The 55,729-nt window shown below is 56.0% G+C and carries 63 protein-coding genes and 4 tRNA genes (1 of these 67 cut by a window edge); 55 read left to right on the plus strand and 12 right to left on the minus strand.

Annotated elements, in window-relative coordinates; genetic code table 11:
* Positions 1-202 precede the first annotated feature (202 nt).
* From birA to bfr, 50 genes are all read left to right on the plus strand, one after another.
* On the plus strand, positions 203-1,162 hold the full coding sequence (gene birA / locus TU81_RS20480; protein ID WP_038981294.1) for a bifunctional biotin--[acetyl-CoA-carboxylase] ligase/biotin operon repressor BirA: 960 nt from the start codon (positions 203-205) through the stop codon (positions 1,160-1,162).
* Entirely contained in the window at positions 1,152-1,901 is a 750-nt protein-coding gene (locus TU81_RS20485) for a pantothenate kinase (RefSeq protein ID WP_038981295.1), read from the plus strand. Before birA ends, TU81_RS20485 begins: the two co-directional genes overlap by 11 nt.
* Positions 1,902-1,908: 7 nt before the next feature.
* Positions 1,909-2,349 (plus strand): hypothetical protein, encoded by a 441-nt coding sequence (locus TU81_RS20490; RefSeq protein ID WP_038981296.1) that lies wholly within the window; start codon positions 1,909-1,911, stop codon positions 2,347-2,349.
* A gap of 142 nt (positions 2,350-2,491) precedes the next feature.
* A tRNA-Tyr gene (locus TU81_RS20495) sits at positions 2,492-2,576 on the plus strand.
* Positions 2,577-2,600: 24 nt separating this feature from the next.
* A tRNA-Gly gene (locus TU81_RS20500) sits at positions 2,601-2,674 on the plus strand.
* Positions 2,675-2,700: 26 nt separating this feature from the next.
* Positions 2,701-2,776 (plus strand) — tRNA-Thr (locus TU81_RS20505).
* A gap of 84 nt (positions 2,777-2,860) precedes the next feature.
* Positions 2,861-4,054, plus strand: coding sequence for an elongation factor Tu (tuf, locus tag TU81_RS20510; RefSeq protein ID WP_007896619.1), 1,194 nt, complete (start codon positions 2,861-2,863; stop codon positions 4,052-4,054).
* 53 nt (positions 4,055-4,107) lie between these two features.
* Positions 4,108-4,183 (plus strand) — tRNA-Trp (locus tag TU81_RS20515).
* Positions 4,184-4,228: 45 nt separating this feature from the next.
* Positions 4,229-4,597 (plus strand): preprotein translocase subunit SecE, encoded by a 369-nt coding sequence (secE, locus tag TU81_RS20520; protein WP_007896620.1) that lies wholly within the window; start codon positions 4,229-4,231, stop codon positions 4,595-4,597.
* Between the two features lie 9 nt (positions 4,598-4,606).
* The gene (gene nusG, locus TU81_RS20525) at positions 4,607-5,140 is read left to right on the plus strand and encodes a transcription termination/antitermination protein NusG (RefSeq protein ID WP_007896622.1); all 534 of its coding nucleotides are present in this window, start codon (positions 4,607-4,609) and stop codon (positions 5,138-5,140) included.
* A gap of 117 nt (positions 5,141-5,257) precedes the next feature.
* Entirely contained in the window at positions 5,258-5,689 is a 432-nt protein-coding gene (gene rplK, locus TU81_RS20530; protein ID WP_008008888.1) for a 50S ribosomal protein L11, read from the plus strand.
* Positions 5,689-6,384 carry a 50S ribosomal protein L1 gene (rplA, locus tag TU81_RS20535; RefSeq protein ID WP_007896626.1) on the plus strand — a complete coding sequence of 232 codons (696 nt, stop codon included), beginning with the start codon at positions 5,689-5,691 and terminating at the stop codon, positions 6,382-6,384. The genes rplK and rplA overlap by 1 nt, the downstream gene beginning before the upstream one ends.
* Positions 6,385-6,582: 198 nt before the next feature.
* A complete protein-coding gene (rplJ, locus tag TU81_RS20540) occupies positions 6,583-7,083 on the plus strand; it encodes a 50S ribosomal protein L10 (RefSeq protein WP_038981297.1) in 501 nt (166 codons plus the stop codon).
* A 74-nt stretch (positions 7,084-7,157) separates the two neighbouring features.
* On the plus strand, positions 7,158-7,523 hold the full coding sequence (rplL, locus tag TU81_RS20545; RefSeq protein WP_038981298.1) for a 50S ribosomal protein L7/L12: 366 nt from the start codon (positions 7,158-7,160) through the stop codon (positions 7,521-7,523).
* A 220-nt stretch (positions 7,524-7,743) separates the two neighbouring features.
* A complete protein-coding gene (gene rpoB, locus TU81_RS20550; RefSeq protein WP_038981299.1) occupies positions 7,744-11,817 on the plus strand; it encodes a DNA-directed RNA polymerase subunit beta in 4,074 nt (1,357 codons plus the stop codon).
* A gap of 64 nt (positions 11,818-11,881) precedes the next feature.
* Complete coding sequence (rpoC, locus tag TU81_RS20555; protein WP_038981300.1) at positions 11,882-16,081, plus strand: DNA-directed RNA polymerase subunit beta'; 4,200 nt, start codon at positions 11,882-11,884, stop codon at positions 16,079-16,081.
* A 216-nt stretch (positions 16,082-16,297) separates the two neighbouring features.
* Positions 16,298-16,669, plus strand: coding sequence for a 30S ribosomal protein S12 (gene rpsL / locus TU81_RS20560; protein WP_002555494.1), 372 nt, complete (start codon positions 16,298-16,300; stop codon positions 16,667-16,669).
* 118 nt (positions 16,670-16,787) lie between these two features.
* Entirely contained in the window at positions 16,788-17,258 is a 471-nt protein-coding gene (rpsG, locus tag TU81_RS20565; RefSeq protein ID WP_002555493.1) for a 30S ribosomal protein S7, read from the plus strand.
* 30 nt (positions 17,259-17,288) lie between these two features.
* Positions 17,289-19,394, plus strand: a complete 2,106-nt coding sequence (gene fusA / locus TU81_RS20570) for an elongation factor G (protein ID WP_038981309.1) — start codon at positions 17,289-17,291, stop codon at positions 19,392-19,394.
* Positions 19,395-19,425: 31 nt separating this feature from the next.
* Positions 19,426-20,619 carry an elongation factor Tu gene (gene tuf / locus TU81_RS20575; RefSeq protein ID WP_007896660.1) on the plus strand — a complete coding sequence of 398 codons (1,194 nt, stop codon included), beginning with the start codon at positions 19,426-19,428 and terminating at the stop codon, positions 20,617-20,619.
* A gap of 157 nt (positions 20,620-20,776) precedes the next feature.
* Positions 20,777-21,088 carry a 30S ribosomal protein S10 gene (rpsJ, locus tag TU81_RS20580; protein WP_003186070.1) on the plus strand — a complete coding sequence of 104 codons (312 nt, stop codon included), beginning with the start codon at positions 20,777-20,779 and terminating at the stop codon, positions 21,086-21,088.
* A gap of 80 nt (positions 21,089-21,168) precedes the next feature.
* Complete coding sequence (gene rplC / locus TU81_RS20585; protein WP_003186059.1) at positions 21,169-21,804, plus strand: 50S ribosomal protein L3; 636 nt, start codon at positions 21,169-21,171, stop codon at positions 21,802-21,804.
* A gap of 12 nt (positions 21,805-21,816) precedes the next feature.
* Positions 21,817-22,419, plus strand: coding sequence for a 50S ribosomal protein L4 (rplD, locus tag TU81_RS20590; RefSeq protein ID WP_007896707.1), 603 nt, complete (start codon positions 21,817-21,819; stop codon positions 22,417-22,419).
* A complete protein-coding gene (gene rplW / locus TU81_RS20595; RefSeq protein WP_002555488.1) occupies positions 22,416-22,715 on the plus strand; it encodes a 50S ribosomal protein L23 in 300 nt (99 codons plus the stop codon). Before rplD ends, rplW begins: the two co-directional genes overlap by 4 nt.
* Positions 22,716-22,729: 14 nt before the next feature.
* Positions 22,730-23,554: a 50S ribosomal protein L2 gene (rplB, locus tag TU81_RS20600; protein WP_003176423.1), complete on the plus strand. Its 825-nt coding sequence runs from the start codon at positions 22,730-22,732 to the stop codon at positions 23,552-23,554.
* Between the two features lie 16 nt (positions 23,555-23,570).
* Positions 23,571-23,846, plus strand: coding sequence for a 30S ribosomal protein S19 (rpsS, locus tag TU81_RS20605; protein WP_002555486.1), 276 nt, complete (start codon positions 23,571-23,573; stop codon positions 23,844-23,846).
* Between the two features lie 13 nt (positions 23,847-23,859).
* On the plus strand, positions 23,860-24,192 hold the full coding sequence (gene rplV, locus TU81_RS20610) for a 50S ribosomal protein L22 (RefSeq protein ID WP_003103908.1): 333 nt from the start codon (positions 23,860-23,862) through the stop codon (positions 24,190-24,192).
* A 13-nt stretch (positions 24,193-24,205) separates the two neighbouring features.
* Positions 24,206-24,892, plus strand: coding sequence for a 30S ribosomal protein S3 (gene rpsC / locus TU81_RS20615; protein ID WP_003176422.1), 687 nt, complete (start codon positions 24,206-24,208; stop codon positions 24,890-24,892).
* A gap of 12 nt (positions 24,893-24,904) precedes the next feature.
* On the plus strand, positions 24,905-25,318 hold the full coding sequence (gene rplP / locus TU81_RS20620) for a 50S ribosomal protein L16 (RefSeq protein ID WP_007896757.1): 414 nt from the start codon (positions 24,905-24,907) through the stop codon (positions 25,316-25,318).
* Positions 25,318-25,509, plus strand: a complete 192-nt coding sequence (gene rpmC, locus TU81_RS20625; RefSeq protein ID WP_002555481.1) for a 50S ribosomal protein L29 — start codon at positions 25,318-25,320, stop codon at positions 25,507-25,509. Before rplP ends, rpmC begins: the two co-directional genes overlap by 1 nt.
* Positions 25,510-25,511: 2 nt before the next feature.
* Positions 25,512-25,778, plus strand: coding sequence for a 30S ribosomal protein S17 (gene rpsQ, locus TU81_RS20630; protein WP_003176419.1), 267 nt, complete (start codon positions 25,512-25,514; stop codon positions 25,776-25,778).
* Positions 25,779-25,801: 23 nt separating this feature from the next.
* Positions 25,802-26,170 carry a 50S ribosomal protein L14 gene (rplN, locus tag TU81_RS20635; RefSeq protein ID WP_002555479.1) on the plus strand — a complete coding sequence of 123 codons (369 nt, stop codon included), beginning with the start codon at positions 25,802-25,804 and terminating at the stop codon, positions 26,168-26,170.
* 11 nt (positions 26,171-26,181) lie between these two features.
* Positions 26,182-26,496 carry a 50S ribosomal protein L24 gene (gene rplX, locus TU81_RS20640; protein ID WP_003176416.1) on the plus strand — a complete coding sequence of 105 codons (315 nt, stop codon included), beginning with the start codon at positions 26,182-26,184 and terminating at the stop codon, positions 26,494-26,496.
* A gap of 20 nt (positions 26,497-26,516) precedes the next feature.
* Positions 26,517-27,056, plus strand: a complete 540-nt coding sequence (gene rplE / locus TU81_RS20645; RefSeq protein ID WP_003176415.1) for a 50S ribosomal protein L5 — start codon at positions 26,517-26,519, stop codon at positions 27,054-27,056.
* Positions 27,057-27,069: 13 nt separating this feature from the next.
* A complete protein-coding gene (gene rpsN / locus TU81_RS20650) occupies positions 27,070-27,375 on the plus strand; it encodes a 30S ribosomal protein S14 (RefSeq protein WP_003176414.1) in 306 nt (101 codons plus the stop codon).
* Between the two features lie 209 nt (positions 27,376-27,584).
* On the plus strand, positions 27,585-27,977 hold the full coding sequence (gene rpsH, locus TU81_RS20655) for a 30S ribosomal protein S8 (protein ID WP_003186040.1): 393 nt from the start codon (positions 27,585-27,587) through the stop codon (positions 27,975-27,977).
* Between the two features lie 12 nt (positions 27,978-27,989).
* Entirely contained in the window at positions 27,990-28,523 is a 534-nt protein-coding gene (gene rplF / locus TU81_RS20660) for a 50S ribosomal protein L6 (RefSeq protein WP_003176412.1), read from the plus strand.
* A 10-nt stretch (positions 28,524-28,533) separates the two neighbouring features.
* On the plus strand, positions 28,534-28,884 hold the full coding sequence (gene rplR, locus TU81_RS20665) for a 50S ribosomal protein L18 (RefSeq protein ID WP_003186037.1): 351 nt from the start codon (positions 28,534-28,536) through the stop codon (positions 28,882-28,884).
* 3 nt (positions 28,885-28,887) lie between these two features.
* Complete coding sequence (gene rpsE, locus TU81_RS20670; RefSeq protein ID WP_007943782.1) at positions 28,888-29,388, plus strand: 30S ribosomal protein S5; 501 nt, start codon at positions 28,888-28,890, stop codon at positions 29,386-29,388.
* 2 nt (positions 29,389-29,390) lie between these two features.
* Positions 29,391-29,567, plus strand: a complete 177-nt coding sequence (gene rpmD, locus TU81_RS20675; RefSeq protein ID WP_003186033.1) for a 50S ribosomal protein L30 — start codon at positions 29,391-29,393, stop codon at positions 29,565-29,567.
* Between the two features lie 3 nt (positions 29,568-29,570).
* Positions 29,571-30,008, plus strand: coding sequence for a 50S ribosomal protein L15 (gene rplO, locus TU81_RS20680; protein WP_007896782.1), 438 nt, complete (start codon positions 29,571-29,573; stop codon positions 30,006-30,008).
* Positions 30,009-31,337 carry a preprotein translocase subunit SecY gene (secY, locus tag TU81_RS20685; protein ID WP_007896784.1) on the plus strand — a complete coding sequence of 443 codons (1,329 nt, stop codon included), beginning with the start codon at positions 30,009-30,011 and terminating at the stop codon, positions 31,335-31,337. It abuts the gene before it with no gap.
* A gap of 27 nt (positions 31,338-31,364) precedes the next feature.
* A complete protein-coding gene (rpmJ, locus tag TU81_RS20690; protein WP_002555468.1) occupies positions 31,365-31,481 on the plus strand; it encodes a 50S ribosomal protein L36 in 117 nt (38 codons plus the stop codon).
* Between the two features lie 130 nt (positions 31,482-31,611).
* Complete coding sequence (rpsM, locus tag TU81_RS20695; RefSeq protein WP_003186020.1) at positions 31,612-31,968, plus strand: 30S ribosomal protein S13; 357 nt, start codon at positions 31,612-31,614, stop codon at positions 31,966-31,968.
* Between the two features lie 30 nt (positions 31,969-31,998).
* A complete protein-coding gene (gene rpsK / locus TU81_RS20700) occupies positions 31,999-32,388 on the plus strand; it encodes a 30S ribosomal protein S11 (protein WP_002555466.1) in 390 nt (129 codons plus the stop codon).
* 18 nt (positions 32,389-32,406) lie between these two features.
* On the plus strand, positions 32,407-33,027 hold the full coding sequence (rpsD, locus tag TU81_RS20705; protein ID WP_003176404.1) for a 30S ribosomal protein S4: 621 nt from the start codon (positions 32,407-32,409) through the stop codon (positions 33,025-33,027).
* Positions 33,028-33,049: 22 nt separating this feature from the next.
* Positions 33,050-34,051 carry a DNA-directed RNA polymerase subunit alpha gene (locus TU81_RS20710; protein WP_003186012.1) on the plus strand — a complete coding sequence of 334 codons (1,002 nt, stop codon included), beginning with the start codon at positions 33,050-33,052 and terminating at the stop codon, positions 34,049-34,051.
* Positions 34,052-34,093: 42 nt separating this feature from the next.
* A complete protein-coding gene (gene rplQ / locus TU81_RS20715) occupies positions 34,094-34,480 on the plus strand; it encodes a 50S ribosomal protein L17 (protein WP_007896790.1) in 387 nt (128 codons plus the stop codon).
* A gap of 239 nt (positions 34,481-34,719) precedes the next feature.
* Complete coding sequence (locus TU81_RS20720; protein WP_038981315.1) at positions 34,720-36,168, plus strand: catalase; 1,449 nt, start codon at positions 34,720-34,722, stop codon at positions 36,166-36,168.
* Between the two features lie 155 nt (positions 36,169-36,323).
* Positions 36,324-36,788, plus strand: a complete 465-nt coding sequence (gene bfr, locus TU81_RS20725; RefSeq protein ID WP_038981316.1) for a bacterioferritin — start codon at positions 36,324-36,326, stop codon at positions 36,786-36,788.
* A gap of 65 nt (positions 36,789-36,853) precedes the next feature.
* On the opposite strand, the gene uvrA is transcribed toward bfr, so the two are convergent.
* The gene (uvrA, locus tag TU81_RS20730; RefSeq protein WP_048396417.1) at positions 36,854-39,688 is read right to left on the minus strand and encodes an excinuclease ABC subunit UvrA; all 2,835 of its coding nucleotides are present in this window, start codon (positions 39,686-39,688) and stop codon (positions 36,854-36,856) included.
* 191 nt (positions 39,689-39,879) lie between these two features.
* Here uvrA and TU81_RS20735 point away from each other — a divergent pair, with 191 nt between their 5' ends.
* Both TU81_RS20735 and TU81_RS20740 read left to right on the plus strand, forming a co-directional pair.
* Positions 39,880-41,277 (plus strand): MFS transporter, encoded by a 1,398-nt coding sequence (locus tag TU81_RS20735; RefSeq protein ID WP_038981318.1) that lies wholly within the window; start codon positions 39,880-39,882, stop codon positions 41,275-41,277.
* A gap of 9 nt (positions 41,278-41,286) precedes the next feature.
* Positions 41,287-41,814 (plus strand): single-stranded DNA-binding protein, encoded by a 528-nt coding sequence (locus TU81_RS20740; RefSeq protein ID WP_016969466.1) that lies wholly within the window; start codon positions 41,287-41,289, stop codon positions 41,812-41,814.
* Between the two features lie 72 nt (positions 41,815-41,886).
* Here the strand turns inward: TU81_RS20740 and TU81_RS20745 are convergent, their stop codons facing one another.
* From TU81_RS20745 to TU81_RS20790, 10 genes are all read right to left on the minus strand, one after another.
* Positions 41,887-44,091: an OsmC domain/YcaO domain-containing protein gene (locus tag TU81_RS20745; RefSeq protein ID WP_048396418.1), complete on the minus strand. Its 2,205-nt coding sequence runs from the start codon at positions 44,089-44,091 to the stop codon at positions 41,887-41,889.
* Between the two features lie 107 nt (positions 44,092-44,198).
* Entirely contained in the window at positions 44,199-45,356 is a 1,158-nt protein-coding gene (locus tag TU81_RS20750; RefSeq protein WP_048396419.1) for a glutathionylspermidine synthase family protein, read from the minus strand.
* Between the two features lie 12 nt (positions 45,357-45,368).
* Positions 45,369-46,094, minus strand: coding sequence for a DUF1190 domain-containing protein (locus TU81_RS20755; RefSeq protein WP_048396420.1), 726 nt, complete (start codon positions 46,092-46,094; stop codon positions 45,369-45,371).
* Between the two features lie 19 nt (positions 46,095-46,113).
* Positions 46,114-46,542 (minus strand): DUF350 domain-containing protein, encoded by a 429-nt coding sequence (locus TU81_RS20760; RefSeq protein ID WP_048396421.1) that lies wholly within the window; start codon positions 46,540-46,542, stop codon positions 46,114-46,116.
* Positions 46,543-46,556: 14 nt separating this feature from the next.
* A complete protein-coding gene (locus tag TU81_RS20765) occupies positions 46,557-47,231 on the minus strand; it encodes a DUF2491 family protein (protein WP_048396422.1) in 675 nt (224 codons plus the stop codon).
* Positions 47,218-48,252 carry an ion channel gene (locus TU81_RS20770; protein ID WP_048396423.1) on the minus strand — a complete coding sequence of 345 codons (1,035 nt, stop codon included), beginning with the start codon at positions 48,250-48,252 and terminating at the stop codon, positions 47,218-47,220. Before TU81_RS20770 ends, TU81_RS20765 begins: the two co-directional genes overlap by 14 nt.
* Positions 48,253-48,324: 72 nt before the next feature.
* Positions 48,325-48,888 carry a rhomboid family intramembrane serine protease gene (locus tag TU81_RS20775; protein WP_038981325.1) on the minus strand — a complete coding sequence of 188 codons (564 nt, stop codon included), beginning with the start codon at positions 48,886-48,888 and terminating at the stop codon, positions 48,325-48,327.
* A gap of 261 nt (positions 48,889-49,149) precedes the next feature.
* Positions 49,150-49,848: a PspA/IM30 family protein gene (locus TU81_RS20780; RefSeq protein WP_007896817.1), complete on the minus strand. Its 699-nt coding sequence runs from the start codon at positions 49,846-49,848 to the stop codon at positions 49,150-49,152.
* Between the two features lie 24 nt (positions 49,849-49,872).
* Positions 49,873-50,454 (minus strand): YjfI family protein, encoded by a 582-nt coding sequence (locus TU81_RS20785; RefSeq protein ID WP_088500343.1) that lies wholly within the window; start codon positions 50,452-50,454, stop codon positions 49,873-49,875.
* Between the two features lie 364 nt (positions 50,455-50,818).
* Positions 50,819-51,367 (minus strand): cysteine hydrolase family protein, encoded by a 549-nt coding sequence (locus tag TU81_RS20790; protein WP_048396424.1) that lies wholly within the window; start codon positions 51,365-51,367, stop codon positions 50,819-50,821.
* 102 nt (positions 51,368-51,469) lie between these two features.
* On the opposite strand from TU81_RS20790, the gene TU81_RS20795 reads away from it, so the two are divergent.
* The 3 genes from TU81_RS20795 (at position 51,470) to TU81_RS20805 (ending at position 54,629) form a co-directional block, all read left to right on the plus strand.
* The gene (locus TU81_RS20795) at positions 51,470-52,465 is read left to right on the plus strand and encodes a GlxA family transcriptional regulator (protein ID WP_048396425.1); all 996 of its coding nucleotides are present in this window, start codon (positions 51,470-51,472) and stop codon (positions 52,463-52,465) included.
* A gap of 306 nt (positions 52,466-52,771) precedes the next feature.
* Positions 52,772-53,881: a DUF3182 family protein gene (locus TU81_RS20800; RefSeq protein ID WP_038981329.1), complete on the plus strand. Its 1,110-nt coding sequence runs from the start codon at positions 52,772-52,774 to the stop codon at positions 53,879-53,881.
* The gene (locus tag TU81_RS20805) at positions 53,871-54,629 is read left to right on the plus strand and encodes an alpha/beta hydrolase family protein (protein WP_038981330.1); all 759 of its coding nucleotides are present in this window, start codon (positions 53,871-53,873) and stop codon (positions 54,627-54,629) included. The genes TU81_RS20800 and TU81_RS20805 overlap by 11 nt, the downstream gene beginning before the upstream one ends.
* Positions 54,630-54,755: 126 nt before the next feature.
* Here the strand turns inward: TU81_RS20805 and TU81_RS20810 are convergent, their stop codons facing one another.
* Positions 54,756-55,729, minus strand: the 3' portion of a protein-coding gene (locus TU81_RS20810) for a lysylphosphatidylglycerol synthase domain-containing protein (RefSeq protein WP_038981331.1). The gene runs 13 nt beyond the window's last position; the window shows 974 of its 987 coding nt (coding positions 14-987); its start codon lies off the right edge, out of view — the gene reads right to left on this strand; it ends in the stop codon at positions 54,756-54,758.

The following is a 55,729-nucleotide window of genomic DNA, read 5'->3' on the forward strand; positions in this document are numbered from 1 at the left end:
AGTGAAACGATGCATCGCCGATGGTAGTGTGGGGTTTCCCCATGTGAGAGTAGGTCATCGTCAAGATTAAATTCCGAAACCCCTATCTGCGTATGCAGGTAGGGGTTTTGTTTTGTCCGCAGGAAAATCTCGCTTGTAGGGTTTCTATGCAACAGCCCGGGGCATGGCTAGAATGCGGGCCTCATTGTGAGGCGAGACTTGCATGCTGACGTTGTTAAAGCTTCTTAAGGATGGTCGATTCCATTCGGGCCAAGCCCTGGGTGCTGCCTTGGGCGTCAGTCGTAGCGCTGTATGGAAGCAGCTTCAGCACTTGGAGGCTGAGCTCGGTTTATCCATTCATAAAGTGCGCGGTCGCGGCTATCAACTGGCTGCGCCGTTGACACTGCTTGATCCTGCGGAAATAAGCGCGCGGGCGCCTTCTTGTGAGTGGCCCATTCTAGTCTTCAATTCAATTGACTCTACCAACGCTGAAGCCTTGCGCGCTATCGAGCGTGGTCAGTCTGCGCCATTTCTGGTGCTCGCTGAGCGGCAGACGGCTGGTCGTGGACGGCGTGGACGCAAATGGGTGAGCCCGTTCGCGGAAAACATCTATTACAGTCTGGTACTGCGCATTGATGGTGGGATGCGGCAGCTGGAAGGCTTGAGTCTTGTTGTCGGGCTTGCCGTAATGCAAGCCTTGCGAGGGCTTGGCATTTCAGGTGTGGGCTTGAAGTGGCCGAATGATGTTCTGGTGGGTCAGCAAAAGATTGCGGGAATACTGCTCGAATTAGTGGGGGATCCTGCTGATGTGTGTCACGTGGTGATCGGTGTCGGAATAAATGTGAACATGCAGATGACCGATGAGGTTGATCAGCAATGGACGTCCATGCGTCTCGAGTCGGGTAAGGCTGTTGATCGCAATCATCTGGTTGCTGAGTTAGGGTTGATGCTTCAGACCTATTTAAATCGCCACCAGGCCGGCGGATTTCCGGCTATTCAGGCGGAGTGGGAGCAAAATCATCTATGGCAGGGGCGGGCGGTGTCGTTGATTGCCGGTGTGAGTCAGATAGATGGAGAGGTGCTGGGTATCGATGTTCAAGGTGCCTTGCGCTTGAAGGTGAATGGTGTGGAGAAGGTCTTTAGTGGTGGCGAGCTCAGCCTGAGGTTGCGTGATGATTCTTGAGCTCGATTGCGGAAATAGTTTCATCAAGTGGCGTGTGCTCGGCGAGGATGTTCGGCGGGTGGTTGGCGAAGGGGTCGTTGATTCGGATCTCGCCTTGCTGGAGAGCTTGAAAGGGCTCAAGGGGCTCGCTCTCAAGCATTGTCGCTTAGTCAGTGTCAGAACCGCCGAAGAAACCAGTGCATTGATTTCTCTGTTGGCCGAGGCTTTCGGCGTTTCTGTAGTGTGCGCGGCACCGGCTCGCGAGATGTCCGGGGTTCGAAATGGCTATGAGGAGTTCGAGCGGCTAGGGCTTGATCGCTGGCTTGCAATGCTCGGAGGCTTTCATCTGGCTGCGGGTGCTTGTCTGGTGCTCGACTTTGGTACGGCTGTTACCGCTGACTTTATTGCAGGGGATGGTGAGCATCTCGGAGGATTTATCTGTCCGGGGATGCCTTTGATGCGCAACCAGCTGCGTACCCATACCCGTAGAATTCGCTATGGAGATCTTGCTGCCGAGCGCGCTTTGGAGAGTCTTGTTCCTGGGCGCACAACCGTCGAGGCGGTCGAGCGAGGTTGTTTGCTGATGTTGAGAGGATTTGTCCTGACTCAGCTAGAGTTGGCGCGCAGTTATTGGGGGGATGATTTCGCAGTCTTTCTGACTGGCGGGGATGCTGATCTGGTCTCCGAGATTGTGCCCGAAGCCAGGGTGGTTCCAGACCTGGTATTTGTAGGTTTGGCGATGGCGTGTCCCTTGTCCTGAGGTTTTTATGCGTTGGTTGTTTCTGCTGCTGCTTGTTCTTAATGTGTTCTATTACATCTGGCATCAACAAGAGGCTCCTCTGCGCGCAAAGGATGTAACCCCTTTGAGTTTGTATCGGGGGGCGCAGCAGGACATTCGCTTGTTGAGTGAAACGACTGACGCGGCTCGTGATAAAGGAAAGCCTGCCCAGGCAGGCGATGGATGCCTCTATCTTGGCGGTTTTGCTCGTCAGGAAGCGGCTCAGGCGGTCGAGCGGCGATTGAGTGGCATGGAAATCAAGTTCGAGACCTTGCTGAGGGCTCCCGCCGAGTCTGATGGTTACTGGGTGCGTGTGGCACCAGAAAGCCGGCGTTTGCTGGGTGATTCGCAGTTGCAAAACCTTTCTAAAGAATTCAATGAGTTAAAACATAAAATAATGCCGTGCGAAGGGGTTGCACCCGTCGAATAGTTTGCATAGAATGGCGCCCGCTTCGCAGTGAAGACCTTTAACGGTCAGCAGTGTGAAGCGAGGTCAACGCAGCTAACCTCAGGTTTTTAATGAGAAAATGCTTGACAGAAGGCTGGCATGATATAGAATGCCGGCTCGCTTAGGAGGGGTTCCCGAGCGGCCAAAGGGATCAGACTGTAAATCTGACGTCTACGACTTCGAAGGTTCGAATCCTTCCCCCTCCACCATTTTTAGCGAGAGCTGCAAGCTCCGCGGGTATAGTTTAGTGGTAGAACCTCAGCCTTCCAAGCTGATGATGCGGGTTCGATTCCCGCTACCCGCTCCAAGTTTGCAGGTCCTGCAAAGTGTTACGCTCTTGTAGCTCAGTTGGTAGAGCACACCCTTGGTAAGGGTGAGGTCAGCGGTTCAAATCCGCTCAAGAGCTCCATATAACAAGGCAGATATGAAAATATCTGCCTTTGTTTTAATGGCTGATAGTACTTGCTTAATTCTTCTGCTAGGGGTGATTTCGATGGCTAAGGAAAAGTTCGAACGTAACAAGCCGCACGTCAACGTTGGAACCATCGGTCACGTAGACCATGGCAAGACGACTCTGACCGCCGCTTTGACCCGTGTCTGCTCCGAAGTGTTCGGTTCGGCAAAGGTTGACTTCGACAAGATCGATAGCGCCCCAGAAGAAAAAGCTCGTGGTATCACCATTAACACTGCTCACGTTGAGTACGATTCGGCTGTGCGTCACTACGCACACGTTGACTGTCCAGGTCACGCCGACTACGTAAAAAACATGATTACCGGTGCTGCGCAGATGGATGGTGCGATTCTGGTTTGCTCGGCCGCTGATGGTCCGATGCCGCAAACCCGTGAGCACATCCTGTTGTCCCGTCAGGTTGGCGTTCCGTACATTGTTGTCTTCCTGAACAAGGCTGACATGGTTGACGACGCTGAGTTGCTGGAACTGGTTGAGATGGAAGTGCGTGATCTGCTGAGCACTTACGATTTCCCAGGTGATGACACGCCGATCATCATTGGTTCGGCGCTGATGGCGCTGAATGGTCAAGACGACAACGAGATGGGTACTACCGCCGTCAAGAAGTTGGTTGAGACTCTGGATAGCTATATTCCGCAGCCTGAGCGTGCTATCGATAAGCCGTTCCTGATGCCGATCGAGGATGTGTTCTCGATCTCTGGTCGCGGTACTGTTGTGACTGGTCGTGTTGAGCGTGGCATTGTCCGCATTCAGGAAGAAGTCGAGATTGTTGGTCTTCGTGACACTGTCAAAACTACTTGCACTGGTGTTGAAATGTTCCGCAAGCTGCTCGACGAAGGTCGTGCAGGTGAGAACTGCGGCGTTCTGCTGCGTGGTACCAAGCGTGATGATGTTGAGCGTGGCCAGGTTCTGGTCAAGCCTGGCACTGTCAAGCCGCATACCAAGTTCACTGCTGAGGTTTACGTTCTGAGCAAGGAAGAGGGTGGTCGTCATACGCCATTCTTCAAGGGTTACCGTCCACAGTTCTACTTCCGTACAACTGACGTGACTGGTAACTGCGAGCTGCCAGAAGGGGTTGAAATGGTGATGCCAGGTGACAACGTTCAAATGACCGTTACCCTGATCAAAACCATCGCGATGGAAGATGGTCTGCGTTTCGCTATCCGTGAGGGCGGTCGTACCGTCGGCGCTGGTGTCGTAGCAAAAGTCATCGAGTAAGTTGTTGTAATGTCTTTTTCGGGCCGGCATAATGGTCGGCCTGATTTTGTTTTAGGTCAGTAGCTCAATTGGCAGAGCGACGGTCTCCAAAACCGTAGGTTGGGGGTTCGATTCCCTCCTGACCTGCCAGATTCACTTGGTGTGTCTGGCTTTCTTTTCACAGGATCTTCATAGATGACTCCTAAAGCTGAAGCTCAAGGCTCTCGCTTCGATCTGCTCAAGTGGCTAGTAGTAGTCGCTTTGGTGGTTGTTGGCGTTGTTGGCAATCAGTATTACTCTGCTTCGCCGATCCTGTACCGCGTACTTGCTTTGCTTGTCATTGCTGCTGTAGCTGCCTTTGTAGGCCTGCAGACAGTCAAGGGCAAGTCTTTCTTTGTACTGGTTAAGGAAGCTCGCACCGAGATTCGTAAAGTCGTATGGCCAACTCGCCAAGAAACCACGCAGACCACGCTGATTGTTGTGGCTGTTGTTCTGGTTATGGCGTTGCTGTTGTGGGGGCTTGATTCCCTGCTCGGCTGGCTTGTTTCCTTGATTGTCGGCTAAGGGTGTCCCGTGGCTAAGCGTTGGTACGTTGTGCATGCTTACTCCGGTTACGAGAAGCATGTCATGCGCTCGTTGGTAGAGCGCGTAAAGCTGGCTGGCATGGAAGATGGCTTTGGCGAAATTCTGGTTCCCACTGAAGAAGTGGTTGAAATGCGTAATGGCCAGAAACGCAAAAGCGAGCGCAAGTTCTTCCCAGGTTATGTGCTGGTCCAGATGGACATGAACGAGGGTACTTGGCACTTGGTCAAGGATACTCCTCGGGTGATGGGTTTCATCGGCGGTACTGCTGATAAGCCTGCGCCGATCACTGATAAAGAGGCAGAAGCGATTCTGCGTCGCGTTGCTGATGGTAGCGACAAGCCGAAGCCGAAGACGTTGTTCGAGCCAGGCGAGTCGGTGCGTGTCAATGATGGACCGTTTGCTGATTTTACTGGCACGGTTGAAGAAGTTAACTACGAGAAGAGCCGGATCCAAGTGGCAGTGCTCATTTTCGGTCGCTCTACTCCGGTAGAGCTAGAGTTCAGCCAGGTCGAAAAGGTCTAGCTGAGCAAGCATCCCAACCCCGCAGCCCCAGGCTGTGGGGTTTTGTCGTCACTGGGATAAACGCGCAAGTAACCGGGGAGCCTTTCGAGGCGTTCGAACCCGTAATTGGAGTGCCTCATGGCCAAGAAGATTACCGCTTACATCAAGCTGCAAGTGAAGGCCGCTCAGGCTAACCCAAGCCCACCTGTTGGTCCTGCTCTGGGTCAGCACGGCGTGAACATCATGGAATTCTGCAAGGCTTTCAACGCCCGTACTCAGGGTATTGAGCCAGGCCTGCCGACTCCAGTGATCATCACTGTCTACAGCGACCGTAGCTTCACTTTCGAAACAAAATCCACACCTGCTTCGGTTCTGCTGAAGAAGGCTGCTGGTCTGACTAGCGGTTCCGCTCGTCCGAACACCGTTAAGGTTGGCACCGTGACCCGTGCTCAGCTGGAAGAAATCGCGAAAACCAAAAACGCGGATCTGACTGCAGCTGATATGGAAGCAGCCGTGCGTACTATCGCCGGTTCTGCTCGTAGCATGGGCCTTAACGTGGAGGGTGTGTAATGGCTAAGTTGACCAAGCGTCAAAAGGCTATCGCCGGCAAAATCGAAGCAGGCAAGTCCTACAACTTTGTAGACGCTGCTGCTCTGCTGGCTGAGCTGTCGACTGTCAAGTTCAGCGAGTCGTTCGACGTTGCTGTGAACCTGGGTGTTGATCCGCGTAAATCCGACCAGGTCGTTCGTAGCGCTACCGTGCTGCCGCACGGCACTGGCAAGACTGTTCGCGTTGCTGTGTTCACCCAGGGTCCAGCTGCCGAGGCTGCTCTGGCTGCCGGCGCTGACCGTGTAGGTATGGACGACCTGGCTGCCGAAATGAAAGGCGGCGACCTGAACTATGACGTAGTTATCGCATCCCCGGATGCCATGCGCGTTGTTGGTCAGTTGGGTCAGATTCTGGGCCCACGCGGCCTGATGCCTAACCCTAAAGTCGGCACTGTAACTCCAGACGTAGCTACCGCGGTTAAAAACGCCAAAGCTGGTCAGGTTCGTTATCGCACCGACAAAAACGGCATCATCCACACCTCCGTTGGCAAAGTCGGCTTCGATGCCGTCAAGCTGAAGGAAAACGTTGAAGCCCTGATCGCTGATCTGAAGCGTATCAAGCCAGCTTCCTCGAAAGGTATTTACGTCAAGCGCGTTACCCTGAGCACCACCATGGGTCCAGGTCTGGTCATCGACCAAGGCTCGCTCGACGCGTAAGACACAGGTTGGTGCAAGCGATTGCGCCAATTGAAAGATTGGGGTCCCTGCCTGGCGGGGGCTATCCAAGACCGTAGGCGGCGCAAGTCTTAAACCACAAGCCTACGCAGATGGTGCTCCCGGTTCCTTACCGAATCAGACACCAAAACGACATCCGGCTTCGGTTGGATGAAACGGTAACAAGCAGGAGTTAAACCCGTGGCAATTAAACTCGAAGACAAGAAGGCCATCGTCGCTGAAGTCAACGAGGCTGCCAAAGTCGCTCTGTCCGCTGTCGTGGTTGATGCCCGTGGCGTAACAGTAGGCGCAATGACCGGACTCCGTAAAGAGGCTCGTGAAGCTGGCGTTTACGTACGTGTTGTACGTAACACCCTGCTCAAGCGCGCTGTTGCTGACACTGAATACAGTGTTCTCAACGACGTGTTCACCGGCCCGACCCTGATTGCATTCTCGAACGAACATCCGGGCGCTGCTGCCCGTATCTTCAAAGAGTTTGCCAAGGGTCAGGACAAGTTCGAGATCAAGGCAGCTGCGTTCGAGGGCAAGTTCCTCGCAGCTAATCAGATCGACGTACTGGCAACTCTGCCGACCCGTGACGAAGCAATTTCCCAGCTGATGAGCGTGATTCAAGGCGCTACCAGCAAATTGGCTCGTACTCTGGCGGCAATTCGCGACCAGAAAGAAGCTGCTGCAGCCTAAGGCTCGTCAACTTCTCGCGTTTTTTGTTTATTTCGATGGTCGCGTAGGCCGTCCCCCAATTCAGGAATTGAGTCATGTCTCTGACTAACGAACAAATCATCGAAGCAATCGGCCAGAAATCCGTAGTGGAAATCGTTGAGCTGATCAAATCGATGGAAGAAACCTTCGGTGTTACCGCTGCTGCTGCATCGGCTGGTCCAGCTGCTGCTGCCGCTGTTGTTGAAGAACAAACTGAATTCAACGTCATGCTGACCGAAGCTGGCGAGAAGAAAGTTAACGTGATCAAGGCAGTACGTGAACTGACCGGTCTGGGCCTGAAAGAAGCCAAGGCTGTAGTTGACGGCGCTCCTGGCATCGTTCTGGAAGCTGTTTCGAAAGACGCAGCTGACAAAGCAAAAGCCACTCTGGAAGAAGCAGGCGCTAAAGTCGAGCTGAAGTAAGCATCGACTTTGCACCTCCAGCCCGAGCGTTAAGCGAAAGGCTGATGGCTGGTGGCTCTTGCCACCGGCCTTTTTCCGTTATTGGCAGCCGACTGGGTCGGTGCTGGTAACGAGCTGTAACCACCCGATGCGGTGGCGCAAACCATGGGGTTTGCACGATTTTCTGGCTGCTCCCGTCGGGAGGGGCCAAACAAGCAGGTGACCAAGCTGGGGAACGCTGATGGCTTACTCATATACTGAGAAAAAACGTATCCGCAAGGACTTTAGCAAGTTGCCGGACGTCATGGATGTGCCGTACCTCCTGGCCATCCAGCTGGATTCGTATCGTGAATTCTTGCAAGCGGGAGCGACTAAAGATCAGTTCCGCGACGTGGGCCTGCATGCGGCCTTCAAATCCGTTTTCCCGATCATCAGCTACTCCGGCAATGCTGCGCTGGAGTACGTCGGTTATCGCTTGGGCGAACCGGCATTTGATGTCAAAGAATGCGTATTGCGCGGTGTAACTTACGCCGTACCTTTGCGGGTAAAAGTGCGCCTGATCATTTTCGACAAAGAATCGTCGAACAAAGCGATCAAGGACATCAAAGAGCAAGAAGTCTACATGGGTGAAATCCCCCTGATGACTGAAAACGGTACCTTCGTAATCAACGGTACCGAGCGTGTAATCGTTTCCCAGCTGCACCGTTCCCCGGGCGTGTTCTTCGACCACGACCGTGGCAAGACGCACAGCTCCGGCAAACTGCTGTACTCCGCGCGCATCATTCCTTACCGCGGTTCGTGGCTGGACTTCGAGTTCGACCCGAAAGACTGCGTGTTCGTGCGTATCGACCGTCGTCGCAAGCTGCCTGCATCGGTACTGCTGCGCGCGCTGGGCTATACCACTGAAGAAGTGCTGGACGCGTTCTACACCACCAACGTCTTCCACGTGCAAGGTGAAAACCTCAGCCTGGAACTGGTGCCTCAGCGCCTGCGTGGTGAAATTGCTGTCCTGGATATCCTGGATGACAAAGGCAAGGTTATTGTCGAGCAAGGTCGTCGTATCACCGCTCGCCACATCAACCAGCTGGAAAAAGCAGGGATCAAAGAGCTGCAAGTGCCTCTGGACTACGTCCTGGGTCGCACTACCGCCAAGGTCATCGTGCATCCGGCAACCGGCGAAATCCTGGCGGAGTGCAACACCGAGCTGAACACCGAAATCCTGGCCAAAATCGCCAAGTCTCAGGTTGTTCGTATCGAAACTCTGTACACCAACGATATCGACTGCGGTCCGTTCGTCTCCGACACTCTGAAGATCGACTCCACCAGCAACCAATTGGAAGCGCTGGTCGAGATCTATCGCATGATGCGTCCTGGCGAGCCGCCAACCAAAGACGCTGCCGAAACTCTGTTCAACAACCTGTTCTTCAGCCCTGAGCGCTATGACCTGTCTGCGGTCGGCCGGATGAAGTTCAACCGTCGTATCGGTCGTACCGAGATCGAAGGTTCGGGCGTGTTGTGCAAAGAAGACATCGTCGCGGTACTGAAGACTCTGGTCGACATCCGTAACGGTAAAGGCATCGTCGATGACATCGACCACCTGGGTAACCGTCGTGTTCGCTGCGTAGGCGAAATGGCCGAGAACCAGTTCCGCGTTGGCCTGGTACGTGTTGAGCGTGCGGTCAAAGAGCGTCTGTCGATGGCTGAAAGCGAAGGCCTGATGCCGCAAGACCTGATCAACGCCAAGCCAGTGGCTGCGGCGGTGAAAGAGTTCTTCGGTTCCAGCCAGCTTTCCCAGTTCATGGACCAGAACAACCCGCTGTCCGAGATCACCCACAAGCGTCGTGTTTCTGCACTCGGCCCTGGCGGTTTGACTCGTGAGCGTGCTGGCTTTGAAGTGCGTGACGTACACCCGACTCACTACGGTCGTGTATGCCCGATTGAAACGCCGGAAGGTCCGAACATCGGTCTGATCAACTCCCTGGCTGCCTATGCGCGCACCAACCAGTACGGCTTCCTCGAGAGCCCGTACCGTGTGGTGAAAGACGCTCTGGTCACCGACGAGATCGTGTTCCTGTCCGCCATCGAAGAAGCTGATCACGTGATCGCTCAGGCTTCGGCCACGATGAACGATAAGAAAGTCCTGATCGACGAGCTGGTAGCTGTTCGTCACTTGAACGAGTTCACCGTCAAGGCGCCGGAAGACGTCACCTTGATGGACGTATCGCCGAAGCAGGTAGTTTCGGTTGCAGCGTCGCTGATCCCGTTCCTCGAGCACGACGACGCCAACCGTGCGTTGATGGGTTCGAACATGCAGCGTCAAGCTGTACCAACCCTGCGCGCTGACAAGCCGCTGGTCGGTACCGGCATGGAGCGTAACGTAGCCCGTGACTCCGGCGTTTGCGTCGTGGCTCGTCGTGGCGGCGTGATCGATTCCGTTGATGCCAGCCGTATTGTGGTTCGTGTTGCTGATGATGAAGTTGAAACCGGTGAAGCTGGTGTCGACATCTACAACCTGACCAAGTACACCCGCTCCAACCAGAACACCTGCATCAACCAGCGTCCGCTGGTGAGCAAGGGTGATCGGGTTCAGCGCAGCGACATCATGGCCGACGGTCCGTCCACCGATATGGGTGAATTGGCTCTGGGTCAGAACATGCGCATCGCGTTCATGGCATGGAACGGCTTCAACTTCGAAGACTCCATCTGCCTGTCCGAGCGTGTTGTTCAGGAAGACCGTTTCACCACGATCCACATTCAGGAACTGACCTGTGTGGCGCGTGACACCAAGCTTGGGCCAGAGGAAATCACTGCAGACATCCCGAACGTGGGTGAAGCTGCACTGAACAAACTGGACGAAGCCGGTATCGTTTACGTAGGTGCTGAAGTTGGCGCAGGCGACATCCTGGTTGGTAAGGTCACTCCGAAAGGCGAGACCCAACTGACTCCGGAAGAAAAACTGCTGCGTGCCATCTTCGGTGAAAAAGCCAGCGACGTTAAAGACACCTCCCTGCGTGTGCCTACCGGCACCAAGGGTACCGTCATCGACGTACAGGTCTTCACCCGCGACGGCGTTGAGCGTGATGCTCGTGCACTGTCGATCGAGAAGACTCAACTCGACGAGATCCGCAAGGATCTGAACGAAGAGTTCCGTATCGTTGAAGGCGCCACTTTCGAACGTCTGCGTTCCGCTCTGGTCGGCCACAAAGCCGAAGGCGGCGCCGGTCTGAAGAAAGGTCAGGAAATCACCGACGAAGTTCTCGACGGTCTTGAGCATGGTCAGTGGTTCAAACTGCGCATGGCTGAAGATGCTCTGAACGAGCAACTCGAGAAGGCTCAGGCCTACATCGTTGATCGCCGCCGTCTGCTGGACGACAAGTTCGAAGACAAGAAGCGCAAACTGCAGCAGGGCGATGACCTGGCTCCAGGCGTGCTGAAAATCGTCAAGGTTTACCTGGCAATCCGTCGTCGCATCCAGCCGGGCGACAAGATGGCCGGTCGTCACGGTAACAAAGGTGTGGTCTCCGTGATCATGCCGGTTGAAGACATGCCGCACGATGCCAATGGCACCCCGGTCGACGTCGTCCTCAACCCGTTGGGCGTACCTTCGCGTATGAACGTTGGTCAGATCCTTGAAACCCACCTGGGCCTCGCGGCCAAAGGTCTGGGCGAGAAGATCAACCGGATGGTCGAAGAGCAGCGTAAAGTTGCCGAACTTCGCACCTTCCTGGACGAGATCTACAACCAGATCGGCGGTCGTAACGAAGATCTGGATAGCTTCTCCGACCAGGAAATCCTGGATCTGGCGAAGAACCTGCGCGGCGGCGTACCAATGGCCACTCCAGTGTTCGACGGCGCCAAGGAAAGCGAAATCAAGGCCATGCTGAAACTGGCAGACCTGCCAGAAAGCGGCCAGATGCAGCTGACCGACGGCCGTACCGGCAACAAGTTCGAGCGCCCGGTTACTGTTGGCTACATGTACATGCTGAAGCTGAACCACTTGGTAGACGACAAGATGCACGCTCGTTCTACCGGTTCGTACAGCCTGGTTACCCAGCAGCCGCTGGGTGGTAAGGCACAGTTCGGTGGTCAGCGTTTCGGGGAGATGGAGGTCTGGGCACTGGAAGCATACGGTGCTGCTTACACTCTGCAAGAAATGCTCACAGTGAAGTCGGACGATGTGAACGGTCGGACCAAGATGTACAAAAACATCGTGGACGGCGATCACCGTATGGAGCCGGGCATGCCCGAGTCCTTCAACGTGTTGATCAAAGAAATTCGTTCCCTCGGCATCGATATCGATCTGGAAACCGAATAACACGTGACGCGAATCGAGAGCGGGGCAGGATTGCCCGCTCTCTGCTCCGCCAGGAGGAAAGGCCTTGAAAGACCTACTGAATTTGCTGAAAAACCAGGGTCAAGTCGAAGAGTTCGACGCCATCCGTATTGGATTGGCATCGCCTGAGATGATCCGTTCGTGGTCGTTCGGTGAAGTTAAAAAGCCGGAAACCATCAACTACCGTACGTTCAAACCTGAGCGTGACGGCCTGTTCTGCGCCAAGATCTTTGGCCCGGTAAAGGATTACGAGTGCCTGTGCGGTAAGTACAAGCGCTTGAAGCACCGTGGTGTGATCTGCGAGAAGTGCGGCGTTGAAGTCGCGCTGGCAAAAGTTCGTCGTGAGCGCATGGCGCACATCGAACTGGCCTCGCCAGTTGCCCACATCTGGTTCCTGAAATCGCTGCCGTCCCGTATCGGCTTGCTGATGGACATGACCCTGCGTGATATCGAACGCGTTCTCTACTTCGAGAGCTATGTCGTTATCGATCCAGGCATGACCACCCTTGAAAAAGGTCAGCTGCTCAACGACGAGCAGTACTTCGAAGCGCTGGAAGAGTTCGGCGACGATTTCGATGCCCGCATGGGTGCCGAAGCTGTCCGTGAACTGCTGCACGCTATCGACCTGGAGCACGAGATTGGCCGCCTGCGTGAAGAAATTCCGCAAACCAACTCCGAAACCAAGATCAAGAAGCTGTCCAAGCGTCTGAAGTTGATGGAAGCCTTCCAGGGTTCCGGCAACCTGCCAGAGTGGATGGTGCTGACCGTTCTGCCGGTTCTGCCGCCAGATCTGCGTCCACTGGTCCCGCTGGATGGCGGTCGCTTCGCGACTTCCGACCTCAACGATCTGTATCGTCGAGTGATCAACCGTAACAACCGCTTGAAGCGTCTGCTCGATCTGTCCGCTCCGGACATCATCGTGCGCAACGAAAAGCGTATGTTGCAGGAAGCTGTCGACGCACTGCTCGACAACGGTCGTCGTGGCCGCGCTATCACCGGTTCCAACAAGCGTCCTCTGAAATCCCTGGCTGACATGATCAAGGGTAAGCAGGGTCGTTTCCGTCAGAACTTGCTCGGTAAGCGTGTTGACTACTCCGGTCGTTCGGTAATTACCGTTGGCCCGACCCTGCGTCTGCACCAGTGCGGTCTGCCGAAGAAGATGGCTCTCGAGCTGTTCAAGCCGTTCATTTTCGGCAAGCTGGAAATGCGTGGTCTTGCTACCACCATCAAAGCTGCCAAGAAGATGGTCGAGCGCGAGCTGCCAGAGGTTTGGGACGTTCTCGCTGAAGTGATTCGCGAACACCCGGTTCTCCTCAACCGTGCACCGACCCTTCACCGTCTGGGTATCCAGGCGTTTGAACCGGTACTGATCGAAGGTAAGGCTATCCAGCTGCACCCTCTGGTCTGTGCTGCGTACAACGCCGACTTCGACGGCGACCAAATGGCCGTGCACGTACCGCTGACACTGGAAGCCCAGTTGGAAGCGCGTGCGTTGATGATGTCGACCAACAACATTCTGTCGCCAGCCAACGGTGAGCCAATCATCGTTCCGTCGCAGGACGTTGTATTGGGCCTGTACTACATGACTCGTGAAGCGATCAACGCCAAGGGCGAAGGTCGTGTGTTCGCGGATCTGCAGGAAGTTGACCGTGTGTTCCGTGCCGGCGAAGCCGCACTGCACGCCAAGGTCAAAGTGCGGATCAACGAAACCGTCAACGATCGTGATGGTGGCAGCGTCAAGAACACCCGTATTGTCGACACCACTGTCGGCCGTGCGCTGTTGTTCCAGGTTGTTCCACCTGGACTGTCGTACGACGTCGTCAACCAGCCGATGAAGAAAAAGGCGATCTCCAAGCTGATCAACCAGTGCTACCGCGTGGTTGGTTTGAAAGAGACCGTGATCTTCGCTGACCAGTTGATGTACACCGGTTTTGCTTATTCGACCATCTCCGGCGTTTCCATCGGTGTTAACGACTTCGTTATCCCGGATGAAAAAGCCCGCATCATCGGTGCAGCCACCGACGAAGTGAAAGAGATCGAAAGTCAGTACGCCTCCGGCCTGGTAACCCAGGGCGAGAAGTACAACAAAGTAATCGACCTTTGGTCCAAGGCGAACGACGAAGTTTCCAAGGCGATGATGGCCAACCTCTCGAAAGAGAAAGTCATCGACCGTCATGGCGTCGAAGTCGACCAAGAGTCTTTCAACTCGATGTACATGATGGCCGACTCGGGCGCACGGGGTTCTGCTGCGCAGATCCGTCAGCTCGCCGGTATGCGTGGCCTGATGGCCAAGCCGGACGGTTCCATCATCGAAACGCCGATTACCGCGAACTTCCGTGAAGGTTTGAGCGTACTTCAGTACTTCATCTCCACTCACGGTGCTCGTAAAGGTTTGGCGGATACCGCGTTGAAAACTGCGAACTCCGGTTACCTGACTCGTCGTCTGGTAGACGTGGCGCAGGATCTGGTTGTGACCGAGATCGATTGCGGCACCGAACATGGCCTGGTAATGACTCCGCACATTGAAGGAGGTGACGTTGTTGAGCCGTTGGGTGAGCGCGTATTGGGTCGTGTCATTGCCCGTGACGTATTCAAGCCGGGTACCGAGGAAATCATCGTTCCTGCCGGCACGCTGGTAGACGAGAAGTGGGTCGAGTTCATCGAGCTGAACAGCATCGACGAAGTGATCGTGCGTTCGCCGATCAGCTGCGAAACCCGCTACGGCATTTGCGCCAAGTGCTACGGCCGTGACTTGGCTCGTGGTCACCAGGTGAACATCGGTGAAGCGGTCGGCGTTATCGCTGCCCAGTCCATCGGTGAGCCGGGTACCCAGCTGACCATGCGTACGTTCCACATCGGTGGTGCGGCAAGCCGGACCTCCGCAGCCGACAGCGTTCAGGTGAAGAATGGCGGCACCGTCCGTCTGCATAACCTGAAGCACGTTGAGCGAGTGGATGGTTGCCTGGTTGCTGTGTCCCGTTCCGGTGAGCTGGCGATCGCTGATGACTTCGGTCGTGAGCGCGAGCGTTACAAGCTGCCGTACGGTGCTGTGATTTCGGTTAAAGAAGGTGACAAGGTCGACGCTGGCGCAATCGTGGCCAAGTGGGATCCGCACACTCACCCAATCGTTACCGAAATGAAAGGTACCGTGACCTACGTGGGCATGGAAGAAGGCATCACGATCAAGCGTCAGACTGACGAATTGACCGGTATGACCAACATTGAAGTACTCGACGCCAAAGACCGTCCAGCTGCCGGTAAAGATATCCGTCCTGCTGTGAAGATGGTTGATGACAACGGCAAGGATCTCTTGTTGCCGGGTACCGACGTAATTGCTCAGTACTTCCTGCCTGCTAACGCCCTGGTCGGTGTAGCGGACGGTGCGAAAATCGCGATCGGTGATGTTATCGCTCGTATTCCGCAAGAGACTTCGAAGACTCGTGACATCACCGGTGGTCTGCCGCGTGTTGCCGACTTGTTCGAAGCCCGTCGTCCGAAAGAAGCCTCGATTCTGGCTGAAGTCAGCGGCACCATCGCGTTCGGTAAAGAGACCAAAGGCAAGCGCCGTCTGGTTATCACCCCGAACGACGGTAGCGATCCGTACGAAGAGCTGATTCCGAAGTGGCGTCACCTGAACGTCTTCGAAGGCGAACAGGTAAACCGCGGCGAAGTTATCTCCGACGGCCCAAGCGATCCACACGACATCCTGCGTCTGCTAGGTGTGAGTGCGCTGGCCAAGTACATCGTGAACGAGATCCAGGACGTTTACCGTCTGCAAGGCGTGAAGATCAACGATAAGCACATCGAGACCATCCTGCGTCAGATGCTGCGTAAAGTTGAAATCGCTGAATCCGGCGATTCCAGTTTCATCAAGGGCGACCAGATGGAATTGACTCACGTTCTGGTAGAGAACGAGCGTCTGGCTGGCGACGAGAAATTCGTTTCCAAGTTCACTCGCGTACTGCTGGGTATCACCAAGGCGTCGTTGTCCACCGAATCGTTCATCTCGGCGGCTTCCTTCCAGGAAACCACTCGCGTGCTGACCGAAGCGGCGGTAACCGGCAAGCGCGATTACCTGCGCGGCCTGAAAGAAAACGTAGTCGTGGGTCGTTTGATCCCGGCGGGTACCGGTCTGGCTTATCACAGCGAGCGCAAGCGCCGCCGTGAAGCTGACAAACCGTTGCGCGTAAGCGCCAGTGAAGTGGAAGCTGCACTGACCGAAGCACTGAACTCGAGCGGTAACTGAGTTCTGCGGTAAATGAGCGTAAGGCCCTGGCCGTTCCGTTCATCGAATCGAGACAATTTGTCGAGGTTGGATGAGCGGAGAGGTCGGGGCCTTTCCTTGACTGGGGGCAAGATCCTCTTTAGACTCTTGTACCCCTAAATTTGGCGGGAATTCGTTCCTGCCATTTTGCTTTTCTTGCAAGACAATAGCGTCGCAAGACAACAGTGGAGCTAGTAGATGGCAACTATCAACCAGCTGGTACGTCAGCCGCGTAAGCGTATCGTCGAGAAATCCGACGTGCCTGCGCTGCAGAACTGCCCGCAACGTCGTGGCGTATGCACCCGTGTGTATACCACCACGCCGAAAAAACCTAACTCGGCACTGCGTAAAGTATGCCGTGTGCGTCTGACCAACGGTTTCGAGGTTTCCTCGTACATCGGCGGTGAAGGCCACAACCTGCAAGAGCACAGCGTGGTACTGATCCGCGGCGGTCGTGTAAAAGACTTGCCAGGTGTTCGTTACCACACCGTACGCGGTTCTTTGGATACTTCCGGCGTTAAAGGTCGTAACCAGGGTCGTTCGAAGTACGGTACCAAGAAGCCTAAGTAGTAGTGGCTTTTTGTAAAAACTGATTTTCTATTTTTCTGAGTCGATAAGAGTAAGGTCGGAGGCGTCCCGAAAGGGCACCGATTCCGAGCGAACCTGAAGACCGTTTGAGGGCTTATCCATGCCAAGAAGACGCGTAGCAGCCAAGCGCGAAGTGCTTGACGATCCAAAATACGGCAGCCAGATCCTGGCCAAGTTCATGAACCACGTAATGGAAAGCGGCAAGAAAGCCGTTGCCGAGCGTATCGTTTATGGCGCGCTGGAAAAGGTTAAAGAACGCAAGAACAGCGATCCCCTGGAAATCTTCGAGAAAGCTCTCGACGCCATCGCTCCGCTGGTCGAAGTAAAGTCGCGCCGTGTAGGCGGTGCTACTTACCAGGTTCCGGTCGAAGTTCGTCCGTCCCGTCGTAACGCTCTGGCAATGCGCTGGTTGGTAGACTTCGCCCGTAAGCGCGGCGAGAAGTCTATGGCTCTGCGTTTGGCTGGCGAACTGTTGGACGCTGCCGAAGGCAAAGGTGCTGCAGTTAAGAAGCGTGAAGACGTGCACCGTATGGCTGAAGCCAACAAGGCTTTCTCGCACTACCGCTTCTAATTTTAGCGTCACTAATTTTGCGAGGGCTTTATGGCTCGTACTACACCGATTAACCGCTACCGTAACATTGGTATCGTTGCTCACGTGGATGCTGGTAAAACCACCACCACCGAGCGCGTCCTTTTTTACACTGGCAAAAGTCACAAAATGGGCGAGGTGCATGACGGCGCCGCGACCACAGACTGGATGGTGCAGGAGCAGGAGCGTGGTATTACCATTACTTCTGCTGCTATTACCGCCTTCTGGCAGGGTTCCGAGAAGCAGCACAAGGACCAATACCGCTTCAACGTCATCGACACCCCGGGCCACGTTGACTTCACTATTGAAGTTGAGCGTTCCCTGCGTGTTCTCGACGGCGCGGTCGTTGTGTTCTGCGGCACCTCGGGTGTTGAGCCTCAGTCGGAAACCGTATGGCGTCAAGCCAACAAATACGGCGTTCCACGTCTTGTTTACGTAAACAAGATGGACCGTGCTGGTGCCAACTTCCTGCGCGTGATCGGTCAGATCAAGCAGCGTCTGGGTCACACTCCGGTGCCAATCCAGTTGGCCATCGGTTCCGAAGACAACTTCCAGGGTCAGATCGATCTGATGGCCATGGAAGCTGTTTACTGGAATGACTCTGACAAAGGCATGGTTCCAGTTCGCAAGCCTATCCCTGCTGAACTGCAGGAACTGGCTGACGAGTGGCGCGGCAATATGGTTGAGGCTGCGGCCGAAGCCAGCGAAGAGCTGATGAACAAGTACCTCGAAGGTGAAGAACTCACCAACGCGGAAATCAAGGCCGCTCTGCGTCAGCGTACTATCGCTGGTGAGATCGTTCTGGCTGTTTGCGGTTCTTCCTTCAAGAACAAGGGTGTTCCCCTGGTTCTCGACGCCGTTATCGACTACCTGCCTGCTCCTACCGACATTCCTGCCATCAAGGGTACTGACCCGGATGACGAGACCAAGGAAATGGAGCGTCACGCAGACGACAGCGAGCCGTTCTCGGCTCTGGCGTTCAAGATCGCTACCGACCCATTCGTGGGTACCTTGACCTTCGTTCGAGTTTACTCGGGCGTGTTGGCCTCCGGCGACGGCGTGATCAACTCGGTTAAAGGCAAGAAAGAGCGCGTGGGTCGTATGGTGCAAATGCACGCAAACGCCCGTGAAGAAATCAAGGAAGTGCGCGCTGGTGACATCGCGGCCTTGATCGGCATGAAGGACGTCACCACTGGTGAAACTTTGTGCAACGCTGACAAGCCAATCATCCTGGTTCGCATGGACTTCCCGGAGCCGGTTATTTCGGTTGCCGTAGAGCCTAAGACCAAGGACGACCAGGAAAAAATGGGTATCGCTCTGGGCAAGCTTGCTCAGGAAGACCCGTCTTTCCGCGTCAAGACTGATGAAGAGACTGGTCAAACGATCATCTCCGGCATGGGCGAGTTGCACCTGGACATCCTGGTTGACCGGATGCGCCGTGAGTTCAACGTCGAAGCCAACATCGGTAAGCCTCAGGTTTCCTATCGTGAGCGCATCACGAAGAACTGTGAAATCGAAGGTAAGTTCGTTCGTCAATCCGGCGGTCGTGGCCAGTTTGGTCACTGCTGGATTCGTTTTGCGCCGGCTGATGAAGGTCAGGAAGGTCTGCAATTCGTGAACGAAGTAGTGGGTGGTGTGGTTCCTAAGGAATACATCCCGGCTATCCAGAAGGGTATCGAAGAGCAGATGAAGAACGGCGTTGTTGCTGGCTATCCGCTGATCGGCCTGAAGGCTACCGTGTTTGATGGTTCCTACCACGACGTCGACTCCAACGAGATGGCGTTTAAAGTGGCTGCTTCCATGGCAACCAAGCAACTGGCCCAGAAGGGCGGTGGTGAGTTGCTTGAGCCGATCATGGCGGTAGAGGTTGTTACGCCTGAAGACTATATGGGTGACGTGATGGGCGACCTTAACCGTCGTCGCGGCATGATCCTGGGTATGGAAGACACGGTCTCCGGCAAAGTGATTCGCGCCGAAGTTCCGCTGGGTGAGATGTTCGGTTATGCGACCGACGTCCGTTCCATGTCCCAAGGTCGCGCAAGCTACTCTATGGAATTCAAAAAATACAATACAGCTCCGTCGCATATCGTCGAAACTGTTACCAAAAAACAAGGCTGATTCAGCCCCTTTAGGCTAGGAGTTAATTGTCGTGGCTAAAGAAAAATTTGACCGTACCCTCCCGCACGTCAACGTTGGCACCATCGGTCACGTCGACCACGGTAAAACCACGCTGACCGCTGCTCTGACTCGCGTCTGCTCCGAAGTTTTCGGTTCGGCCGTTGTTGCTTTCGACAAAATCGACAGCGCTCCGGAAGAAAAGGCTCGTGGTATCACCATCAACACCGCGCACGTTGAATACAACTCGCTGATCCGTCACTACGCTCACGTTGACTGCCCAGGTCACGCTGACTATGTGAAGAACATGATCACCGGTGCTGCTCAGATGGACGGCGCTATCCTGGTTTGCTCGGCCGCTGATGGTCCGATGCCACAAACCCGTGAGCACATCCTGCTGTCCCGTCAGGTTGGCGTTCCGTACATCGTTGTCTTCCTGAACAAGGCTGACATGGTTGACGACGCTGAGCTGCTGGAACTGGTTGAGATGGAAGTGCGCGATCTGCTGAGCACTTACGACTTCCCAGGTGACGACACTCCGATCATCATCGGTTCGGCTCTGATGGCTCTGAACGGCCAAGACGACAACGAAATGGGCACCACTGCCGTTCGTAAACTGGTTGAGACTCTGGACAGCTACATCCCAGATCCAGTCCGTGTTATCGACAAGCCGTTCCTGATGCCAATCGAAGACGTATTCTCGATCTCCGGTCGCGGTACTGTTGTAACTGGCCGTATCGAGCGCGGTATCGTCAAGGTTCAGGATCCACTGGAAATCGTTGGTCTGCGTGACACTACCGTCACCACCTGCACCGGTGTTGAAATGTTCCGTAAGCTGCTCGACGAAGGTCGTGCTGGCGAGAACTGCGGCGTTCTGCTGCGTGGTACCAAGCGTGACGACGTTGAGCGTGGCCAGGTTCTGGTTAAGCCAGGTTCGGTTAAGCCGCACACCAAGTTCGAAGCTGAAGTCTACGTTCTGAGCAAAGAAGAAGGCGGTCGTCACACTCCGTTCTTCAAAGGCTACCGTCCACAGTTCTACTTCCGTACTACTGACGTGACTGGTAACTGCGAACTGCCGGAAGGCGTTGAAATGGTAATGCCAGGCGACAACATCAAAATGGTTGTCACCCTGATCAAGACCATCGCAATGGAAGACGGCCTGCGTTTCGCTATCCGTGAAGGCGGTCGTACCGTCGGCGCTGGCGTCGTAGCCAAAATCATCGAGTAAGCTCTTTTTTGAGTAAGCTTTGATGAGTTGAAAAAGCCCCCGCTTAGCGGGGGCTTTTTTATTGGGTTGACACCTATATGGGGCGTCTATAGAATTGCGCCTCCTTTTAACGGGCGTATTGCGCTCGGTGGGAATAGCAGCCGGAGTCTGAAATCCAATGCAAAATCAGCAAATCCGTATCAGGTTGAAGGCTTTTGACCATCGCCTGATCGACCAATCCACCCAGGAAATCGTGGAAACCGCGAAACGTACTGGTGCTCAAGTGCGTGGTCCAATTCCACTGCCTACCCGTAAAGAGCGGTTCACCGTTCTGGTCTCCCCGCACGTCAACAAAGACGCGCGTGACCAGTACGAGATCCGTACTCATAAGCGCGTTCTGGACATCGTCCAGCCAACGGATAAAACCGTTGATGCACTTATGAAGCTTGATCTTGCGGCCGGTGTGGAAGTGCAGATCAGCCTCGGCTAAGACTCGGTCTTAGTCGTGTAACGCTCTGAAATGGGCGGCCATAGCGGGTGAAAGCCCCGTACACTCATGAGGTTTACAACATGACTATTGGTGTAGTCGGTCGTAAATGCGGTATGACCCGTATTTTCACCGAAGAAGGTGTCTCCATTCCGGTCACGGTCATTGAGATCGAGCCGAATCGCGTCACCCAGTTCAAAACTGAAGAGACCGATGGCTATCGTGCAGTGCAAGTCACTGTAGGCGAGCGTCGTGCTTCGCGTGTTACAGCTGCTCAGGCTGGCCACTTCGCTAAAGCGAACGTTGCCGCTGGTCGTACCGTAATGGAATTCCGCCTTGAAGAAGGCGAGTACCAGGCCGGCGATCTGATCAACGCTGAAATCTTCGCTGCTGGTCAACTGGTTGATGTAACCGGTCAGTCCAAAGGTAAAGGCTTCCAGGGTACGATCAAGCGTTGGAACTTCCGCGGGCAAGATAATACCCACGGTAACTCCGTGTCCCACCGCGTTCCAGGCTCTATCGGCCAGTGCCAGACTCCTGGTCGTGTATTCAAGGGCAAAAAAATGTCCGGTCATATGGGCGCTGAGCGCGTGACCGTGCAGTCCCTCGAAGTAGTGCGCGTGGACGCTGAACGCAATCTGTTGTTGGTCAAGGGTGCTGTTCCTGGCGCTACTGGCGGCAACTTGGTTGTACGTCCAGCAGCCAAGGCTCGCGGTTAAGGGGAAGCTGACATGCAATTAAATGTAAATGACGCTCAAGCGATCGAAGTTTCCGAACTGACATTTGGCGGCGAATTCAACGAGACGCTGGTTCACCAAGCAGTCGTGGCCTACATGGCCGGCGGCCGTCAAGGTAGCAAGCAGCAAAAGACCCGTTCCGACGTTCGTGGTGGCGGTAAGCGCCCATGGCGTCAGAAAGGTACTGGCCGTGCTCGTGCCGGTACTATCCGTAGCCCAATCTGGCGTGGCGGCGGTACCACTTTCGCAGCTCGTCCTCAGGATCACACCCAGAAGCTGAACAAGAAGATGTATCGCGCAGCAATGCGTTCCATCCTTGCTGAGCTGGTGCGTACTGATCGTCTGGTTGTGGTTCAGGACTTCGCTGTTGATGCACCGAAGACCAAAGATCTGCTGAACAAACTGACCGGCATGGGCCTGACTGACGTCTTGATCGTGTCTGAAGTGGTTGATCAGAACCTGTACCTGGCTGCTCGCAACCTGCCACACGTTGATGTACGTGACGTGCAAGGTTCCGATCCAGTTAGTCTGATCGCATACGACAAGGTGTTGATCACCGTGTCGGCCGTGAAGAAATTCGAGGAGCTGCTGGGATGAACCAGGAACGCGTATTTAAAGTTCTGCTTGGCCCGCACGTTTCCGAGAAGGCTACGGTTCTGGCTGACAAGAAAGGCCAGTTCGTTTTCAAGGTTGCAACTGACGCAACCAAGCTGGAAATCAAGAAGGCCGTCGAAAGCCTGTTCAGCGTGAAAGTAGAGCGTGTTACTACCCTGAATGTTTTGGGTAAGAGCAAGCGCACTGCTCGCGGTCTGGGCAAGCGTAATGACTGGAAGAAGGCAGTTATCTCCCTTCAGCCAGGCCAAGATCTCGATTTCAGCAGCAGTGCTGAGTAAGGAAGGGGTGCATCATGGCAATCGTTAAATGCAAACCGACTTCCCCTGGCCGCCGTTTTGTGGTCAAGGTGGTCAACCAGGAGCTGCATAAAGGCGCTCCTCACGCACCGCTGCTCGAGAAAAAATCGAAGACTGGTGGTCGTAACAACAATGGTCGTATTACCACTCGTCACATCGGTGGTGGCCATAAGCAGCATTATCGTCTGGTCGATTTCCGTCGCAACGACAAAGATGGCATCTCTGCCACTGTCGAGCGTATTGAATACGATCCAAACCGTACTGCTCACATCGCTCTGCTGCTGTACGCAGATGGCGAGCGTCGCTACATCATCGCCCCTAAAGGCGTGAGTGCTGGTGATCAGCTGATCGCAGGTGCTTTGGCGCCGATCAAGCCGGGCAACGCTCTGCAGCTGCGTAACATTCCAGTTGGTAGCACCGTACACGGCATCGAATTGAAGCCAGGTAAAGGCGCGCAAATCGCTCGTTCCGCTGGTGCTTCGGCTCAGCTGATCGCTCGTGAAGGTGTCTACGTGACCCTGCGTCTGCGTTCTGGTGAGATGCGTAAAGTGCTGGCTGAATGCCGCGCGACCCTGGGTGAAGTCTCGAACTCCGAGCACAGCCTGCGTTCGCTGGGTAAAGCTGGTGCCAAACGCTGGCGTGGCGTTCGCCCAACCGTTCGTGGTGTTGCCATGAACCCGGTTGACCACCCACATGGTGGTGGTGAAGGTCGTACCTCTGGTGGTCGTCATCCGGTATCGCCATGGGGCTTCCCGACTAAGGGCGCGAAGACTCGTGGTAATAAGCGTACCGACAAAATGATCGTCCGTCGTCGCAAGTAAATAGAGGGATACGACAGTGCCACGTTCTCTGAAAAAAGGTCCTTTTATTGATCTTCACCTACTGAAGAAGATCGAAGTGGCGGCGGAAAAGAACGATCGCAAACCAGTTAAAACCTGGTCGCGTCGTTCGATGATCCTGCCACAAATGGTCGGTCTGACCATTGCAGTGCATAACGGTCGTCAACATGTTCCAGTTCTCGTGAACGAAGACATGGTCGGCCACAAACTGGGCGAGTTTGCCGGTACCCGCACATATCGTGGGCACGTGGCAGACAAGAAAGCCAAGCGTTAAGGGGTAAGGAACGATGGAAGTAGCCGCTAAGTTGTCGGGCGCTCGAATCTCCGCCCAGAAAGCCCGCTTGGTCGCCGACCAGATCCGCGGGAAGAAGGTGGGCGAAGCGCTCAACCTGTTGGCTTTCAGCAGTAAGAAAGCCGCCGAGATCATGAAGAAAGTGCTGGAGTCGGCCGTAGCCAACGCCGAGCATAACGAAGGCGCAGACGTTGATGACCTGAAGGTCAGCACCGTTTTCGTCAACGAAGGGCGTTCGCTGAAGCGAATCATGCCACGTGCCAAAGGCCGTGCTGATCGCATCGTCAAGCGGTCTTGCCATATCACTGTCAAGGTTGCTGACAAGTAACGGAGTCGAAGAGATGGGTCAGAAAGTACATCCCATTGGCATTCGCCTGGGAATCGTCAAGGAGCACACCTCCGTCTGGTACGCAGACGGTCGGACTTATGCGGACTATTTGTTCGCTGATCTGAAGGTGCGTGAGTATCTCCAAGACAAACTAAAAAGCGCGTCCGTAAGCCGTATCGATATCCATCGTCCGGCTCAGACTGCACGTATCACCATCCACACCGCTCGTCCAGGTATCGTTATCGGGAAGAAAGGTGAAGATGTTGAGAAACTGCGTCAGGACCTGACCAAGCAAATGGGTGTGCCTGTGCACATCAATATCGAAGAGATCCGCAAGCCGGAGCTCGACGGTATGCTGGTTGCGCAGAGCGTAGCTCAGCAGCTGGAGCGTCGCGTAATGTTCCGTCGCGCTATGAAGCGCGCTGTTCAGAACGCCATGCGCATTGGTGCCAAAGGCATCAAAATCCAAGTGAGCGGTCGTCTCGGCGGTGCTGAAATCGCACGTACTGAATGGTATCGCGAAGGTCGTGTGCCACTGCACACCCTGCGTGCCGACATCGACTATGCCAACTACGAAGCTCACACCACTTACGGTGTGATCGGTGTAAAGGTTTGGATCTTCAAGGGCGAAGTAATTGGTGGTCGCCAAGAAGAACTGAAACCACAAGCACCAGCGCCTCGTAAAAAAGCTGCTAAGTAAGGGGTACGCCAAATGTTGCAACCAAAGCGTACGAAGTTCCGCAAGCAGATGACAGGCCACAACCGTGGTCTGGCTCAGCGCGGTAGCAAAGTCAGCTTCGGCGAGTTCGCGCTGAAGTCTGTAGCTCGTGGTCGTCTCACCGCTCGTCAGATCGAGTCAGCGCGTCGTGCTCTGACCCGTCACGTTAAACGTGGCGGCAAGATCTGGATCCGTGTATTCCCGGACAAGCCTATTTCCAAAAAGCCACTCGAAGTTCGGATGGGTAAAGGTAAGGGTAGTGTGGAGTACTGGGTTGCCCAGATTCAGCCAGGCAAAGTCCTGTATGAAATCGAGGGTGTTTCTGAAGAGCTGGCGCGTGAGGCTTTTGCCCTGGCTGCTGCAAAGCTGCCGCTCGCCACCGCCTTTGTTAAACGGACGGTGATGTGATGAAAGCGAATGAACTTCGTGAAAAATCCGCACAGCAGCTGAACGAGCAACTGCTCGGCTTGCTGCGCGACCAGTTCAATCTGCGTATGCAGAAAGCAACTGGCCAGTTGGGGCAGTCTCATCTGCTCTCGCAAGTTAAGCGTGACATCGCTCGCGTGAAGACTGTGCTCAACCAGCAGGCAGGTAAGTAATCATGGCTGAAGCCGAAAAAACTGTCCGTACGCTGACTGGCCGTGTTGTCAGCGACAAGATGGACAAAACCATCACCGTTCTGATCGAGCGTCGCGTTAAGCACCCGATCTACGGTAAATATGTTAAGCGTTCGACTAAGCTGCACGCGCACGACGAAACCAATCAGTGCCACATCGGCGACAAAGTCACTATTCGTGAAACTCGTCCTTTGGCCAAGACCAAGTCTTGGGCGCTGGTTGATGTTCTCGAACGCGCTGTGGAAGTCTAAGGACTAGGGGTCGGAGAAATTATATGATTCAGACTCAATCCATGCTCGATGTGGCCGATAACAGCGGCGCTCGCCGTGTTATGTGCATCAAGGTGCTGGGTGGCTCCCATCGTCGTTACGCTGGTATCGGTGACATCATCAAGGTTACCGTGAAGGAAGCAATTCCTCGCGGTAAAGTGAAAAAAGGCCAAGTGATGACTGCTGTTGTAGTCCGCACTCGTCACGGCGTACGTCGTGCTGATGGCTCCATTATCCGCTTTGATGGCAACGCTGCTGTTCTTCTGAACAACAAGCAAGAGCCGATCGGCACCCGTATCTTTGGGCCAGTGACCCGTGAACTTCGTACTGAGAAGTTCATGAAGATCGTCTCGCTCGCCCCAGAAGTGCTGTAAGGAGATCCGACATGCAAAAGATTCGTCGTGACGACGAGATCATCGTGATCGCCGGCAAAGACAAAGGTAAGCGCGGTAAGGTGCTTAAGGTTCTCGCTAACAACCGTTTGGTTATTGGCGGTCTGAACCTGGTTAAGCGTCATACCAAGCCTAACCCGATGTCGGGCGTGCAGGGCGGTATCGTCGAAAAAGAAGCTCCGCTGGATGCTTCTAACGTCGCCATTTTCAACGGCGAAACCAACAAGGCTGACCGCGTTGGTTTTAAAGTAGAAGACGGCAAGAAAATTCGTGTCTTCAAGTCGACCCAAAAAGCGGTTGATGCTTGAACACTGCTAGGTAGAAGACCATGGCACGACTAAAAGAGATTTACTGGAAGGAAATCGCACCGAAGCTTAAGGAAGAACTTAAGCTTTCGAACGTGATGGAAGTTCCACGCGTTACCAAAATCACCCTGAACATGGGTCTGGGCGAAGCGGTCGGTGACAAAAAAGTCATCGAGCACGCTGTTGCCGACCTGGAAAAGATCACCGGTCAGAAAGTCGTTGTGACTTACGCTCGGAAATCCATCGCTGGCTTTAAAGTCCGTGAAGGTTGGCCGATCGGCGTCAAAGTGACTCTGCGCCGTGAGCGTATGTACGAATTCCTGGATCGTCTGCTGTCGATCTCCCTGCCTCGGGTTCGCGACTTCCGCGGCCTGAATGCCAAGTCCTTCGATGGTCGTGGTAACTACAGCATGGGCGTTAAAGAGCAGATCATCTTCCCGGAAATCGACTACGACAAGATCGATGCTCTCCGCGGTCTGGACATTACCCTGACCACCACTGCCAAGAACGATGATGAAGGTCGCGCTCTGCTGCGCGCTTTCAAATTCCCGTTCCGCAACTGATTGGAGTAGGAAAATGGCCAAGATGAGCATGAAAAACCGCGAGCTGAAGCGTCAGCTCACGGTTGCCAAGTACGCCAAAAAGCGTGCAGCACTGAAAGCTATCATCGTTGATCTGAACGCAAGTCCAGAAGCGCGTTGGGAAGCTACAGTAGCTCTGCAGAAGCAGCCACGTGACGCAAGCGCTTCGCGCATGCGTAACCGCTGCCGCCTGACCGGTCGTCCACACGGCGTTTACCGCAAGTTCGGCCTCGGCCGTAACAAACTGCGTGAAGCTGCAATGCGTGGTGACGTACCTGGTCTGGTTAAAGCCAGCTGGTAAGCACTGTCAAAGTCTCGGTGTTCGGGATCGCAAGATCCTGACCATCGGTGACCTTGAACTTGAATCAAGCCCCTATTGGGGCTTGATTCATTTGTGGGGTGTGTCTAGAATACCCGGCTCGCCTGAGCCCGTGCTTTTTTTGCATGGATGTCCTCGGCGACAAGTAGTAGCCGCAAGGCTAATTTTTTTGTATTAGGAGCGTCTAGCCCATGAGTATGCAGGACCCGTTAGCGGACATGCTAACTCGAATCCGTAATGCCCAGATGGCTGAAAAGTCCGTCGTAAGCATGCCATCTTCTACTTTGAAGGTAGCTGTTGCCAAAGTCCTGAAGGACGAAGGTTACATTGCGGGTTATCAGATCAGCAGCGAAATCAAACCACTGCTGTCCATCGAGCTGAAGTACTTCGAAGGCCGTCCGGTCATCGAGGAAGTGAAGCGCGTTAGCCGTCCAGGCCTGCGTCAGTACAAGTCCGTCGATGATCTGCCAAAAGTTCGTGGCGGTCTCGGTGTGTCTATCGTCTCCACCAACAAAGGTGTGATGACGGATCGTGCTGCGCGCGCTGCCGGTGTCGGCGGCGAAGTTCTTTGCACTGTGTTCTAAGGGGGGATAAGCATGTCACGCGTCGCTAAGAACCCCGTTAAGCTGCCAGCCGGTGTCGAAGTCAAATTCGCAGGCCAACAGCTTTCGGTGAAGGGTGCCAAGGGTACTCTCGAACTGAACATCCATTCGTCCGTTGAAATTGTTGAAGAAGCTGGTGAGCTGCGTTTTGCTGCTCGCAATGGCGATCAACAGACTCGCGCAATGGCTGGTACCACTCGTGCGTTGGTTAACAACATGGTCCAAGGCGTAAGCCAAGGCTTCGAGCGCAAGCTCCAGCTGGTCGGTGTTGGTTACAAAGCGCAAGCAAAAGGCACAGTGCTGAACCTGGCTCTTGGCTTCTCGCACCCAGTGGATTATGAACTGCCGGAAGGCATCACCGCTGAGACTCCTAGCCAGACCGATATCCTGATCAAGGGCATCGATAAGCAGCTGGTAGGTCAAGTGGCCGCCGAGATCCGCGACTTCCGTCCACCAGAGCCGTACAAAGGCAAAGGTGTGCGCTACGCGGACGAAGTCGTCCGTCGTAAAGAAGCCAAGAAGAAGTAGGGCATAGCAAATGACCGACAAAAAAGTTACTCGACTGCGTCGCGCTCGCAAAGCACGCCTGAAAATGCACGAACTCGAAGTCGTGCGTCTCTGCGTGTTCCGCTCGTCGCAGCACATCTACGCCCAGGTCATTTCGGCCGACGGCAACAAAGTCCTGGCAAGTGCCTCGACTTTGGATAAAGAACTGCGTGATGGCGCCACTGGCAACATCGACGCGGCCACTAAGGTTGGCCAGCTGGTCGCTACGCGTGCTAAAGCCGCTGGCGTCTCGCAGGTGGCTTTCGACCGCTCTGGCTTCAAGTATCACGGCCGCGTCAAGGCGCTGGCTGATGCTGCTCGTGAAGCTGGGCTGGAGTTCTAAGTTATGTCAAATAACGACCAAAAGCGCGACGAAGGCTACATCGAGAAGCTGGTTCAAGTTAACCGCGTAGCCAAAACCGTTAAAGGCGGCCGTATCTTCACTTTCACCGCGTTGACCGTGGTTGGTGATGGTAAAGGGCGTGTTGGCTTCGGCCGTGGCAAGTCACGTGAAGTGCCTGCTGCGATCCAGAAGGCAATGGAAGCTGCTCGTCGCAACATGATCCAAGTTGATCTGAACGGCACCACTCTGCAGTACGCAATGAAGTCCGGTCACGGCGCTTCGAAGGTGTACATGCAGCCTGCTTCTGAAGGTACCGGTATCATCGCTGGCGGCGCTATGCGTGCTGTCCTCGAAGTTGCTGGTGTTCAGAACGTTCTGGCCAAGTGCTACGGCTCGACTAACCCGGTAAACGTGGTTCACGCCACTTTCAAAGGTTTGAAGGCTATGCAGTCTCCTGAATCCATTGCCGCCAAGCGTGGCAAAAGCGTCAAGGAGATCTTCTGATCATGGCTACCGTTAAAGTTACGCTGATCAAAAGCATGACCGGCCGCATCCCTAACCACAAACTGTGCGTTAAGGGTCTGGGTCTGCGTCGCATCGGTCACACTGTAGAAGTACTTGATACTCCCGAGAATCGCGGGATGATCAACAAGGCTTACTACATGCTGCGTGTCGAGGGTTAATCGATGAAACTCAATGATCTGAGTCCAGCGCCGGGTTCCCGTCGCGAAAAGCATCGTCCGGGCCGTGGTATCGGTAGTGGTTTGGGCAAGACTGGTGGCCGTGGCCACAAAGGTCAGTCCTCCCGCTCCGGTGGCACCATTGCTCCAGGCTTTGAAGGCGGTCAACAGCCGCTGCATCGTCGCCTGCCGAAATTCGGTTTCGTTTCCCTGAAAGCCATGGATCGCGCAGAAGTGCGTTTGTCCGAGCTGGCTAAAGTGGAAGGCGACATCGTCACCGTGCAGTCCCTGAAAGATGCCAACGTGATCAACGTCAACGTACAGCGTGTGAAAATCATGCTGTCCGGCGAAGTTACTCGCGCTGTTACCATCGGAAAGGGAATCGGCGCCACCAAAGGTGCGCGTGCGGCTATCGAAGCAGCTGGCGGCAAGTTCGAGGAATAAATGGCTAAGCAAGGTGCTCTCTCTGCGCTCGGCAAAGGCGGTATGTCTGAACTCTGGGCTCGTCTGCGTTTTCTATTCTTGGCGATTATCGTCTACCGAATAGGCGCACACATCCCGGTTCCAGGTATCAACCCGGACCGACTCGCGGACCTGTTTCGACAGAATGAGGGGACCATTCTTAGCTTGTTCAACATGTTTTCCGGTGGTGCGCTGGAACGGATGAGTATCTTTGCACTGGGGATCATGCCGTACATTTCGGCATCGATCATCATGCAGCTGATGACCGCCGTCAGTCCGCAGCTGGAGCAGTTGAAGAAGGAAGGTGAAGCTGGGCGTCGCAAGATTGCTCAGTACACCCGCTACGGCACTGTCGTCCTCGCTCTCGTTCAGGCAATTGGCATGTCCATTGGTCTGGCAGGGCAGGGCGTTGCGTTCACTGGTGACTTTGGCTTCCATTTCGTCGCGGTATCCACGTTTGTGGCTGGTGCGATGTTCATGATGTGGCTGGGTGAGCAGATTACTGAGCGTGGTGTTGGCAACGGTATCTCGATGTTGATTTTCGCAGGTATCGTCGCCGGTCTTCCGAGAGCGATCGGGCAGTCTTTCGAGTCTGCGCGTCAGGGTGATATCAACATTTTCGCCCTGGTTGCCATCGGTTTGCTGGCAGTAGCGATTATCGGTTTTGTGGTGTTCATTGAGCGTGGTCAGCGTCGTATTGCTGTTCACTACGCCAAGCGTCAGCAGGGCCGTAAGGTCTTTGCTGCGCAGACCAGCCACTTGCCGTTGAAGGTGAACATGGCCGGTGTTATTCCGGCCATTTTCGCGAGCAGCATTTTGCTGTTCCCGGCTTCGTTGGGTACCTGGTTTGGTCAGTCTGAAGGTATGGGCTGGCTGCAGGATATCTCGCAGTCGATCGCTCCTGGTCAGCCGTTGAATATTCTGCTGTTTAGTGCAGGGATTATTTTCTTCTGCTTCTTCTATACGGCGTTGATGTTCAATCCGAAAGACGTAGCGGAAAACCTGAAGAAGTCCGGTGCCTTTATTCCGGGCATCCGTCCAGGTGAGCAGTCTGCGCGCTACATTGATGGCGTTCTGACTCGTTTGACCCTGTTCGGTGCTCTATATATGACGGCCGTGTGCCTGTTGCCCCAGTTCCTGGTGGTTGCAGCAAACGTTCCGTTCTACCTTGGCGGGACCTCGTTGCTGATCGTGGTCGTGGTTGTGATGGACTTCATGTCTCAAGTACAATCGCACCTCGTTTCGCACCAGTACGAATCCCTGATGAAGAAAGCCAACCTGAAGGGTTACGGCAGCGGCATGTTGCGCTGAGTACCCATAAGGTTCGAGGAGTTGGTGATGAAAGTTCGTGCATCGGTGAAAAAGCTGTGCCGTAACTGCAAGATTATTCGCCGCGAAGGTGTTGTTCGAGTAATTTGCAGCGCGGAACCGCGTCACAAACAGCGCCAAGGCTGAGTGTGATTGTGCTTCAAGCCCGGCAGCTAGTGCGCTGCCGGGTTGATTATTTGTTATTACAGCGATATTATCTCGCGCCCTATTTCTTGGCTTCCGGGGCGTAGGTAGCTGTCAATTGGAGTCCCACTGAATGGCCCGTATTGCAGGCGTTAACATTCCAGATAACAAGCATACTGTTATCTCGCTGACCTACATCTATGGTGTTGGTCGCACTACTGCACAGAAAATTTGTGCAGTGACTGGGGTAAACCCAGCCGCAAAGATCAAAGATCTGAGCGACGAGCAGATTGAACAGCTGCGTGGCGAAGTGGCGAAGTTCACCACTGAAGGTGACCTGCGTCGCGAAATCAACATGAAAATCAAGCGTTTGATGGACCTCGGTTGCTATCGCGGTCTGCGTCATCGTCGTGGTCTTCCAGTGCGCGGTCAGCGTACCAAGACTAACGCGCGTACCCGTAAAGGTCCGCGTAAGCCGATCCGCAAGTAATCGCCCCAGCGAATCGACAGGAAATTAATCATGGCTAAACCTGCTGCTCGTCCTCGTAAAAAAGTTAAAAAGACAGTGGTTGATGGCATTGCCCACATCCATGCTTCTTTTAACAACACAATCGTGACCATCACCGACCGTCAAGGCAACGCTCTTTCCTGGGCTACCTCCGGTGGTTCGGGTTTCCGCGGTTCCCGCAAGTCCACCCCGTTTGCTGCTCAAGTAGCTGCTGAACGTGCTGGTCAAGCTGCGCTGGAATACGGCCTGAAAAACCTCGACGTTAACGTCAAAGGTCCAGGCCCAGGTCGTGAATCCGCAGTCCGCGCTTTGAACGGCTGTGGCTACAAGATCGCCAGCATCACCGACGTGACGCCAATCCCGCACAACGGGTGCCGTCCGCCGAAGAAGCGCCGCGTGTAATCCAGGAGATTGTAAAGAATGGCTCGTTACATTGGTCCAAAATGCAAACTCGCTCGTCGCGAAGGCACCGATCTTTTTCTGAAGAGCGGCGTGCGCGCGATCGAATCGAAGTGCAACATCGAAGCAGCACCTGGTATCCACGGCCAACGCCGCGGTCGCCAGTCCGATTACGGCACCCAACTGCGTGAAAAGCAGAAGGTCCGTCGTATCTACGGCGTTCTCGAGCGTCAATTCAGCGGCTACTACAAAGAAGCTGCTGGCAAGAAAGGCGCAACTGGCGAAAACCTGTTGCAGCTGCTCGAATGCCGTCTGGACAACGTTGTATACCGTATGGGTTTTGGCTCTACTCGTGCCGAATCCCGTCAGCTGGTATCGCACAAGTCGATCAGCGTTAACGGTCAGACCGTAAACGTTCCGTCCTACCAGGTTCGTGCTGGTGACGTGGTCGCAGTTCGCGAGAAAGCAAAGAACCAACTTCGCATTGTCCAAGCTCTCGATCTGTGTGCCCAACGTGGCCGCGTAGAATGGGTAGAAGTAGACACTGAGAAGAAGTCGGGCGTTTTCAAGAACGTTCCAGCTCGCAGTGATCTGTCCGCCGACATCAACGAAAGCCTGATTGTCGAGCTCTACTCCAAGTAAGGGCTAGAAAATAGGTGCATCCATGCAGATTTCGGTAAATGAGTTCCTGACACCCCGCCATATTGATGTGCAGGTTGTTAGTCCAACCCGCGCCAAGATCACTCTCGAGCCTCTCGAGCGTGGTTTCGGCCACACCCTGGGCAACGCGCTGCGCCGCATCCTGTTGTCCTCAATGCCCGGCTGTGCAGTAGTCGAGGCCGAGATTGACGGTGTGCTCCATGAGTACAGCGCCATCGAAGGTGTACAGGAAGACGTAATTGAAATCCTGTTGAACCTTAAAGGTCTGGCTATCAAGCTGCACGGTCGAGACGAAGTTACGCTGACCTTGTCGAAGAAGGGTTCGGGGGTGGTTACCGCTGCCGATATTCAGCTGGATCATGATGTCGAGATCGTTAACCCCGATCACGTAATCGCTAACCTGGCGTCTAACGGCGCCCTGAACATGAAGCTCACCGTAGCTCGTGGTCGTGGTTATGAACCGGCAGACTCGCGTCAGAGCGATGAAGACGAAAGCCGCAGCATCGGTCGCTTGCAGCTTGACTCTTCGTTCAGCCCGGTTCGCCGTATCGCATACGTGGTGGAAAACGCCCGTGTCGAACAGCGTACTAACCTGGACAAGCTGGTTATTGATCTGGAAACCAACGGTACCCTGGATCCTGAAGAGGCTATCCGCCGTGCTGCAACCATTCTGCAACAGCAGTTGGCTGCGTTCGTCGATCTCAAAGGTGACAGTGAGCCAGTGGTTGTCGAGCAGGAAGACGAGATCGATCCGATCCTGCTTCGCCCGGTTGACGATCTGGAACTGACTGTACGTTCGGCTAACTGCCTTAAGGCGGAAAACATCTACTACATCGGTGACCTGATTCAGCGTACCGAAGTAGAGCTGTTGAAGACTCCGAACCTTGGCAAGAAATCCTTGACTGAAATCAAGGACGTTCTGGCCTCCCGCGGTCTGTCCCTCGGCATGCGCCTCGACAACTGGCCGCCTGCAAGTCTTAAGAAGGACGACAAGGCGACTGCCTGATCGTCGTAATCACCGAACGTTGTGTTTGGTAAGGAATGAACCATGCGTCATCGTAAAAGTGGTCGTCACCTGAGCCGCACCAGCTCGCACCGCAAGGCCATGTTTCAAAACATGGCGGTGTCGCTGTTCGAGCACGAGCTGATCAAAACTACACTGCCAAAAGCCAAAGAACTGCGCCGCGTTGCTGAGCCGCTGATCACTTTGGCCAAGACAGACAGCCTGGCTAACCGCCGTCTGGCTTTCGACCGTACTCGTTCGAAAGCTATCGTTGGTAAGCTCTTCAACGACCTGGGCAAGCGTTACGCTACCCGTGAGGGTGGCTACCTGCGCATCCTCAAGTGCGGTTTCCGCACTGGCGACAACGCGCCTATGGCGTACGTCGAGTTGGTTGATCGTCCTGTCGGCGGTGAAGCTGTATCCGCTGAGTAAGACGTCAGTCTGAAACAAAGAACCGGGCCTAGTGCCCGGTTTTTTGTGCGTGTAAGAAACGCGCTGTTTGTACAAGCTTCCTTGCGGTTCATGCCTTCAGTATATGAGCGGGATTGTTGGTAGTATTTTTCTATTGATGTCTGCAAATTAATGAATTTGTAGGTGCCATGTTTGATGGTCAATACTCCCTCCCACGCCGATTAGCCGGCAGTTCCAAAACTGACAGAGGATGAGATCGCATGAGCCAAAACAAAACGCTTACGACCGCCAGTGGCGCTCCTGTCGCCGACAACCAGAATTCCCGCTCCGCCGGCCCTCGTGGCCCTTTGCTGCTCGACGATTTCCACCTGATCGAGAAGCTTGCGCACTTCAACCGTGAAAACATCCCTGAGCGTCGTGTACACGCCAAAGGTTCGGGTGCCTACGGTACGTTCACCGTAACTCGCGATATCACTCAGTACACCAGTGCCAAGCTGTTTGAGTCCGTCGGCAAACAAACCCCGACCTTTCTGCGATTCTCCACCGTGGGCGGCGAACGCGGTTCTGCGGACACCGAGCGTGATCCACGCGGTTTTGCCCTGAAGTTCTACACTGAAGAAGGCAACTGGGACATCGTCGGTAACAATACACCGGTGTTTTTCATCCGTGATCCGCTGAAATTCCCTGACTTTATTCACACCCAGAAACGCCTGCCGCAAAGCAATCTGAAAAGCGCGCAGATGATGTGGGATTTCTGGTCGCACTCGCCTGAGGCGTTGCACCAGGTCACCATTTTGTTCTCGGACCGCGGCATCCCTGACGGCTATCGCCACATGCATGGCTTCGGCAGCCACACCTACAGCCTGATCAACGCCAATGGCGAGCGTCACTGGGTGAAGTGGCACTACAAAACCAGGCAAGGGATCAAGAACCTCACTCCGGCAGAAGCGGCGCGCCTGGCGGGTACCGATCCGGATTACGCACAACGCGACCTGTTCGGCGCCATTGAGCGCGGTGACTTCCCGAAATGGAGTGTCAATATCCAGATCATGACCGAGGCCCAAGCCGAGGCTCATTACGAGAACCCGTTTGATGTGACCAAAACCTGGTCGCAGAAAGAGTTTCCGCTGATCGAAGTGGGTGAGTTAGAGCTCAACCGTAATCCGCTGAACTACTTCGCTGAAGTCGAGCAGGCGGCGTTCGGTCCGAGCAATATGGTCCCGGGTGTCGGGCTGTCGCCTGACCGCATGCTGCAAGGTCGCGTGTTCGCTTACGCTGATGCTCACCGCTACCGTGTGGGAACCAATCACCAGCAGCTGCCGGTGAATGCGCCTCGCAGCCCGGTCAACACTTACCAGCGCGATGGCTCCATGGCATTTGGTACCAATGGTGGTGCAGCACCGAACTACGAGCCGAACAGCTACGTAGAATCACCGAAACAGGCGCCGCGTTACGCTGAACCTGCTTTGGCCTTGAGTGGCGCGGCTGATCGTTACGATCATCGCGAAGATACCGACTACTACAGCCACGCTGGTGCGCTGTTCCGCCTGATGAGCGATGAGCAGAAAACTCTGCTGATCAACAACATTGCCGGTGCAATGGCTGGGGTTTCCAGCGATGTGGTTGATCGCCAATTGCAGCATTTCTTCAAAGCCGACCCCGCGTATGGAGAAGCAATCGCAAAGGCGCTCAACGTACAGCTTAACTAAGTCTAAACGATAAGCAGAACCGCCCTCATTTGGGCGGTTTTTGCGTTATTTAAACCGCTTTTCTCAGAATATCTTGGCTTTTATAGCGTCGAACGAGTGACCTTCCGATCAGGTTGGTTCAAACTACAGACTTTAAAGCAGGGAGATGTAGGGCGATGCAAGGTCACCCAGACGTAATCGATTACCTCAACACGTTGCTGACAGGCGAACTGGCCGCGCGTGATCAATATTTCGTGCACTCGCGGATGTATGAGGACTGGGGTTTCACCAAGCTCTACGAACGAATCAACCATGAGATGGAAGAAGAAGCAGGGCACGCTGATGCACTGATGCGCCGGATCCTGATGCTTGAAGGCACGCCACGCATGCGTGCGGACGATCTTGATGTCGGCACCACGGTGCCAGAGATGCTCGAAGCGGATCTGCGTCTGGAATACAAGGTCCGTGCTGCGCTCTGCAAGGGCATCAAGCTCTGCGAGCAGCACAAGGACTATGTCAGTCGCGAGATGCTGCGAGTTCAACTGCACGACACCGAGGAGGATCACACCTACTGGCTCGAAAAGCAGTTGGGTCTGATCAAGTTGATCGGTCTCGAGAACTACCTGCAATCCCACGCCTGATTGCCGCAGATACAAAAAAGCCCCTGTCACTGTTGAAGTGACAGGGGCTTTTTCATGGGGCAAGGTCAGGCTCGATCACGCTCCAACAGCGGCTTGAGATAGAAGCCAGTATGAGACTGCTTCATCTCCGACACTTCCTCTGGCGTACCGACGGCAATGATCTGGCCGCCTTTGGAACCACCTTCCGGCCCCAGGTCCACCAACCAGTCGGCAGTCTTGATCACATCCAGGTTGTGCTCGATCACCACCACGGTATTGCCGTGGTCGCGCAGTCGATGCAACACGTCGAGCAGTTGCTGGATATCCGCAAAGTGCAGGCCTGTGGTCGGCTCATCGAGGATGTACAGGGTCTTTCCGGTATCGCGCTTGGATAGCTCGCGAGACAGTTTCACCCGCTGGGCTTCACCGCCGGACAGCGTCGTCGCCGATTGCCCCAGCTTGATGTAGGAAAGGCCTACATCCATCAGCGTCTGAAGCTTGCGCGCCAAGGCTGGAACAGCGTCGAAGAACACCCGGGCTTCCTCGATGGTCATCTCGAGGGTTTCGTGGATGCTCTTGCCCTTGTACTTGATCTCCAGCGTCTCGCGGTTGTAGCGCTTGCTCTTGCAGACGTCGCACGGGACATAGATGTCTGGCAGGAAGTGCATTTCCACCTTGATCAGGCCATCGCCCTGACAGGCTTCGCAGCGTCCGCCCTTCACGTTGAAGGAGAAACGCCCCGGCCCGTAACCGCGGGAGCGGGATTCCGGCACACCGGCGAACAACTCGCGAATCGGCGTGAACAGCCCGGTGTAGGTCGCCGGGTTGGAGCGCGGCGTGCGACCGATCGGGCTCTGGTCAATGTCGACGACTTTATCCAGATGCTCCAGACCTTTGATGCTCTCGTGAGCAGCCGCTTCCAGGGTCGTTGCCCCATTGAGTGCAGTAGCGCTCAAAGGAAACAGTGTGTTGTTGATCAATGTCGACTTGCCCGAGCCGGATACACCGGTCACGCAGGTCAGCAGGCCGATCGGAATCTCCAGATCAACGTTGCGCAAATTGTTGCCGCGAGCGCCTTTGAGGGCCAACGACAACTTCTTGTTACGCGGCGTGCGTTTGGCTGGAACTGCGATCTTTACCCGACCCGACAGGTACTTGCCCGTCAGCGAATCAGGGTGAGCCATGACCTCGGCCGGCGTCCCTTCGGCGACGATATGCCCACCGTGGACACCCGCGCCCGGGCCAATATCCACTACATAGTCGGCCAAACGAATCGCGTCTTCGTCGTGCTCGACCACGATCACCGTGTTGCCGATGTCGCGCAGGTGCTTGAGGGTGCCCAGCAACCGGTCGTTGTCCCGTTGATGCAGACCAATCGACGGCTCATCGAGAATGTACAGAACCCCCACCAGGCCGGCGCCAATCTGACTGGCCAGACGAATTCGCTGGGCTTCGCCGCCGGACAGCGTATCGGCACTGCGATCCAGTGACAGATAGTCCAGGCCAACGTTGACCAGAAACTGCAGGCGCTCGCGGATTTCCTTGAGAATCTTGTCGGCGATCTCGCCACGGCGGCCGGTCAGTTTCAGCACGCCGAAATATTCACAGGCATCACCGATCGGCAGATTGGTCACCGCCGGCAAGGTCTTCTCGCCAACCCATACGTGCCGCGCCTCGCGACGCAGACGGGTACCGCGGCAATCCGGGCAGGGTTGGGTGCTGAGGAACTTGGCCAGCTCTTCACGCACCGAAGCCGATTCGGTTTCGCGATAGCGGCGTTCCAGGTTCGGCACGATGCCTTCGAACGGGTGCGAACGTTTGACGATGTCGCCACGGTCGTTCAGGTATTTGAAGTCGACGTTCTGCGAGCCACTGCCATGCAGGATGAATTTCTGCTGATCGGCCGGCAGGTCGTTGAACGGCACTTCGAGGCTGAACTTGTAGTGCGAGGCCAGCGACCCAAGCATCTGGAAGTAATAGACGTTGCGCCGGTCCCAGCCGCGAATTGCACCTTCGGCTAGAGTCAGTTCACCGTTCACCAGTCGTTTGGTGTCGAAGAACTGTTTAACCCCCAGACCATCGCAGGTCGGGCAGGCGCCGGCCGGGTTGTTGAAGGAGAACAGCTTGGGTTCCAGCTCGCTGATGGCGTGGCCACAGATCGGGCAGGCGAAGCGCGCGGAGAAGATGATTTCTTCGCCGGGCTCGTCATCCATCGGTGCGACCAGTGCAATGCCGTCTGCCAGTTTCAACGCTGTCTCGAACGACTCAGCCAAACGCTGTTGCAGATCGGCGCGGACTTTGAAGCGGTCGACCACGACATCGATCGAGTGCTTCTTCTGTTTATCCAGCTTCGGCAACTCGTCCAGCTCGCAGAGCCTGCCGTTGACGCGGGCACGTACAAAACCCTGGGCGCGCAGTTCTTCAAAGACCGAGAGGTGCTCGCCCTTACGCTCGCGGATCACCGGGGCCAGCAGCATCAGTTTGCTACCCTCCGGTTGTGCCAGCACCAGGTCGACCATCTGACTGACGGTCTGGGCTTCCAGCGGAATGTCGTGGTCCGGGCAGCGCGGAATACCGACGCGAGCGTAGAGCAGGCGCAGGTAGTCGTAGATTTCGGTAATGGTGCCAACCGTCGAGCGCGGGTTGTGCGAGGTTGACTTCTGTTCGATGGAGATCGCTGGCGACAGACCTTCAATGGTGTCGACGTCAGGTTTTTCCATCATCGACAGAAACTGCCGGGCGTAGGCCGACAGTGATTCGACATAACGGCGCTGGCCTTCGGCGTACAGCGTGTCAAAGGCCAGGGACGACTTGCCGGATCCGGACAGGCCGGTGATAACGATCAGTTTGTCCCGTGGCAGGGTCAGGTCGATGTTCTTCAGGTTGTGGGTTCGGGCCCCACGAATCAGGATCTTGTCCAAAGTGGCCTCGCTCGGCGGGCGTCGAAAACGTAGGAGTATACGGCCAAATACTGGATGGATGCACACTATCAAATGCGGGGCGCGCAGCCTTGCATGAAGACTGCGTCATCTGTGCGCGTCATAGCGTCGCGATATACCCCGTCAATCGATGGGACTGGTAGAATCGCCGCCGGTTCACATGAGGTTTTTCCATGCACGATCCCCACAGCGAACGCATGAGTGGCAGTGAGACCCGCGCAGCAAGCGGTCTGGCCCTGGTGTTCGCCTTCCGTATGCTTGGCATGTTCATGGTGTTGCCGGTTCTGGCGACCTATGGGATGGACCTGGCAGGAGCGACCCCGGCCCTCATCGGGTTGGCGATTGGCGCTTACGGCCTGACCCAGGCGATCTTTCAGATTCCTTTTGGCTTCATTTCCGACCGCATCGGTCGTCGTCCGGTGATTTACCTGGGGCTGATCATCTTCGCCCTGGGGAGTGTGCTGGCGGCCAATGCCGATTCGATCTGGGGCGTCATCGCCGGGCGCATCCTGCAAGGCGCCGGAGCGATTTCCGCGGCGGTCATGGCGTTGCTGTCAGACCTGACCCGGGAACAGCATCGGACCAAAGCCATGGCCATGATCGGCATGACGATTGGTCTGTCGTTCGCTGTCGCCATGGTTGTAGGACCATTGCTGACCCGTGTCTTCGGCCTGTCCGGGTTGTTCTTTGCCACCGGTGGCATGGCGCTGGTGGGCATCGTCATCGTGATGTTCATGGTGCCGCGTGCAACCGGGCCGTTGCAGCACCGCGAGTCCGGCGTCGCGCGCCAGGCGCTGATACCGACGCTCAAGCATCCGGATCTGCTGCGACTGGACCTGGGCATTTTTGTGTTGCACGCGATGTTGATGTCGAGCTTCGTTGCATTGCCCCTGGCCCTGGTCGAAAAAGCCGGGCTGCCTAAAGAGCAGCACTGGTGGGTCTACCTGACCGCGCTACTGATTTCCTTCTTCGCCATGATCCCGTTCATTATCTACGGCGAGAAGAGACGCAAAATGAAACGAGTTTTGCTCGGCGCCGTCGTGACGCTGATGTTCACTGAGCTATTCTTCTGGCAGTTTGGCGATAGCTTGCGGGCTCTGGTGATTGGTACGGTAGTGTTCTTCACCGCGTTCAATCTGCTGGAAGCCTCCTTGCCATCGCTGATCAGCAAGGTTTCACCGGCGGGCGGCAAGGGCACGGCAATGGGGGTTTATTCCACCAGTCAGTTCCTCGGTTCGGCGCTGGGCGGGATCCTCGGTGGCTGGATGTTCCAGCACGGCGGTTTGTCGGTTGTATTCCTCGGATGCGCCGGCCTGGCTGCCCTCTGGCTGGCCTTTGCTGTTACCATGCGCGAACCACCTTACGTCACGAGCCTGCGCTTGCCGTTGTCGCCCGAGGCGATCCGCGAAGCGGGTCTGGTCGAGCGCCTGAAGGCCGTCGTAGGGGTAACAGATGCAGTGATCGTCGAAGATGAAGCGGCGATTTACATCAAATTGGACACAGAACTATTGGATCGCACCACCCTTGAGCGCCTGGTGAACAACCCGGCCGGGGCAGCGTGCGTAGCCTAGGAGAACGTTATGGCCCGTGGGGTTAACAAAGTCATATTGGTCGGCACTTGCGGCCAGGATCCCGAAGTTCGCTACTTGCCTAACGGTAACGCCGTGACCAACCTGAGTCTGGCGACCAGCGAACAGTGGACCGACAAGCAAACCGGTCAGAAGGTCGAGAAGACCGAATGGCACCGTGTTTCGATGTTCGGCAAGGTTGCCGAAATTGCCGGCGAATACCTGCGTAAAGGTTCGCAGGTATACATCGAAGGCAAGCTGCAGACCCGCGAGTGGGAAAAAGACGGTATCAAGCGTTACACCACTGAAATCGTGGTCGACATGCAAGGCACCATGCAGCTGCTGGGCGGCCGTCCACAGCAGGGCGACCAACAAGGCGGGGGCAATAACTACCAGCAGTCCGCCCCGGCTCCACGCCAACAGGCTCCGCGTCCACAGCAGTCGGCACCGCAACAGTCGCGCCAGGCACCAGCTCCACAGCAGGCCGCTCCGCAGCCGGCTCCGGATTTCGACAGCTTTGATGACGATATCCCGTTCTAAAAAAGCTGCTATCCAGTAAGTAATAAAAAAAAGCGAAGCCAGTAATCTGGCTTCGCTTTTTTGTGGGCGCTGTTAACTGAACAAAGTGGCCACATTGGCCCGTGCCGAGTGCAGTTTCTTGTAGCTATCGATCAACCGCAGGTGCCTGTCGAGCCCCTCCAGTTTCATGCTGGTCGGCGTCAAGCCATGGAAACGCACGATGCCGTCCACCGACCCGATTGCTGCATCCGTGCGCTCGTTGCCAAACATCCGGCGGAAATTGGCCTCGTAGTCTTCCAGTTCCAGATCTTCGTCCAGCTTCATCTCCAGCACCACATTGACGGCCTGGTAGAACAAACCACGCTCAACCGTGTTGTCGTTGTACTGCAGGAACATTTCCACTGCCTCTTTCGCCTCTTCAAATTGCTGCAAGGCGAGATAAATCAGCAGCTTCAACTCCAGGATCGTCAGCTGACCCCAGGCCGTATTGTCGTCAAATTCGATACCGATCAGGGAGGTGATGTCGGTGTAGTCATCCAGCTCACTTTCCACCAGGCGCTCAACCAGCGCTTGCAGTTCGTCTTCGTCCAGGCGATGCAGGTTCAGGATATCGGCACGGAAAAACAGTGCTTTGTTGGTGTTATCCCAGATCAGATCGTCCGCGGGATAGATTTCCGAATAGTCCGGCACCAGGATGCGGCACGCCTTCGCGCCGATGTGCTCGTAGACGGCCATGTACACTTGCTTGCCCATGCCTTCGAGAATGCCGAACAAGGTCGCGGCTTCATCGGCATTCGAGTTTTCGCCTTGGCCGGAGAAGTCCCATTCCACGAATTCGTAATCCGATTTGGAACTGAAGAAGCGCCACGACACCACGCCGCTGGAGTCGATAAAGTGCTCGACGAAGTTATTCGGCTCGGTCACTGCATGACCTTCAAACGTCGGCTGGGGCAAGTCATTGAGGCCTTCGAAACTGCGGCCCTGCAGCAATTCGGTCAGGCTGCGTTCCAGCGCCACTTCCAGGCTCGGGTGCGCGCCGAACGAGGCGAACACACCGCCGGTACGCGGGTTCATCAAAGTGACGCACATCACCGGGAATTCACCACCCAGGGACGCATCCTTCACCAACACGGGGAACCCTTGCGCTTCCAGCGCCTGAATCCCGGCCAGTATCCCGGGGTACTTCGCCAGCACATCGGCCGGCACATCCGGCAGTGCAAATTCACCTTCGATGATTTCGCGTTTTACCGCGCGCTCAAAGATCTCCGACAGGCACTGAACCTGGGCTTCGGCCAGCGTGTTACCGGCACTCATGCCGTTGCTCAGGAACAGGTTTTCAATCAGGTTGGACGGGAAATACACCACCTCGCCGTCCGACTGGCGCACGTACGGCAGCGAGCAGATGCCGCGCTCTTCATTGCCCGAGTTGGTATCGATCAGATGGGAACCACGCAGCTCGCCGTCGCGGTTGTAAATCTTCAGGCAGTACTCGTCGAGAATTTCGGCCGGCAGCTCATCTTTTCGGCCAGGCTTGAACCAGCGTTCGTCCGGGTAGTGCACAAACGCTGCGTTGGCGATGTCTTCGCCCCAGAACTGGTCGTTGTAGAAGAAGTTGCAGTTGAGTCGCTCGATAAACTCGCCCAGCGCCGACGCCAACGCGCCTTCCTTGGTCGCACCCTTGCCGTTGGTAAAGCACATCGGCGAGTGCGCATCGCGGATATGCAGCGACCACACATTGGGCACGATATTGCGCCACGAGGCGATTTCAATCTTCATGCCCAGGTCCGCCAGAATGGCCGACATATTGGCGATGGTTTGCTCCAGCGGCAGATCCTTGCCCGCGATATAGGTGTGCGCCTCTGAACTAGAAGCGGGCATTAGCAACGCCTGGGCATCGGCGTCGAGGTTTTCGACTTCTTCGATCACAAACTCAGGCCCGGCTTGCACCACTTTTTTCACGGTGCAACGGTCGATGGAACGCAGGATGCCCTGGCGGTCCTTGTCGGAGATATCCGCCGGCAACTCGACCTGGATCTTGAAAATCTGGTTGTAGCGATTTTCCGGATCAACAATGTTGTTCTGCGACAGGCGGATGTTCTCGGTGGGAATACTGCGAGTGTCGCAGTACAACTTCACGAAATAAGCCGCACACAAAGCCGATGAAGCCAGAAAGTAATCGAACGGACCCGGTGCCGAGCCATCGCCCTTGTAGCGGATAGGTTGATCGGCCACCACCGTGAAGTCATCGAACTTGGCTTCAAGCCGAAGGTTGTCGAGAAAGTTGACCTTGATTTCCATGGGGGATTACCAGAATAACGGGCTAGACGATTTGGCCGCCATTATCCGGTATTTCAGCCGTAAGTCTTGCGGGCATCTTACTTATGTCCACACCGGCGATGGATGGATCAGTCGAGTATCAGGTGCGGCAAGAAACGGCTCGAGTCCTTGGTGATCAAACTGTTGTCTTCCCGCACGCCAATACCGGCTGCCTGATCGCCAATCACCCAGGAACCCATCAGCGTAAAGCTGTCGCCAAACTTCGGCAGCGGGGCGAATTCCTGAAGGATAAATGGCGCGTCGGTGTAGGGCCCGTCCTCTTTCACGATCAGACCGTCAGCGGTTTGCAGCTCAATGTTGGCGCCTTCCCGGGAAAAGAACGGCTTGCGCACCCAGCCTTTGGGCACCGCTTTGCTTGGGTCGGCATCCAGGTGCGCCGCGAGCAGGTTCGGGTGACCTTTGTTGGACTCCCACAGCAGCGGCAGGATGCCCTTGTTGGAGATGATGGATTTCCAGGCCGGCTCGAAAAACTGTGTATCGCTCTGAGCAATCGCTGCACCAAAGGGTTCGTGGAAGATGAACTCCCAGGCATGCAGCTTGAACAGGTGAGGAATCCAGCGATCCTCTAAATCGACGAAACGTCCTTCGTTGGTGAGGCCGATGTCCTCGATATCGATGTGCCGTGATTCGATGCCGACCTTTTCCGCGATCAGGCGCAAGTAGTCGGTGGTGCCTTTGTCTTCGACCGAATCTTTCATCGAGGCGAAGTAGAAGGGTTGTTTCAGCTGCAGCTGGGCAAAGGCCTGATGCAGCTTGGTGTCGATGCTGTTGAACTGGTCGGCATGCTTGGGCAGCAAGCCGCGTTCGATGCATTGCTCCAGCCAGCCCCACTGAAACGCCGCCGCCTCATACAGGCTGGTCGGCGTGTCGTAGTTGAGTTCCAGCAACTTGGCCGGCCCGCTGCCGTTGTAGGAGAAATCCATGCGTCCATACAGGTGCGGGTGGCCTTCGAGCCATGAAGTGCGAACCATGTCGAAGAATGGCGCGGGAATGCTCAGGCGCTCCAGCAACTCCTCGCTCTGAACCACGCGGGCCACGAGGTCCATGCACATCTCATGAATCTCGGTGGTCGGGTCTTCGAGATCGTTCTCGATCTGTTTGAGCGTGAACTGGTAATACGCGCTCTCATCCCAATAGGGTTCGTCGTCGATGGTATGGAACAGAAAGCCAAGACTTTCGGCCGTCTGTTTCCAGTCATGACGCTCTGCGCAGAGGATCTTCTTCATGGCGCTCGTTCCTTAACTGCTCGATCGGCCAGCGCTGCTCGAACCGCCCCAACCGCTGCGGGCGCTGGCTTTGCTGCCGAAGCCGCCACGAGACGTGGATGAGGCAACGGATATCGGCTTGGCGCCCGAACGGATTGAGTCGGTGTAGCTGCTGCTGCCGTACCTTGCCTGATTGGACTTGGTAAAGGTTGAGCCTTTGGAAATCCGCTGGTTGAGCGTCGAGGAGCCATAGTTGCCGCGATCATCGCGGTAGCGGTAGACCGGCTCGGAGAAGTAGCTGTTGCGATTGCTGCTCAGCATATTGCCGATCAGCAGGCCGGTCAGCAGGCTGGTGCCGGAGAACCCGGAGCCTCCACTGTTCGCTTCCGAGGCTGGCAATTGAGCCTTGGCCGCGTCCACTTGGGATTGCGTCACCTCGCCATCGGCGGTCAGTTCGAAACCACCCAGCTTGGGGATGAACTTGCCGGCGGAATCCTGTTGGCACCAGTCGGCGACAAAGTCGGCATCGCAATCGGCCTGGTTGTCGTACACCGGCGCGATGCGGCGGTGCTCAGCCATGGCGGTCATGTAGGCGTCAGAGCAGACGTCCACCGGGAGCTTTTCATCGGCGCACTGCTGAACAGACTGGAAGTTGTACTTCTTCTGCACCGGGTAGGTTTTTTCTTCCTGCCCGCAACCTGATATCGCCATGGCGACCGACGCTGCCAGCGAGAGCTGAACGTACTTGCTTCGTTTCATCGGGATCTCCGTGGCGCAATCAGTTCTGGGAGGGAGTCATGCAGGCGGCGTTCAACATGCCGACGCTGATGGCCACTGCCGCGATATAGATACCCGCAGCGATTTCGCCTTTTTTAATCCGTTCAGAGGCGCCTTTAAGCACCAGGCTGGTCACCAGAAACGCCAGCAGTTGTACGAAAGCGGCAATCACTGCCCAGACGACGAAGTCCAGAATGCTGATCGAGTAAGCAATCACATTGCTGGCCGGAATGGCGAAACCGATCATGGCGCCACCCAGCGCGATCGCGGCCGCAACGTTGCCCGAGCGGATCAGTTCGAACTCTTTGTGCGGGGTGATTCGGGTGTAGATGAACTGGAACAGCGCGAACAGCACGGCGGCGCCGAGGATGTACAAAACAAACCCGAGCACGGCGGCTTTGTTCAGGGAGATGGAGAGCGCTTCAAGCATGGACTTCTTCCTTTTTAAAAAGTGTTCAGGTCAGTGGTGTACAGCGAAATGCCCAGCGAAGTGCTCAAGCTGATAGTGCCTTCGGCGTCTTCCTCGACGGAAAACAGCAGGAATTCCCGGCGATCGGTCAGGCCGGTTTCACGGGCATACAGCATCGAACGGTGCTCGATGCTGTAGGACTCATCCGGGTTTTTCAGGTGTTCGCTCAGCGCCACCAGTTCTGTCTGGCCGCTCTCGGTGCCCCATTCGCGGGTGTATTCGACACCGTTGTGGTTGTAAGTCGGCAGGCCGATCAAGCTTTCAGGACCGGCCAGCCGACGCAACTCCGATTCACTGTTTATGGTGACGTAACTGAGGTAATTGAACAGGATCACTGATTCGACTTGTCCGGCTATGTCGCCGCTGGTGTGGACTTGCAGCCAGTGGTCTTCGTCGTTCATGTAATAGCGCGACAGCCAGGCCGACTGCCCGAGCTCGATGGTGCCGGAGCTCCAGATCTGCTGGGAGCCAGGAATGACCACAGCGGTGTTGCCGTCGAGCAACAATTTCAGGGTCGTGTCGAACATCACGCCCTTGCCCAATGCCAGGCCCAGCGGACCGGTGGCGGGCAGGGTTTCGTTGGCTGTCCATTTCGATTCCGTATTCGCTTTCGGGGCCTCAAGCCCCATCAACTGTTTAAACCATCCCATTGGTGATTTCCTTGAGGCGAGTGGAGGCGATGTAGAAGAGTTCGCCGCCCTCAACGCGAGTGGCGCCGGGCGGGTTGATCGAAGGCTGTCGGGCGCCTTTGGCGCGGTAGCCGATCAGGGTCGCGTTGTGGCGCTCTTTCATCTGTGTGTACAGATCGCCGAACGTTGCTTCAAAAGTCTCGGGCAGTCTCATCAGGTATTGGGTGGCGCCTTGACCCACGCACAGCAATTCATTGATGACCACTGACGAGCCCGGATCCTGAGAGGCACGCACCAACATCTCGATGGCCATGCTCGAGGTGCATTCCAGGCTGGGCGCGTAGGCGCTGGCAAGGGCGGCAATTTCACTTTCATTGAAGTGGGCGACCACATGCCCGACAGGGCTCAGTTGATTGATCGCCAGCACGGTGGCCAGGGTCAGATCGTCTGAATGGGTACGCACCAGGACGCGCTCGGCACCGGGAACGCCGGCCCGCAGCAAAAGCGCGGCAGAGGACAGGCTTTCGCCTTTGATAAAGTCCGCTTTGCCCGGCATGGGATTTTCTTCGAGGTCGCAATCGCAGATGACAATCAGGTTGTCATTGGACGTTTCGTCCTGCAGTAACAATTCAATGACCCGCTCGCTGGACGCGCCTTCCCAGCCGATGAGAACGGTGTGGCCGACCTTGCCGGTGAAATCGCCTTTGCCCTTCATGCCTTTTCTCCAAACATCGATGACGCTGCTGGTGGTTTTGCCGATGGCTGCCGTCAGCAGCGCAATGCCCCCGAGCATGACCCAGGTAGCCACGAAAATTCGTCCCGCCGATGTCTGTGGCGCGAGATCGCCATAGCCGACGGTGAGCGTGGTGGTGAGATAGAAGTAGGTAAACGTGGCGGGGGCGGTGAGGTGTTGTTCGCCCAGAAGCGCCAGGCCGATATAGGCCGTGCTCAGGTGTATGCCCAACGCAATGGCCAGGCCTGCCCAGCCGAACCGATGGAAGAAGGAAGAGGCGTACGTGCGCAATAAAAGGAAAATCGACATTACATCCCTGACTCCATGGGGGGCTCATTCCTGGCGACGTAATCGCTCTGGCGTCTGAGTGCTCAAGTGCGGTTACCGGACGGCATTAAACCTGCTGCGCGGCGTAGATAACAGTACCTTGGCTGCAATAAATCCGGCGATCGCACCAAAGATATGCCCTTCGAAGGACATGCCCTGGCGAGGAAAGAAGCCAAAAATCAAACCGCCATAGAGCAGAACCACGACACTGGCTGTTATCAGGTTGCTCCAGCTCCTCTGGAACCAGGCGCGCGACAGGAGGTACGCCCACAGCCCGAATACCCATCCGCTGGCACCGATGTGTACACCTGCAAAACCGAACAGCCAGACCAGCGTACCGCCCAACAGGATAATGATGGCGCTGACGGCCATGAACCGGTTGAGCCCTTCGACGATGACCAGGGTACCGAGAATCAAAAAGGCAATCAGGTTGGTGCTCAGGTGCGCAAAGGACCCGTGCAAGAAAGGCGAGGTGATGATGCCGACCAGTCCGTGCAGAGTTCTCGGCACCAGGCCGAAGGCAATAAGGCTGTAGCCGGTCACTACATTGAGCAGTTGCAGCGCGACCATGAAGAGGGCCACGCCTGCGATTGTCTTGAAACCCTTAAGGGCATCCATCCGTGACCTCGACTCGAAGGGCAATGAATGCCCGTTACTTAAGCGCAACCCATGTGGGAGCGGGCTTATGTGGCGAGGGGGCTTGCCCCCGTTCGACTGCGAAGCAGTCGTAAAACCAGCCACCGCGTTCTAATTCAAGATCGTGGTGACTGGTTTCAGGTGCGCTTCGCGCCCCAACGGGGGCAAGCCCCCTCGCCACATAAGCCCGCTCCCACAGGTTCCGCAGCTCGGCATTAAATGCCCTTCCTGCTGCGGTGTTGCTTACTCAGCCGATTTTTTCTTCAGGCGTTCCAGAATCGCATTGGCGCTGCCTTCGTTCGGCGTGATGCCGGCTTCGCGCAGCTTGCGCTCCAGGTCGGTGCCGGTCGATGCATCGGCCAGTTGGTCCTGGGCTTCCAGTTCAGCGGCGCGTTGCTGCTGCTTGGCCTGCAGGCGGTTCAGCGTACCGACGGCGGTTTCCAGCTTGCCGTTGGCGCCGCCACTGGCGATCGAAGCGCTGACCTGGGCTTTCTGTACGCTTTCACGCGCCTTGGCCATGTCCACTTGCTGACGCAGGCTTTTGATGCGGTTTTCGGCCTTGGTGATGTCTTTACGCATGTTGTCCGCGTAACCGCCGAATTCGGTGGCCTGCTTTTGCTCGACATCCAGTTCATTGGTCAGGGTCGAAATGGCTTCGGCCACTTCCAGTGCCAGGTCTTCGCGGTTGGCCTGGATCGCGGCCAGGGCCTTGGATTCCAGATCCTTGATCTTGGCGTTGTACTCGCTGACGCGATCAGCCGACAGTTTGTGCTTGGCCATGATGGTGACCAGCTCACGCTTGGCGTTGGCCAGCGCGCTGTCAGCATCGCGAATTTCCTGGTCGAGGATGCGCAGGGCCTGTTGGTCGACGATCGATTCGCCGACTTCGTTGGCACCACCACGCAGCGCGGTGAACAATTTGCTCCAGATGGACTGAGTCATTGGATATTTCCTGTTCCCGAAAAATTAGATGAAGAAACGTTCAAAGGCTTCGCTGGCGCGCTGGACGTTGTCGACGAGGGTTTTGACCTCGGTCACGACGTTGGTCAGGCTGGAGTCGGAGCTCAGGGCGCCGAACATGTTGTAAACGATCTGCCCGTTGGGCATGGACTCGATGCCGATCGAGGACAGCGGGAACATTTCCCGGCTGCGCAGAACGGCATCATTGAATGCCGGTACGTCGTTGATGGACTCGACATCGACCAGAACGGTGTCCACGATGACCTGATCGCCAACCACGGCGATGTAAATCGGCAAGCCACCGAAATCGTTCATTTCCAGCTTGATGCTGGACTCGGAGCCTTGAACGAGGGAGAGGGTGATGTCGTTCGAAACCACTTCGTCGAGGGCCTGAAGGGCGCTGTAGAGGCGATCGATGTTCCAGTTATTACCTGCGCTCATGTAATTCTCCGACATGAATGAGCCAGCCAGAATCGGTTGGCGTAGCTGTTTCTCCATCTGCTTGAGCAGGCTTCGGTTTTCGGGAAGCACCCAAGTCTCGTGTTTCACATACCCGGCGGCACCCAGGCCCGCGCGCATCTGCTTCATGTAGAAACTGGATGGTTTTTTCGCGGACGGTTTCGAGCGCTCTCCCTTTTGGCTCGCTGAATCGGTAACAGACCCGGTTGGCGGATCTGATGGAGAGCTGCTGTTCATGATGCTGACCCCGTTGTGAAAAACTCACGCGTGAGAAACACTACAGGCAATTTTTACGACCATCAATAGCTCACGCGTGAGATTTTTTCGACTGTTGCACAGGTGTATGACAAAAGAAGGTCTATCACTCAATGCCAGTCAGTTAAGCGCAATCCTGTGGGAGCGGGCTTGCCCGCGATAGCGATGTAACAGTCAACAAAGATGTTGGATGTGATGGCCTCATCGCGGGCAAGCCCGCTCCCACAGGTTCCTCATCTTAATCAGCCAGAAAGTCGTCAGTGGACACCACGCGGGCATAAGCAAAACCCAGGGCCGACATGAAGGCTGCGTGAACGTGGGCAGCCGGGACGGTGACGCCGTTGAACTCAAGATCACGGGTGGCGCAGGCATCGTGGACGACGGTAACGGTATAGCCCAGGTCGGCGGCGGCTCGGGTGATGCCGTCGATGCACATGTGGCTCATGCTCCCGACCACCACCAGGTGTTCGATGCCTTGCTGGTCGAGGATGGACTCCAGTTCGGTCTCACGGAACGCGTTGACGAAGTGTTTGAGCACTACCGGCTCGTCGGCGCGGTTGAGGACTTTAGAGTGCAACTTCGCGCCGTCGGAGCCCGGAGTGAAGAACGGTGCGTCGTCGGAGGTGAACTCGTGGCGGATGTGCACCACCGGATCACCGGCCTCGCGAAACGCCTGAATCATCCGTGCGGCGTTGTCCGCTGCGGCGTCGGCGCCCACCAGAGGCCACTTGCCCTGGGGGAAGTAGTCGTTCTGGATATCGACTACGATGAGTGCTTGCTTGGCCATGACTGTTTCCTCGAAGTGTGTGTTGGTTGTGGAATCAAGTATTGGGTTTAGCGGGCTGTTCGAGGATTGGCCGCACCGACAATAGCAGGGGGAAAACTGACAATGGGTGTGGAAAGGGCAGTCGCCGAACTGGGGGTGCTGATCTATCCCGGTGCGCAGATGGCGGCGGTGCATGGGCTGACGGACCTGTTCGGCGTGGCCAACCGGATCGCCGCCGAGCATCAGGCGGCGCAGCTACCGTTGCTGCGGGTCAGTCATTGGCAGGTCGAGGGCGATCAGGTGCCCGAGCGGGTCTATGACACCCATCCTGGCCCGGCCGGCGCATTGGTCGCCGTGTTGATCCCGCCCTCGATCGGAGGTTTTTCCGAGCGGCAGGCGCCCCAAGAGCTGATTCGCTGGATTCGTCAGCAGCACGCCAACGGTGCGACCCTCGGCGGGGTCTGCGTGGGCTCTATTCTATTGGCCGAAAGCGGCCTGCTCGATGGCCGTAGCGCGACTACCCACTGGACCTCGGCCAAGGCCTTCGCCGAGCGTTACCCGGCAATCAAGCTCAAGGCCGACACGCCGATTGTCGACGATGGTGACCTGATCACCACTGCCGGGTTGATGGCTTGGTCAGAGTTGGGATTGCGGCTGGTGAACCGCTTGCTCGGGCCGAGCATTGCCACCGGCACGGCGCGGTTTCTGGTGGTGGAACACAGCGACAGCGCGAGTGAGTGCGGCAGTAATTTTTCACCGATTCTCAACCATGGCGATGCGTCGATTCTCAAGGTCCAGCATTGGCTGCAAAGCACCGGGGCGACCGATGTCTCGTTGGCGGCGATGGCTGAGCGGGCGGGGCTGGAAGAGCGCACTTTCCTGCGGCGTTTTCGTGCGGCAACCGGGTTGAAACCCACCGAGTACTGCCAGCACCTGCGGGTCGGCAAAGCGCGGGAAATGCTCGAATTCACCAACGGCACCATTGATCACATTGCCTGGACCGTGGGTTACCAGGACCCGAGTGCGTTTCGGGCAACGTTCAAAAAGATTACCGGGCTGACGCCGAGTGATTATCGGGGGCGGTTTGGGGTGTCTGCGACCGCGGCCGTGGCTCGGTAGCGAGCATCACTGCAGAACCCATGTGGGAGCGGGCTTGCTCGCGAAAGCGATCTATCAGTCGACATTGATGCTAACTGATCCTCCGCATTCGCGAGCAAGCCCGCTCCCACATTGGGTCTATGCCAGACTTTGAGTCGTGCAAAATGCCGGGAGTATTGAAAGGCGTCGTGCAGAATAAAACAGGCCTTGTGCTATCACGCATTTCGCAATTGGCTGATTTAAAAACCGTTTATTTCCAGTCGCCATTGGCCTGATCTCTGCACCTCCTTCAGCTACATTTATCAAACGCAGATTGAAGGGGAACGCATGACCCCAACACATCGTAACAAACTGGTACTCGCCCATTCAGTGCGGCCCAGTGCCTCGCTGCACGAAGTCGAAACCAACCGCGCGTTGGCCCGTTGGCTGGCGCAGGTCGTAGGGCTCGAATACGGCGGCAGTTACGACCCGCAGCTGCATAGCGGCCGTGATATTTATCTGTTGCCGACCCAAACGCTGGTGGGCGTTGCTGCCGCCCGGCAGCTGGGCGTCAAAGGGCCGGAGGATTTGTGGGGCGGTTACGTCGACCACGATTTCATCTGCACCAAAGCCATCAGCCATGGGTTGTTGAACCGCTATGCGTTCGCACCCGAAGGCTGGTCGTCGTTGTTTTCCGAACGGGTGCGCAGCGTCGTGCTCGATGGCCTCAGTGTGTTCTCCCTGGAGGATGCTCGCCCGGCAGCGGAGCACTTGCTCTACAGCGGTCCGATCCGCATGAAACCTATTCATGCCTGCGCCGGACGCGGTCAGGAAGTGATCAAAAGCCTCGACCAGTTCGACGTCATCCTCGCTCGCCCCGATGCCAAAACATTGTTCACCGAAGGTGTGGTGCTGGAACAAGACTTGACCGAGGTGGTCACCCATAGCGTCGGTCAGAGTTTTATCGGCGACAAGGTGCTGAGTTATTGCGGTGATCAATACTTGACCGAAGACGGTCAGGGCGAGCAGGTTTATGGAGGGTCCAACCTGTTGGTGGTGCAGGGCTATTACGAGGACCTGCTGGCGCTGGAACTACCGGACGACACGAGGCTGGCAATCCAGCAAGCGCAGGTATTCGACAGCGCGGCCGATGAAGCCTACCCCGGTTTCTACGCCTCGCGGCGCAACTACGACATCGCCCAAGGGCTGGATTGCGATGGCAAACAACGCAGCGGCGTGCTCGAACAGTCCTGGCGCCTGGGCGGTGCCAGCAGTGCTGAAGTCGCGGCGCTGCAGAGCTTCGTCAACAACCCCGGCTTGCGCGCGATTCGCGTGTCGTCGATCGAAACCTATACCGATCAACCTCTGCCGGCCAACGCCATTGAGGTCTACCGCGGGCCAGCGGAACACAGTGACTTTCTTCTCAAGTACGTAACGGTCAAATCCTATGACGGCTAGAAGCGAAACCATTCAGATCGACATCGACGATGAACAGATGAGCGGAACCTTCCTCAGCCCCAAATCGAAAGTCCCGGGTGTGCTTTTCGTCCACGGTTGGGGTGGTAGTCAGGAGCGCGACCTGGAGCGCGCCAAAGGCATTGCCGGGTTGGGTTGCGTGTGCCTGACATTCGACTTGCGCGGCCATACTGGCGGGACCGGTATTCCGTTGTCCCGGATAACCCGCGAAGACAACCTGCGTGACCTGCTGGCGGCCTACGACCGCTTGCTCGCCCATCCGGCGCTCGACACCTCGGCGATCGCCGTGGTCGGCACCAGTTATGGCGGTTATCTGGCGGCGATCCTGACGTCCTTGCGCCCGGTGCGCTGGTTGGCGCTGCGGGTGCCGGCGTTGTATCGCGACGACTTTTGGCACACACCCAAGCGTGAGCTGGACAAGCTCGATTTGCGCGATTACCGCAGCACGCGGGTCAGCGCCGACAGCAATCGCGCGCTGCATGCCTGTTCGCAATTTACCGGGGATGTGTTGCTGGTGGAGTCCGAGACCGACGCCTATGTGCCCCACGCGACCATCATGAGTTACCGCGCGGCGTGTCAGCAGACCCACTCGCTGACTCACCGGATTATCGACGGTGCCGATCACGCCTTGAGCGAGCCAGTATCGCAACAGGCGTACACCTCGATCCTCGTGGGCTGGATCACGGAAATGGTGGTGGGCGAGCGGTTGAGCATTATTCAGTCGAGTTGAGATTTGCGGTGTTCTTGCGATCATTCGCGAGCAAGCCCGCTCCCACATTAGACCGCGTTCAGCCAGACAGCGCGGATCAAATGTAGGAGCGAGGCTTGCCCGCGAAGGCGTCATTGCGAACACCACTCACCCCGGTTTTTTCGAAATCCGCAACGACTTGGCCTTGGCTTCCACCACCAGGTACATCACCACGGTAATCAGTAGCGGCAGGAGGAAATAGATCGCCCGATAAGCGAGCAACCCCGCCACCAGACTTCCCCGCGAAGCCTCGTGTTGCAGCAGCGCCACGAACACTGCCTCCAGCACCCCAAGCCCGGCCGGAATGTGGGTGATGACCCCGGCGATCGCGCTGATCAGCAACACGCCAAGCACCAGCGGATAGTCCAGCTTGCTCGGCAACAGAGTGAAGATCACCGCCGCCATCAGCGACCAGTTCAGCGCGCCGAGGGCCAGTTGCAGGACGGCCATGTGCATTGACGGCAGGTTGATTTCAACGCCACGAATCGACCATTCCCGCCGCCTGGAAAACCGACAGGCCGCCAGATACCCCGCGCTCAACAGCAGCAATAACACGCCCACGCCTTGCAGGGCACCGCTGCTCAGTTTCCAGCCTGGCGGCATCCTCACCAGTCCGCTGCTGAACACGGTGCCGGCAATCACCATGTAGCCGAACCAGTTGGTCGCCAGGCTCAGCCCGAGAATCTTCGCGATGTTGCTTTTGCTCACGCCGAGCCGTGAATACAGCCGATAACGCATCGCGACTCCGCCGACCCAGGCGCTCAGGTTAAGGTTGAAGGCATAGCTGATGATGCCCACCGGCAGGATCTGCCGCCAGGTCAGGTCCTGTCGGATATAGGTGCGACCGATCAGGTCGAAACAGGCGTACACCAGAAAACTCATCAACGTCAGTCCGGACGCGATGATCAGTGTGCGCACTTTGAAATCGGCGAGGGTATCGAACACTTCGCCCCATTCGATGCGCTGGGCAAGCATCGTGAACAGCACGATCAACGCCAGAAAAAACAGCATCGTCAGAGGCTTTTTCCAGCGGTGCCAGTGGGATTTTCGCGGCGTGTCGGAGTGAGGGGCAGGCTGCGCAT

Origin of the sequence: Pseudomonas lini (assembly GCF_001042905.1) — a bacterium.
Lineage (GTDB): Bacteria > Pseudomonadota > Gammaproteobacteria > Pseudomonadales > Pseudomonadaceae > Aquipseudomonas > Aquipseudomonas lini.

Coding starts and splice junctions, on each gene's coding strand:
- birA (WP_038981294.1), top strand. CDS start 203: ATGCTGACGTTGTTAAAGCTTCTTAAGGATGGTCGATTCCATTCGGGC.
- TU81_RS20485 (WP_038981295.1), top strand. CDS start 1,152: ATGATTCTTGAGCTCGATTGCGGAAATAGTTTCATCAAGTGGCGTGTG.
- TU81_RS20490 (WP_038981296.1), top strand. CDS start 1,909: ATGCGTTGGTTGTTTCTGCTGCTGCTTGTTCTTAATGTGTTCTATTAC.
- tuf (WP_007896619.1), top strand. CDS start 2,861: ATGGCTAAGGAAAAGTTCGAACGTAACAAGCCGCACGTCAACGTTGGA.
- secE (WP_007896620.1), top strand. CDS start 4,229: ATGACTCCTAAAGCTGAAGCTCAAGGCTCTCGCTTCGATCTGCTCAAG.
- rplK (WP_008008888.1), top strand. CDS start 5,258: ATGGCCAAGAAGATTACCGCTTACATCAAGCTGCAAGTGAAGGCCGCT.
- rplA (WP_007896626.1), top strand. CDS start 5,689: ATGGCTAAGTTGACCAAGCGTCAAAAGGCTATCGCCGGCAAAATCGAA.
- rplL (WP_038981298.1), top strand. CDS start 7,158: ATGTCTCTGACTAACGAACAAATCATCGAAGCAATCGGCCAGAAATCC.
- rpoB (WP_038981299.1), top strand. CDS start 7,744: ATGGCTTACTCATATACTGAGAAAAAACGTATCCGCAAGGACTTTAGC.
- rpsL (WP_002555494.1), top strand. CDS start 16,298: ATGGCAACTATCAACCAGCTGGTACGTCAGCCGCGTAAGCGTATCGTC.
- rpsG (WP_002555493.1), top strand. CDS start 16,788: ATGCCAAGAAGACGCGTAGCAGCCAAGCGCGAAGTGCTTGACGATCCA.
- fusA (WP_038981309.1), top strand. CDS start 17,289: ATGGCTCGTACTACACCGATTAACCGCTACCGTAACATTGGTATCGTT.
- rpsJ (WP_003186070.1), top strand. CDS start 20,777: ATGCAAAATCAGCAAATCCGTATCAGGTTGAAGGCTTTTGACCATCGC.
- rplC (WP_003186059.1), top strand. CDS start 21,169: ATGACTATTGGTGTAGTCGGTCGTAAATGCGGTATGACCCGTATTTTC.
- rplD (WP_007896707.1), top strand. CDS start 21,817: ATGCAATTAAATGTAAATGACGCTCAAGCGATCGAAGTTTCCGAACTG.
- rplW (WP_002555488.1), top strand. CDS start 22,416: ATGAACCAGGAACGCGTATTTAAAGTTCTGCTTGGCCCGCACGTTTCC.
- rplB (WP_003176423.1), top strand. CDS start 22,730: ATGGCAATCGTTAAATGCAAACCGACTTCCCCTGGCCGCCGTTTTGTG.
- rplV (WP_003103908.1), top strand. CDS start 23,860: ATGGAAGTAGCCGCTAAGTTGTCGGGCGCTCGAATCTCCGCCCAGAAA.
- rpsC (WP_003176422.1), top strand. CDS start 24,206: ATGGGTCAGAAAGTACATCCCATTGGCATTCGCCTGGGAATCGTCAAG.
- rplP (WP_007896757.1), top strand. CDS start 24,905: ATGTTGCAACCAAAGCGTACGAAGTTCCGCAAGCAGATGACAGGCCAC.
- rpmC (WP_002555481.1), top strand. CDS start 25,318: ATGAAAGCGAATGAACTTCGTGAAAAATCCGCACAGCAGCTGAACGAG.
- rpsQ (WP_003176419.1), top strand. CDS start 25,512: ATGGCTGAAGCCGAAAAAACTGTCCGTACGCTGACTGGCCGTGTTGTC.
- rplN (WP_002555479.1), top strand. CDS start 25,802: ATGATTCAGACTCAATCCATGCTCGATGTGGCCGATAACAGCGGCGCT.
- rplX (WP_003176416.1), top strand. CDS start 26,182: ATGCAAAAGATTCGTCGTGACGACGAGATCATCGTGATCGCCGGCAAA.
- rplE (WP_003176415.1), top strand. CDS start 26,517: ATGGCACGACTAAAAGAGATTTACTGGAAGGAAATCGCACCGAAGCTT.
- rpsN (WP_003176414.1), top strand. CDS start 27,070: ATGGCCAAGATGAGCATGAAAAACCGCGAGCTGAAGCGTCAGCTCACG.
- rpsH (WP_003186040.1), top strand. CDS start 27,585: ATGAGTATGCAGGACCCGTTAGCGGACATGCTAACTCGAATCCGTAAT.
- rplF (WP_003176412.1), top strand. CDS start 27,990: ATGTCACGCGTCGCTAAGAACCCCGTTAAGCTGCCAGCCGGTGTCGAA.
- rplR (WP_003186037.1), top strand. CDS start 28,534: ATGACCGACAAAAAAGTTACTCGACTGCGTCGCGCTCGCAAAGCACGC.
- rpsE (WP_007943782.1), top strand. CDS start 28,888: ATGTCAAATAACGACCAAAAGCGCGACGAAGGCTACATCGAGAAGCTG.
- rpmD (WP_003186033.1), top strand. CDS start 29,391: ATGGCTACCGTTAAAGTTACGCTGATCAAAAGCATGACCGGCCGCATC.
- rplO (WP_007896782.1), top strand. CDS start 29,571: ATGAAACTCAATGATCTGAGTCCAGCGCCGGGTTCCCGTCGCGAAAAG.
- secY (WP_007896784.1), top strand. CDS start 30,009: ATGGCTAAGCAAGGTGCTCTCTCTGCGCTCGGCAAAGGCGGTATGTCT.
- rpmJ (WP_002555468.1), top strand. CDS start 31,365: ATGAAAGTTCGTGCATCGGTGAAAAAGCTGTGCCGTAACTGCAAGATT.
- rpsM (WP_003186020.1), top strand. CDS start 31,612: ATGGCCCGTATTGCAGGCGTTAACATTCCAGATAACAAGCATACTGTT.
- rpsK (WP_002555466.1), top strand. CDS start 31,999: ATGGCTAAACCTGCTGCTCGTCCTCGTAAAAAAGTTAAAAAGACAGTG.
- rpsD (WP_003176404.1), top strand. CDS start 32,407: ATGGCTCGTTACATTGGTCCAAAATGCAAACTCGCTCGTCGCGAAGGC.
- TU81_RS20710 (WP_003186012.1), top strand. CDS start 33,050: ATGCAGATTTCGGTAAATGAGTTCCTGACACCCCGCCATATTGATGTG.
- rplQ (WP_007896790.1), top strand. CDS start 34,094: ATGCGTCATCGTAAAAGTGGTCGTCACCTGAGCCGCACCAGCTCGCAC.
- TU81_RS20720 (WP_038981315.1), top strand. CDS start 34,720: ATGAGCCAAAACAAAACGCTTACGACCGCCAGTGGCGCTCCTGTCGCC.
- bfr (WP_038981316.1), top strand. CDS start 36,324: ATGCAAGGTCACCCAGACGTAATCGATTACCTCAACACGTTGCTGACA.
- TU81_RS20735 (WP_038981318.1), top strand. CDS start 39,880: ATGCACGATCCCCACAGCGAACGCATGAGTGGCAGTGAGACCCGCGCA.
- TU81_RS20740 (WP_016969466.1), top strand. CDS start 41,287: ATGGCCCGTGGGGTTAACAAAGTCATATTGGTCGGCACTTGCGGCCAG.
- TU81_RS20745 (WP_048396418.1), bottom strand. CDS start 44,091: ATGGAAATCAAGGTCAACTTTCTCGACAACCTTCGGCTTGAAGCCAAG.
- TU81_RS20750 (WP_048396419.1), bottom strand. CDS start 45,356: ATGAAGAAGATCCTCTGCGCAGAGCGTCATGACTGGAAACAGACGGCC.
- TU81_RS20755 (WP_048396420.1), bottom strand. CDS start 46,094: ATGAAACGAAGCAAGTACGTTCAGCTCTCGCTGGCAGCGTCGGTCGCC.
- TU81_RS20760 (WP_048396421.1), bottom strand. CDS start 46,542: ATGCTTGAAGCGCTCTCCATCTCCCTGAACAAAGCCGCCGTGCTCGGG.
- TU81_RS20765 (WP_048396422.1), bottom strand. CDS start 47,231: ATGGGATGGTTTAAACAGTTGATGGGGCTTGAGGCCCCGAAAGCGAAT.
- TU81_RS20770 (WP_048396423.1), bottom strand. CDS start 48,252: ATGTCGATTTTCCTTTTATTGCGCACGTACGCCTCTTCCTTCTTCCAT.
- TU81_RS20775 (WP_038981325.1), bottom strand. CDS start 48,888: ATGGATGCCCTTAAGGGTTTCAAGACAATCGCAGGCGTGGCCCTCTTC.
- TU81_RS20780 (WP_007896817.1), bottom strand. CDS start 49,848: ATGACTCAGTCCATCTGGAGCAAATTGTTCACCGCGCTGCGTGGTGGT.
- TU81_RS20785 (WP_088500343.1), bottom strand. CDS start 50,454: ATGAAGCAGATGCGCGCGGGCCTGGGTGCCGCCGGGTATGTGAAACAC.
- TU81_RS20790 (WP_048396424.1), bottom strand. CDS start 51,367: ATGGCCAAGCAAGCACTCATCGTAGTCGATATCCAGAACGACTACTTC.
- TU81_RS20795 (WP_048396425.1), top strand. CDS start 51,470: ATGGGTGTGGAAAGGGCAGTCGCCGAACTGGGGGTGCTGATCTATCCC.
- TU81_RS20800 (WP_038981329.1), top strand. CDS start 52,772: ATGACCCCAACACATCGTAACAAACTGGTACTCGCCCATTCAGTGCGG.
- TU81_RS20805 (WP_038981330.1), top strand. CDS start 53,871: ATGACGGCTAGAAGCGAAACCATTCAGATCGACATCGACGATGAACAG.